We start from the raw sequence: 57671 nt of genomic DNA, 5'->3' as shown, positions 1-57671 counted from the left end.
TGATATTCCTGCACTTCTTTTGCATCTCGATCAGGGAATGAGCCCTCAAAAAGATACCGTTGTCATCAGTGATAAATTGCGCTTCTCCATCAATCACGACAGATGCCTGGTACAATGCGAGATCAAGCGAATGAATGACCAATTTGTCTACATAGAAGTATTTTTGTAACTTACTCAATGGTATTGCCATGTGTCACCTCCCTGAAAGTTACCTCTACGTTTTGTAGAATAAAACCGATCATTGGATGAGATTTCTTCGGTTTACTTGCGTACAACATCGGAAACAAAGAGGATTCCGATGCAAACAATCAATGTCGTGTGGTTAAAGCGAGATTTAAGGCTGACTGACCATCAACCACTAACTCAAGCATTATCAACAAAGCACCCAACTGTGCTTTTGTATATTGTTGAACCATTGCTATTGAACAACCCACACTATTCTGAGCGCCACTGGCGATTTGTTTGGCAATCACTGCAAGACATGGATGAAACGCTCAAAGCGTATGGGCATCGAATCACGGTGCTGTTTGACGATGCCTTAGCATGTTTCCAATCAATTCAAGCGCAATATCAAATCAACGCTGTTTTTTCTCACCAAGAAATAGGACTCAACTGCACCTTTGAACGAGACCGACAAGTTGCCGCTTGGCTGTATGAGCAGAACATCGACTGGTTTGAATTCGAACACGGTGCTGTAATCAGAGGGGCAATAAACCGGCAAGGTTGGGACAAACATTGGGACTCTGTCATGAGAGCCTCAATAAGCCCTATTGAGCTCCAAACCGACTTATTGCATTCATTGGATGCAGAAGCTCTCGGCTGTTCGTTTTCGCCACCATCATCCTGGCTATCAAAATGCAAAGGAATGCAAACGGGAGGAAGCCGGCTCGCTTGGAAAACACTAGAGGACTTTTTCCATCGTCGAGGTCGTGATTACTATCGAAGCATTTCTAGTCCCACAGCCTCACGCACAGCCTGTACTCGACTTTCTCCATATCTCGCTTGGGGTAACATATCCTTGCGTGAAGTTTATCAATACCTTTTGAAACACTGGCAAGTCGCTGGGTTTCGTCGCAGCTTAATTGCATTGTCTTCACGGCTTCATTGGCACTGTCACTTCATCCAAAAATTCGAATCGGAATACGACATGGAGTTTTACTGCGTTAATCGGGCTTACGAACCATTGATTAAACAAAGTAGTACTTTCGATGAAGAAAAGTTAGCAGCATGGAAATCCGGGCATACTGGCGTACCTTTGATTGATGCCTGCATGCGCTGTTTGCACCACACTGGTTACATTAACTTTCGCATGCGTGCCATGCTGGTTAGCTTTCTTACTCACCACATGAACATGAATTGGCGAGTAGGTGTAACGCATTTAGCGCAACTGTTTCTCGACTTTGAGCCCGGAATTCATTACCCACAATTCCAAATGCAAGCAGGAGTAACCGGGACTAACACAATCCGTATTTATAATCCGATCAAGCAAGCCCAAGAACATGATCCTGACGGCACGTTCATCTACAAGTGGGTACCTGAATTGCAAATGGTTCCTCCCCCTCTTTTATTCGAGCCTTGGACAATGACCCAGATGGAAGCTGTCATGTATCAGTTGCAGCCAGATAGCCGTTACCTTGCACCTATTATCACACCAGACAACGCAGCTAAGGCAGCAAGAGAGCGCTTATGGACGTGGCGGAAACGAGCCGATGTGAAACAAGAAGGCAGACGAATTCTTGCGCGACATGTTAGACCCTCAAAAGAAAGTAGGACGCGATGATCATCTCTCAATCACAATGCGTACAAATGCAAACACACTCCAGGGAACCCGTTGTACCCTCAACTAGTAAGGAACACATTATGTTCAAACGTATCTTAGTTATCGCGGCGACACTGATGGCGACGTTATCTTTTATGCTTCCCGTCAAGGCTCATGAGCATGGCATGATGAAAGCCGATATTGTCGACGTTGCCGCTGAAAACGGCTCTTTCAATACGCTTGTTGCTGCGGTAAAAGCAGCGGGCTTGGTTGACACTCTCAAAGGGGAAGGCCCATTTACTGTTTTTGCACCAACGGATGACGCTTTTGCAAAACTGCCAGACGGCACAGTCGACATGCTCTTAATGCCGGAAAACAAAGACAAGTTAGTATCTGTTTTGACTTATCACGTCGTGCCAGGGAAAGTGATGGCTGCCGATGTTGTTAAGCTAGACAAAGCGACTACGGTTCAGGGGCAAGATGTGATGATTAAAACCATGGGCGATAAAGTCATGGTTAACGATGCAAATGTCATTGCAACCGATGTGAAAGCTAAAAACGGTGTCATTCACGTGATTGATACTGTCATCATGCCGAAATAACACCATTCAGAGGGCGGTACACTCCGCCCTTTAGACAGAACTTCTTTCACCCTTAGCACGATTCCTCTTCACTTATCGCCAACAAACCTCCACTCATTCGCCATGGTTATAAAAAAGATAAAAACAAAATTAAAATCAATACCTTGCAAGACGATACTGCATAATATTGACGAGATTAAGATATCGTTATCTTTCAATTTGAGAACAGGATTCCATGTCAGTGACGTTTACTTTTCCACATGTAAATTCTTAAGCTAAATTTTGGCTGCTCAATCACATTTCGGCAAACCATTCGAAAGGGTGGGACGCAAAGCTTCCGGTCTGTCAGCATTTAAAAATCTAAAAGAATGCGCATGATAGCGGGGTTACCATAACGCAGTGTTACAGAAGTCCAGTTGCTGTAGCGTTGCTTTATGCTCAGCATGCGCCGGGGTGTGACATTAGTTTGTCAGCCATAACAGAGGACATGTGATGAAATCATTTCCAACCAAATCCGTACTCGCGTTAGCACTTGCAAGCATTAGTTCAGGTGCTGCGGCTCACGGTTATGTATCAGAAACCAATGGTGGTGTCGCTGCAAGTCGCTCGGCACTATGTAAGTATCCAACGCCAGATACTAACGAAAAAAATAATAACTGCGGTGCGATTCAATATGAACCGCAAAGCGTTGAAGGCCCTGATGGCTTTCCCGAAACAGGGCCTCGCGATGGTAAAATAGCGAGTGCCGAAACCGCTTTAGCAGCTGCCCTTGATGAGCAAACTGCCGACCGTTGGGTAAAACGTCCTATTCAAGCAGGTACACAAACTTTTGAATGGACATTTACCGCTAACCACGTGACGCGCGACTGGAAATATTACATCACCAAGCCTGATTGGAACCCAAACGCTTCACTATCACGAGACTCTTTTGATCTAACTCCTTTCTGTGTCGTCGACGGCAATATGGTTCAACCCCCGAAACAGGTAAGCCATCAATGTAATGTGCCTACTCGCGAGGGATACCATGTCATCCTGGCAGTATGGGATGTTGGCGACACTGCAGCCTCATTTTATAACGTGATCGATGTGAAATTTGATGGTGGCAGTCCCGTTATTCCAGATTGGAAGCAAGGCGGTCAAATTATTCCTACAATGGATTTAAATATTGGGGATTCGGTTTATACACGCGTATTTGATCAAGCAGGTGAAAACGTGGCGTATAGAACTGAACTAGAAATTACCGATGCAGCAATGGGCCAAGCGAAAAACTGGTCTTACACACTCGCGACTAAGCTAAACCAAGAACAAGCAAAACTGCAAGCCGGGCAGTATGCAGAGGATAAATTCACTCCTGTTTATGGTACTAATCCGGTGTATCTGCAAGCAAATAGCGGCCTTAAGCGAGTAGAGATCGGCTATAACATTGAAACTCCTGTCCCAGAATACTCACTCACAGTAGATGGCTTAGCAGACGAGTATATCATTGAGTCAACACCGACAACGTTGGATCTGACACTAACTGCTGAAGGCGATTTAAATGCAGAACTCACCGTTTACAATCACCATCGCGAACCACTTGCAAGTTGGGCAAACGAAATGAAAGACGGCTCGGTAGAGGCGATATCGCTCGCTTTAAGTAAATCAGAGCCGGGTCACCATATGCTCGTGACACGTATTAAGGACAAAGATGGCAACTTGGTGGATCAGCAAACACTCGACTTTCACTTAAAAGAAGAGTCAGTTACTCCACCACCATCTGGTGAGTACGATTTTGTCTTCCCTGAAGGACTATCTAGCTACACTGCGGGCACAAAAGTGCTTGCCAGCGACGGGGGCATTTATCAATGTAAACCTTTCCCATACTCTGGTTACTGTATGCAGTGGAAAGAAAGCGCAAACCATTACGAGCCTGGAATAGGTTCACACTGGGAGATGGCTTGGGATAAAGTCAACTAAATCACCCTTCGAACGTTAAGTAAAAAGAGCCTCACTATGAGGCTCTTTTATAATCAAACGCAAAAATGACAATTTTCCCGGTCTAAACCATGAACACCAGATAAACTAGTGAGATGCGCTCGCCCCTCAATCAGCCCCATTTCATACCCTTCTAGTAAAACGGATTGTCGCATTGATAAGCGCTGAACATGAAAATTATCTGGTGGGGCAATCACCCTAACATGTGTTCCTGGTGGAGGGTTACGAATAAACTCTAATGATTGATTATAGTTATCTGCACGTCTTAACATCGCATCCGCCATTTTGGGGTGCTCCGCAAACAGTTTCTTCATCAGCCATGTGGTCTTAACTGGCTTTTTGGCATAATTCAGTGGGTGAGAGAGTACTACGGTTATGTCGCGAGCCCCTCGACGATAAGCCTCACGCACTGGGATAGAATCAGCGACCCCACCATCGGTATAACAACCACCAGAAAAACAAGGGGTATGCTTGTAGGCAATCGGTAATGCTGTTGTCGCTTCAATCGCATGGTGAAAATTATCACGTGTCACGCGATAGTAATCTGCCTGCCCTGTATCTACATTTGTTGTCGCTGCGAGAAAAGGAACGCCATTAAACAGTTTATTTTCATCGACGGGATACAAGCGATTAGATTCTTCAAACAACCACTTCACATCGATGAGATCCCCACCTTTAACGAAGCGAGTCGGGTCAAAAAAGCGTTTACTTGTGGCCAGCTTAGTAATGACGTTAATACTGCGATGCGGGTAGTCGGTCAAATACCCAATCAAATTTGATGCACCAGCAGATACACCGATTGCAAAATCAAACGGTTTATAACTCTGCTCTAAAAACGCATCTAACACTCCGCTTGCGAAGACGCCTCGCATCGCGCCACCTTCTACTACAATTGCTTTTGTTGCCATATTTCCCCCATTCTCCTTGCCAAAAGAGTAATGAAATTCGTGCAATCACAACAATTGAATATTCTTATTATTGAAATAGGTGAAGTCTATTTATTTCTCTCTTAGAAAATGAAAACTAAAGTTCAAAAAATCCGTACCCGTTAGAAATGTAATTGCGGGCTTAACCAAGGTGGCAAGGTCTAAGAGAAATCTAGGAGAAAACCGTTTTATAGGCTTCGCCCGCGCCATCAATGAACATTTGAGTACCAATAACCGCTAGAATTAAGCCCATCATTTTAGTCACAACATTTAGAGCACTTGGTCCAACCGCTTTGACCAATTTGTCTCCAAACAAAAACAGTACATAGGTGATCACACAAAGGACAGCGAAAGAAACGATAGTAATAATGGTTTGATCGAAACCACCCGCTGTCGCAAAGTTCATCGCGGTAGCAATCGTTCCAGGCCCAGCTAATATTGGCATCGCCAGTGGAGACACTGCAATACTCAATGCCGCCCGTTGCTGAGCTGGTGAATACGCCTTCTCTTTGGTTTTTTGATGCGTCGAATCACCTTGAAGCATGTTAAAACCTATCAAAAACACCAAAATACCGCCTGTTATTCGCAATGCATAAAGCGTGATACCAAACAAATCAAAAATTAACTTACCGGCAATAGAAAATATCGCGATGATAATAAATGCAATAAAAACCGAGCGGAGCGCAATGGAACGGATGGTTTCTTTATCTTCATCAGCAGTTAAACTCAAAAAGATGGGAATATTGGCGATAGGGTTCATGATGGCAAAGAAGCCCATAAACACCGTAACTGTATGAACAATGAGTTCTTTCATATTTTCCACTGCATTTAAATTATTGATTCTAAAAACAGTATATACGCTCTCAAACAGAACGAGTGGTGTATTCTCGATTCGTCTTCACACTTATGCACCAAGCATTGTTTTTCTTTTGAGATAGTTTACCGACTCATCAAATGTCGCTAAGGTGAGTCTTCAGCCTTTAACGTAACAGGGGATGTTAAGTCACCATGAACAGCACGATTCAAACAATTCTCAATCACCGCTCAATTCGAAAATTCACCTCACAACCGATTGAGAGTGAACAATTAGATGCCATTCTTCAAGCCGGCCTTGCGGCATCCTCATCAAGCATGTTGCAAGTCGTTTCAATTATCCGCGTGACCGACAAAGAAAAACGCACGCTATTAGCTCAATATGCCGGAAATCAAGGGTACGTTGAAAGCGCGGCTGAGTTTTTGGTGTTTTGTATTGATTACCAGCGCCATGCCAGTATCAACCCAGATGTTCAAGCTGACTTTACCGAGTTAACGCTAATAGGCGCTGTAGACTCGGGCATCATGGCACAAAATTGCTTGCTTGCGGCGGAGTCGATGGGACTAGGAGGTGTGTATATTGGTGGTTTACGAAACAATGCCCAAAAAGTAGACGAATTATTAGGTTTACCTAAAAATACCGCCATTTTATTTGGTATGTGTCTTGGTCATCCAGATCAAGCCCCTGAAGTAAAACCTCGCCTACCTAAGCATGTCGTGGTGCATGAAAATCAGTATCAAGACCTAAGCTTGGATGATATTCAGACGTATGACCAAACTATGCAAAACTACTATGCAAACCGTTCGAGCAATCAAAAACAGAGTACTTGGTCACAAGAAGTCACCAGTAAACTGGCTGGCGAATCACGTCCGCACATCCTTCCGTATTTGAATGGGAAGGGGTTAGCGAAGAAGTGACCATGTCGAAAGACAACAAAACAAAAAAGAGACATGAGTCACATTTTTAATAATCCTATTTAATACAACGAGATAATTAGTCGGTAGACTTTCTTGGTTGTATTTTAGAAAGAAAACACTACATATAGAGCTAATAAACAAAATTTGAGCTAATTGAACAAGTTTTTTATCCGCAATATGAAATCTTGTAAGTGAAAACATAAAAATACGATATTTATTTGGACACTTGCTGCATTACTGTCTATTGCTCTAACCATTGAAATTCATTAGAGTTCATGCCTCCAGATGCAATCAATCCCTTATTGAGCACTTTATAAATAGAAGAAGGTGGTGCTTATAAGGTTATGTTGTGAAGTCTTTTCTGGAAAAGAATGTTGCTACCAGCAACTCGCTCTTTACGTCAGATGAATGAAAAAACATGAATTTCAAACATAAAAAGCTAGCTAGTTTAGTGCTTTCCTCAGTACTTCTTTCTGGATGTACTGTACCCGGTAGTCACCTTTCCACAGATGGAAAAAACTTCGTCGAAGACAGCAATGTTAGTCGCACTTCTGATTTCAATGTTTTTCCACTTACACTTGATAAAGTATCTCAACTTAAAATTTTGGGGATAGAAGCCAAATCCAACCCTGAACTAGATCGCCAACTTAGCTCTTATGAGTATGAGGTTGGCCCTGGAGATATACTAAACATTACTATTTGGGATCACCCAGAACTAACTATTCCTGCTGGTTCTTATCGCAGCTCTGCTGAAGCGGGGAACTGGGTACATGCTGATGGCACTATCTTCTATCCATATATAGGTATTGTTGAAGTTGCGGGTAAAAACGTTCGTCAAATTCGTGCTGATATTTCTCGCCGATTAGCAAAGTACATAGAAAGTCCTCAAGTGGATGTCAGCGTAGCAGCTTTTCGTTCGAAAAAATCCTACATTACTGGTGAAGTAAGTAATCCTGGACAACAACCAATCACCAACATCCCACTCACCTTGTTAGATGCAATTAACCGTGCAGGTGGATTAGCCGAAAACGCCGACTGGAAAAATGTAACACTGACAAGAAACGGCATAGTTGAAAACATATCTCTTTATGCGCTGATGCAAGAAGGCGACCTCACTGAAAATAGGCTACTTCAACCAGGTGATATCATCCATGTGCCAAGAAATGATTCACAAAAGGTTTTCGTTATGGGTGAAGTTAACGATCCTAAACTACTGAAAATAGATCGCGCTGGCATGAGCCTTACGGAAGCTCTGAGCAACGTTGGCGGTATTAATCAGATATCAGCGGATGCGACAGGTGTATTCGTAATTAGGAGGTCACAAGACGCAGGTTCACTGGGCGACATATATCAACTTGATGTCTCCGATGCGGCAGCGCTCGTTATTGGTACTGAATTTGCTCTGAAACCGTATGACATCGTTTATGTCACTGCGGCGCCTATCAGTCGTTGGAATCGCGTTATTGCACAACTAGTACCTACCATCTCAGGCTTCAATGAACTTACAGAAGGCGTCCTTCGAGTCAGGACTTGGCCATAGAAAAAGCATTCTGAAGGGCTTGTTTGAACATAAACAAGTCATTCAAACGTTGTCTATAAGGAGCAAAACATGTTTTCGAACATTCTTGTCGTGTGTGTAGGTAATATTTGTCGCTCTCCCACAGGAGAGCGGTTACTACAGCAACTACTCCCAGATAAACAGATTTCTTCGGCGGGTATTGCCGTAGAAAAAAGTCGCCTAACCGGAAAGCCAGCAGATGAAACCGCCAGACTTGTCGCGTCAGAACGTGGTATCTACCTGCTAGACCACAAAGCGCAGCAGCTAACCGCTAAGTTGTGCGCAAAACAAGACCTAATATTGGTGATGGAACAAGGTCATATCGATGCTTTGACGGAGCTGGTACCAGAGGCTAGAGGTAAAACAATGTTATTTGGTCACTGGATAGGTTCCGTGGATATTCCAGATCCATACAGACAGAGTAGAGAAGCCTTTGAGCATGCATTATCTCTGATTGAAAATGCTGCTCATGCATGGGCAAAAAAAATATAAATTCAGATCACTTGGCGAAATAAAAAATAATGGCTAACCAAACAATACAACCATCTGCTCTTGCTGATGATGAGATCGACCTAGGCAAGCTCTTCGGCATATTGATAGACGCGAAATGGTTTATCATCAGTATTACACTCTTTTTTGCAACATTAGGTATCGCGGTCGCGTTGCTATCAACTCCGATTTACAAAGCCGACGCGTTAATACAAATCGAAAAGAAAAGTTCAGGTGGTATTTCGGCGATGGTCGGTGACATGGGAGAACTCTTTTCTGCCGAATCATCTGCAACTACAGAGATTGAAATAATTAAATCGAGAATGATTCTTGGCGATACCGTTGATAAGTTTAACTTAACAACCATTGCCACTCCTGATTACTTACCTTTTGTTGGTAAAGGTCTAGCACGAATCAACGGTACTCAAAACTACATTTCTTTGACCACGTTTGAAGTACCTCGAACGGCTAAAGGATTATCTCATCAACTGATTGCTACAGACATCGAGAAAGGTCAATTCAGCTTGATGCTTGAAGACCAAATGGTACTTTCTGGTTCAGTTGGTCAACTAATTGAGATGAATGGCTATCGTGTAAAAGTGAACCAGCTCAATGCTCAAAATGAAGATACTTTTACAATAAGTAAAATAAGCAAGTTAGATGCTATCAACAAGTTAGCCTCACAACTTTCTATTTCAGAGAGAGGTAGCCAAACAGGTATTGTATCTCTAAGTATTGAAGGTGAATACCCAGACCACAATCAGCTCGTTTTAAATGATGTTGTTCAAAACTATTTTTTGCAGAATGTTAGAAGAAACTCAGCTGAAGCTGAGCAGAGCCTCAACTTCCTTAAAGGTCATTTACCCGAGATTAAGGACAAGCTAACTATTTCAGAAGATACATTGAACAGTTTTAGACAAGAAAACGAATCTATCGATTTAAATCTCGAAGCACAATCTACTCTAAAAGTGATGGTGGCACTTGAAGCCCAACTTAATGAGCTAACATTTAAAGAAAGTGAAATCAGTCAAAAATTCACCCAAGACCACCCAGCTTATAAATCGCTGTTAGACAAACGTCAGACATTACTACAAGAGAAAGAGCGTCTTAACAAACAAGTTCAAAAACTGCCAAAAACACAGCGCGAAGTCTTGCGTATGACTCGTGATGTCGAAGTAAACCAGCAAATCTACATCCAACTTTTGAATAAAGTTCAAGAGCTAAATATCATAAAAGCTGGCACCGTAGGTAATGTGCGTATTATTGACAACGCACAATCTTACGCAATTCCTATTAAACCGAAAAAACCTTTGATTGTAGTTTTGGCTACTCTTCTAGGAGGCATGGTAGCTGTCGCATTTGTTCTGGTAAAAACCGCGTTTCATCGTGGAGTGACTTCTCCTGATGAAATTGAGCAAACTGGAATATCTGTATATGCAAGTGTTCCAAAATCAGCACAACAATTGGAAGTTGCGAACAAGCTAAAACGTAAAAACAACAAAGACTTACTTCTTTTAGCAAATGCCAATCCAGCAGATCTATCAATTGAAGCACTACGTGGACTTCGAACCAGCTTACACTTCGCAATGTTGGAAGCCAAAAACAATGTCTTAATGATTTCAGGCCCAGCGCCTTCCATAGGTAAGACGTTCGTATCAACTAACTTTGCTGCAGTTGCGGCTAAAACGGGTCAAAAAGTCCTTTTGGTGGATGCTGACATGCGAAAAGGTTATTTACAGCAATGTTTTGGCCTCACAGCAGAGCAAGGGTTATCTGACTTACTAAGTGGAAAAATTGATCGAGCAACCGCAATCAAGCCAAGTCAAGTTGAAAACTTGGATGTGGTTACTCGCGGCCAAGTACCACCAAATCCGTCAGAACTTCTTATGCACCCTCGCTTCAAGAGCTTTGTTGACGAGATGTCTGCACAATACGATCTAGTCATCATCGATACGCCGCCTGTACTCGCAGTTACCGACCCAAGCATTGTTGGCGCGCTTGCAGGAACAACTCTGATGGTCGCTCGTTTTGATCAAACGACTTTGAAGGAGATTGAAGTCGCGCAAGGTCGCTTCGAGCAATCAGGCGTTGAAGTTAAAGGGGTGATTCTCAATGCAGTTGAGAAAAAAGCATCTAACTCATACGGCTATGGATACGGCTACTATAACTACGCGTACAAAAGCGAATCATAACTTGAATTTAGATCGCTAATTAAACCAAATATGACAAAGCCCTGCTAGAAACAGCAGGGCTTTTTCTATTGCACTCTTAATTGCTTGTACGTAATCAAACTAAGCAAGACAAAGAATATTGGGTCACTCCAACCAAAACCGACAAATACTCCGATAATGCCGGCATAGGTAGTAATCACTGCCCCTAAGCCATTAGTAATCAATAATGCTTTAAACAGCTGTTTCGCAGTATGCCCTGATTCCACATTACGTAACATCAAACTCACCGCTGCGATTCCACCTAAAAAGATCGAAGTATGCTGCGATAAAAACAGCGCGTACTGGTCGTTAATTTGTACTCCATACATCGGCCACATTATGGTTGGTACAAAAAACAACGCAAAAGCGAATACCGTATATACGACACCATGAACGGTTAGAAAAGTGCGGTTGGTCATCATCTCCTTATCCTCTAATAGGCCCTTGATTGAGCGTCGTTAACGGCACATTGATATCGAAAATTTGACCTCGTACTTCGACTACGCCCATTTTTCGTAAGCGTGCGGCATGCATTTCGAGATAAGCTTGCGCCGTGGCTTCATCTTCAAAAAGATAGATACCACCACCGAGTTTGTCTTTTTCGCTTTCCGTCCAGATTTTCCAAATCATGCCCGGCTCTTGGTTAATCGACTTAGCTAAGTCGACCAGAGCATTCGACATCTCGTCACCAAACGGACCATGAAATTCAAAATCAACTTGCAATAATTTCGCCATCTTGAGTCTCCTCTTCTTATTGACTCGTTTTCGATGACAAGATTATTACCTTTATAAAACTGACAGAAAAGTTCATAATTTCGCCATTAACTGTCTAAAAATTGACTCATGAGACTAAAAACGACCTTAGAACAATGGCAAACGCTACAAGCGATTAATCAAGAAGGCAGCATTCAATCCGCAGCTTTACTGCTCAACAAGAGCCATACCACATTGATCTACTCGGTGAGGAAGTTAGAAGACCAACTTGGTATTCAACTTATCGAAGTACGAGGGCGCAAAGCGGGTTTGACAGAGCACGGCAAAACCATACTGCGTCGTGCACAATCCATGCTTGAACAAGCGCGGGAACTAGAAGTCATCAGCGAGCAGTTAAAAAGTGGGGTGGAATCTCAAATCACGGTCGCAGTAGATCATCTTTGTGACCCTTGTTGGCTTTATGCACCACTCAGTCAATTTTTGGAGGACAACAACACAACCTCCGTTCAAGTGGTTGAAACGTCACTGAGCAAAACAACCGAAATGGTCGTAAATGATCTCGCTGACATCGCAATCATCAACTTACCGATAACCAACTACCCTGCCGAAGCATTTGGCGTAACAACCATGCTGCCTGTAATCGCAGCACACCATCCACTCGCTAAAAAGCCGCATGTTTCCATCGACGATTTTGCAACCACCAGCCAAATTGTCATCCGTGACTTAGGTGATTCAGACAAAACGAAAAGAGATGTGGGTTGGTTACGCGCACGTCAGCGTATTACCGTCGATAACTTCGACCACGCTTTTCACGCCGTAGAGCAAGGCGTTGGGTTTTGTCGGCTACCAGCGCACTTAGTCTCAGCCCGAAAGAGCGATAAAATTAAAGTATTGGAGCTCGAACACTCCCATCAATATCAAGTTGCGCTACACCTCACTTTGCCCAAAGGAGCCAAAAGTGGTCCTGCGACTCAAGCGCTTTATCGTATTTTACTCAAAAGTGTAGAAACTCGAGTCTAGCAACAGTGGTATTGAGTTGAATCGCTAGTGTTATCGCCTATTGATTCTCCCTAAACATAGAGAAACGGCCATTTTGTGACGCTACACTCTCACAAAAGGTTGCACGAAGGATAGCGACCACCTACTATCACTCTGCTCATGCCTAAAGCCCCCAACACTCGCGGAAAGAACTCGGTTCACGGCAATATCCTCACCTGCTTGGTTTAGCAGGCACAATCTGTTTTTACCTTCTTTTTAGCTTCTATTTAGGCGAGTGTGGAAGAAATAAGAAAGGTGAAATATGAACTCTACAAATAGCTTCTCGATCAATATCAATCAGCAAAAATCCATTGCTAAAAAAAGGCTCAAAGCTATCCGCCTATACGATGACGCCACGTTGGAGTTAGTTAAGCGATTTCACTCCAAACCAGAATCTTTGGCTCCCAATACAATTCAATTGGCTGACGTTCAACATGCACTCGCAAGAGAACTGGGCTTATCCAGTTGGAGTAAACTAAAAGCTCATGTCGAAGAGCTAGAAGCGCACAAACTAGCCATCAAAGAACAAAAACCGCCCCTAGATGCAAAAGTAAAAACGCTACACGTTCGTTGTGGCCACGACATTCAACAACAACTTAAAGCCAGCGGATTTGAAGGGACATTTTTAGCCCTGATCGATCCGCTTTGTATTGGCCCCATACCAGCAACACCGCAGAACTTCCTTGCCATTCGTGCCCAATATGTCGTAGAGACTCTGCTGCCTGTGATGAAGCGTGAAGACTCGGTTCAAGATATAGTCACATTGGAACAATCAAACCTCGATCTGTTGCAAAGTGATGTATTTGAACGAATCGTCTTTTGGGTCGAACATGACAGTTATGATCAATTGATGCTAATTCGTGCTCTAACACAGTTAGAGAATGTAGAGAATAAAGTGATAGAGGTCATTGAGTTGAACCAGTTCCCGGGCACTGAACGATTCATCGGCTTTGGGCAGTTGCCTGAAGAAGCTATTCGTTCTTGTTGGCGATACCGTAAACCTGTGACAGCAAAATTATTCAGTCAGGCTAAACGGTGTTGGCACGCTATTACATCACCGACACCTATTTCCATAGTTAATTTGATTCAGCAACATAACCTGGATTGCTTGCCCAATATATTCAACGTGCTTAAACGCCATTTGCAAGAGTTACCTAATTCACAAACTGGATTGAGCTTGACACAACACCTCGCGCTAAAGGTCTTGAGCTCGCAAAATCGTTCAATTCCCATCAAAGATTGGTTTGAGCAATATCAACAACTAGAACCTCTTCCTTACCTAGGAGACGTGATGTTTTACGCGTTACTCCTCCCTCTAGCACAGTGTCAAACACCTTTGATCACGATTGAGTCACGTGAAAGGCACTGGTGGGAACAAAGCGTCCGTATCACTGAGGCTGGCAAGCAGTGTTTGGAGGGTTTAATACGAGCGAAACAATGCTATTGGGTTGGAGGGATTAAAAATACCAGTCAAAGTTATTGGAGCTGGGATCACCTCCAACTAACTACACTTGCCAACCATTATTGAGTTGACAAATATGAAAGCATAAAAGGTTCGTTGGCTCTGATGAACACTCAATACTAAAGTATCGCTAAAGAAGCGACCGCTAGTCTGAATACAACTTAAATAGTTATGCAGAAATGCATCCACTCAAAGAGAGTATGCACTCTATCTCTTATTAAAATTTATTGTAAATCCTCTTTGTTATCGGTTGTATATTCGATAAAAGTGTTAAAATACAAACTTTTCATCCGGCCAATTCGTTAATATTTGGTTAAAATCCCATTTTCATTAGTGATAAAGTTCACATCTATTAACCATTTAGAGGATTATTCTTTCGTATTTTCTCACTCCGCTGCTAATCTGCTCGCCGCTTTGAAGTGAACTCAAGGTGCATAACTATAAGGAGTGTTCTCATGAATACCAAGAAACCGATGTCGCTTACCAGCCGCGTAATTTTAGGTATGGTTGCGGGTATCTTGACAGGATTTGCAATTCGCACACTTTTTGCCGACAACGGATTTGTCGACGCATACATTGTTAATGGATTATTCGAAGTTGGTGGACAGATCTTCGTTGCCAGCTTAAAAATGCTTGTTGTACCGCTAGTATTTGTTTCGTTAGTTTGTGGTACTAGCTCTCTCAAAGACCTCTCTACACTGGGTCGCATGGGCGGTAAAACCCTCGCTTTCTACGTTACGACAACGGCTATCGCGATTACGCTTGCTCTAACTATGGGTACTCTATTCCAGCCAGGGGCAGGGGCAGATCTAACGGCAGCAAGTTCATTCAAATCAGCCGAAGCGCCATCTTTAGGTCAGGTGATCATCGATATGTTCCCGACCAACCCAATCAGCGCAATGGCAGAAGGTAAAACTCTGCAAGTTATCGTGTTCGCCGTGCTATTCGGTATCGCGATCAGTGCAGCGGGTAAACCAGGCGAACGCATCGCAGCATTCTTCTCTGATCTGAATGAAGTGATCATGAAACTGGTCGCGATTTTGATGAACTTGGCGCCTTATGGGGTGTTCTTCTTAATGGCGAAGCTATTTACTGGTCTTGGTCTGGGCGCGATCGTCAATCTGGCAGAGTACTTCTTAGTACTGGCTGGTACGCTTGTCCTACACGGTCTAGTTACTTACAGCTTAATGTTAAAAGGTTTCACAGGTCTAAACCCAATTACGTTCCTACGCAAGATGGAAGACGCGATCATGTTTGCTTTTTCTACAGCATCATCGAACGCGACGATTCCAGTGACAATGGAAACAGCAAAGCACCGCATGGGTGTTGAGAACCGTGTATCATCGTTCACAGTACCACTTGGTGCAACCGTGAACATGGACGGTACGGCGATCATGCAAGGCGTAGCAACTGCGTTTATTGCTCAAGCTTTCAATATTGATTTAACTATGGGCGATTACCTAATGGTTATCATGACGGCAACTCTGGCGTCTATCGGTACCGCAGGTGTTCCTGGTGTGGGTCTTGTCATGCTTGCTATGGTATTGAACCAAGTTGGTCTGCCGCTTGAAGGTATCGCGCTCATCATGGGTGTTGACCGTCTTCTTGATATGATTCGTACCGCGGTAAATATCACTGGTGACAGTGCAGTAACCGTCATCGTTGCGAAATCAGAAGGCGCATTGGATCAAGCTCGCTTCAACGACCCAATGGCAGGCGTTGCCGAAGAAGAAGTGCACCTGAAGCGCACGGAAGCATAAACCCTTCCAAGTTAAATTATCCTGTCTAAGCAAAAACCACCTTACTCTAAGGTGGTTTTTTGTTTCCAATTAACCCGAAATCAAAAAGGTTTAGATAAAACTCTCGTCCCCCGAGGTTGTTTCAATTACTAATCGGTAAGTAGTTAGATTCTATATTAGTTCATCTACAGGGTTAAGATAACTCGCCTATGTTTATCACTTTGAAAATGATATAAGGGACATTTTCATCATATAGAGATACAAATTCCATTATCAAATTAAAGTTCAAAACCAAATCGCGATAGATAGTAGTCTGATAATTAAGTTGGTACTAAGATACATACATCATAATTTCATGTTTAAAAATAGTCTTTTTTTATTCATATTCTCATTTCCAATACTTGCATTAGGTTTCAACGAAAGTATGTTCGATTTTTTTAAGAAATTTAAATATACATTAAGCCCAGAGATAAAAGGTACTTTAGTTCTTGACCAAAGACCTCTAAAAAATTTAACCGTTTACTTAGAAGCTAATTTTTTAAAAAATGCTTACAAAAGGAGTTCAATTACTAATGAGTTAGGTGAATTTCACTTTAAGCCAGTCATACATTCTCAAAGGTTTAAAGAATCAGCTTTGAATCAAACATATTCATATATCGGAATATATACCTATATAAATGAAGAAAAGAAGTACATTTGGGAGTCTCAGTTAAGCTACGTTTCACCGCCTATATTTATAAAAGATAACTTAAATAACCTTTACTGTGAGCTTAAAAATAAAGAATTCCGATATTTTTTCAAAAATATCAATCTAGAAAGTGCTCGAGATCTAATGGTTATTAGCAACTGCAATTTAAATGGATTTTTATATAAAACAGAGTTTACGGAGGATACATAATGCCGTCTTTAACACCAAAACTTGCATCAGAGATCGCGAACATACCGTATGGAGTATACCAGGGACAAGGGAGACTAGCGTTTAGGGGACAAGGAGGTTTTGAAAAACACTTTGCATTTTCGCAGCAAGATGTTTTTAGTGGCCGAACTGGAGGCATCACAGGATTAGATCGTATACCATTGTTTAGAAAAGTGGTACCTGGTGTAATGAGAACATCTGAAGCATTTGCGGTAATTGGTATTGGGAAAGGAAAATATAAGGGAGATTTAGTAATTTCCATTAGAGGGACGCAAAACGCCAATGATTGGGTAACCAACCTAAATGTCGGCCTTAAAGGCTCTCCAAATGGCTCTATCGCTCATGCTGGATTTATTAATTCATTTTCAAGTATCAAACCAAGCATAAAACAATATTTACAGCAATGCCAAAATTTACCTAACCGTATTCATTGTGTTGGGCATAGCTTAGGAGGAGCTCTGGCTTCATTATGTTCTGATTGGCTGAGAGAAGAATATTCATTAAGAGTGAATTTATATACTTTTGGCGCACCTAGAGTTGGTTTAGAACAATATTCCCGTAAATCTAGTAAAAGCAACGACAAAGTATACCGCTGTACTCACGGCGCAGATCCTGTGCCTAAAGTACCTGTCTGGCCATTTATTCATGCTCCACATAATGGCGATGAGTACCGCTTAGACGCTAGTACTGGCTTTAATTTAAATGCTCATAGTATGTCTAGCGAAACAAGCTTAGGGTATTTAGATAATGCTAACTCCGAAACGTGGGGAGCAATAAAAGTCAGATCTAACAAGTACTTGTATACACCTACTAGATTTAAGTTTGAGCACAGAAACCAAGCATCATTTACAGAATATTGGTCAGAAAGAATTCAAGCAGCATTAATAACCTTATTAAAAGATACTGGCTTGTTTGCAGCAATAGCATAGCAGCCCAAGCCACAGTATCTACTGGAATGACATTTTATGATATACTCGCCAGAAATATAGAAAAAGTAGCTAAAGCTTCTAAAGTAAGAGAATCACAAGTCAAAGGGCTGTTAGGCCATATGCTGGTGTTTATTGGAAAACCAGTAACAGCAATTGAAGATATGTCTGCAAAGTTTATTAGAAACGTTTTTCTTATGGTATTTGGAAAACTTTATCGAGCAGCACAAATGGCTATTAGTGCTGTAAAATAAACTTTCAACTTAATCAGACATCGAATTCAGTTTTTCTCTGGCTTGTGCTTCGTGTTCTTTAGTGATGGCATTACCGACTGAGTTCGCGGCTAAGGTAAGTGCCGCCATATCATCGGTAAAACCGACGCCAGCTAGTACGTCTGGCACCATATCTGTTGGTAGGACGAAGTAAGCCAGCGCGCCACCTAGTATAGCCTTGTGGCGAACGGCGGTGTTGGAATCTGTCATCGCGAGCCATGATTTAATGCCCATTACGGCAATTTCTTCACCCGCTTTCTTAACCGACCCTTTCATTTTTCGCCAGAATGTTTTCTCATCTGGCGCTTGCATCGTTTGATCTTTGGCGTCTTTCGGCGCCGATTTTACAGACATTGTTGTGGTCATCGTTGCCTCCGAAATTTATGACTATGTCCAACATATTAATAAATCGAACCTGAACGCAAGATTAATAACAAGAAATGATAGTAAAGTGAAACACAGATAGAAAAATCCCCAAACCGAAGTCCGGGGATTATTGCCTTGGAAACAAAAAGTTTTGCAAACCAAAAGGTTGAAGCCAAAAGCTTTGGGAACCAAGCTTTAAAAGCAGAATGCCCTATTGAGCAATCTTCTCCAATACACGCATCAGCATTTTGATACGTGGTTCGATAGACTCAAGCAACAAGTACTCTTGGTCACTGTGGAAACCTGCACCGATAGGTCCTAGACCATCCAAAGTTGGAACGCCAAGAATTGCCGTATTGTTTGCATCAGAGCCGCCACCCACTTCTTTCCAGTTGATGTCAATAGACAGTTCACTTGCTGCTTCTTCAACTAATGCCATCAAGCTTTCAGTTTGCGTGCTTGGCACCATAGAGGGTTTGTAAGCTTCACGAACCAACTCGATGCTAACGCCATCAACGAATGGTGTTTCCAGCATGCCGTTTAGCTTGCTATCGACATCATCGTATTCTTCATTACTCCAGAAACGCACATCCACGATCGCTTCAGCGTGCTCAGGGACGATGTTTGCGCCGTTACCGCCAGACACAATACCCACGTTTAATGTGGTGCCAGATTCGAAGTTCGTCATGGCATTGATTGCGAGAATCCAGTTCGCCATCTCGGTAATTGCACTGCGGCCATTTTCTGGCTCGTTGCCAGCGTGGGCTGCAATGCCATTAAACGTGATTTTGTAACGCGCCATGCCTTTGCGCGCTTTGACTAAACCTCCGTCTGCGCGTGCTGCTTCTGCCACCAATACGTTTTTCGCGTTTTTTGCAACAGATTGAATCCAGTCGACCGAATCTAACGATCCAGTTTCTTCGTCTGGGTTCATGCAGATACAAATCGACAGTTTATCCAACACCGCTTGGTCTAGATTGCGCATCGCGTATACGATGTTCAGCAAGCCAGATTTCATGTCCGAGACGCCCGGACCGTAGGCTTTCTCTACATCTTGAGACATTGGACGAAGCTCAGCAGTACCCACAGGGAACACGGTATCCATATGACCAATCAGCATCACGTCGATTTGCTCAGCTTCCGGCTTATTTCGAACTTCAAGACCGATGCCCGCTCTGCCACAGTCGATGCGTTTTACGCTCCAACCTGACATCGCTTGGTACTTCTCTTCAAATTGAGAAGCGATAAACTCGATACCATCAGTAGTGTAAGTACCACAATCCACATTGATTAGCGGACGTAGCTCTTCTAGATATTCATTTAGAGAGAATTGCATGATTCACTCCTAGACAAACAGATTCATCACCAGCATTGCGCCAAACGCGTTCAATACTGAGATCGCAATCATAACTGGGATGTAACGACCTTCAGTACCAATTGGGCCCATGATACGACCCATGTACTGAACTTGAGAGCCCATTAGGTAGATAGCAGGTGCAAGAATCGCAATGTGCGTACCGTTTAGGATGCCTTGGTCAAACAGCGTGATAACCACACCCACTGCGCCGCCCATCGACATCCAAGCGCCGATAAGAACAGCAGCCGCTTCACCAGGAAGGCCAAACACCGCCATGATTGGAGAAAACACCGTGCCCATCAGATCCAGCGCGCCAGTGATTTGCAGCGCTTTGATGATAACGAACGCCATCAATACGTTAGGAACCGTAGAGGTAGTCGCAATTACCCAACCTTTCTTAGCACCTTCGACGAAGATATCCGTCACCATTGGTTTTTTCGCTTTAACGTCACCCATTATGCCGTCTCCTCTTTTAGGTTCTCTGATTTGTTTTGGTCTTGTTTGTCTTCTTTACCTTCCGTCATGTTCAGGTAAATACGGAACAGGTTTGCACCGATGATCTTGAATGCGAACATCACCACAACCGCTAAACCAATAGAAGACGTGACCGCTAGAGAGCCGTCAGCCATCGTCAATGTGAACAGCACAGCACCTGATGAGAAGAAGTTCACGATGGTCGCACCTGCAGTAAACTGGAACATGGTAAATACGTCCGTTTCACGCTTAGTTAGGTGACCTTCATCTTTTAGCTGACGCGTCATCGCCGCGCCCGCGTCGGTACTTTGTAGAGAAGCAATTAAAGCCAGACCAGAGTTACCAGGGATGCCCATTAGAGGACGTAGAAGAGGAGTAAGAAGCTTACGAGCTGCTTCAAGTGCACCGTAGTGCTCAAGTACGTTGATCATACCTAAGGCGAACATAACAGTTGGAATCAAAGTAAGTGCGAAAATGAAACCGTCGCGAGCACCGCTACCACCAGTACCGCGAAGCGACGTTGTTGCAACTTGCACACCGTCAGCCGTTTCGGTGACACCATACGCCACCTTGCCGAAAGAGCCATTGAGCGTTGTAAAATCGAATACACCGTACCATTCGCTAGATTGCATCAGGCCAGAAAAGAACACGACCGCAAACGCCAGAGCAACGTAGCACCCCAGTGTAACTTTACGCTCAGTTTGAACAGGAATTTTCATAACATTACCTACACATGTGGAACTTAACACATATGTTCACCTGAATAATGTGCTAGAGAGATGATCAAAATCAATCCGCCTGCCGAACATTATCGCGACTCAGTTATGAAGTATTGTTTTATGATTCCAATCACAATTGAAAGATAATAAAAGTTTGTTCTAACAATTAGGTATTTTAATCTATATCGATAGCTCACGACTTCTTCATCAACTCAACAAATGATTCTGACGAATATTGCTTTCTACAACATTCATGACGTACTTCATACTTTGGCATTGAGGCAATATCGATTAACTCGAAAGTAACATTCAGCCACGAAATTTAGGTTAGGATAGTCCGGTCATATGTAAACGGCATAAACCAGAATTAACAGGACTATACGACCCATTGTTACGCTCACAATATAAAATAGCCAAATGGACACTCGCCCTCGTGCTTTGGGTGGTGATGATATGCTTAAGCCAAAATTCTGGTTTCTCGAAAAGCTGCCCGAAGGCTCACCAAATACAGAGTCAGCAAGATGAGAGTGTGAATTTATCACCATCTTGCGACCTTTCAGAAAAGCTAGTTCAAGCGTACCAACATCAGTTTGATCATATTCTTATTCCATTTTTTCTGTTTGCTTTGATTGTGGCGCTGCCGATGACAACCACAGCAATTCGCTATCTGGAATACACAGAACCGATACCGGAAAAGTATCGGGTTCACCTAAAACTTTGCGTGTTTAGAGAATAAAGCCAGCAAGGCGAGAGACCTTTCTGCCTGACTTTTGTACATATTTTATTCACTTCACATAACAAACAACGAAATTTAAAAGTTTTAGGAAATATTATGACATTCACTCGTACACTTTTGGCGTTAACGATGGCTATCGTACCTGCCGTATCTTTCGCATCAGAAAAGACCGCAGAACAAAAGCTAGAGGAAGTTACTCAGATACTAAAAGAAAACCCTCAAATTCTTGATTCATTGCACCAAAACCTTCAAGAGTACATTGCGTATCAACAGTCATTTGGCGACACCTTGAAGGAGGTTCGTCAATATCTAAGTGATGGCAAACATTCCTCTTTTGGTGCTGAAAACCCTGAGTTAACCATTATTAACGTAACAGACTACAGCTGCCCTTTTTGTAAACGTTTAGAAGGAGAGCTGGTCAAAGTTGGTAAGGAATATCCGCAGGTAAAAGTGCTTAACCTCAATGTCTCTTTTAAAGAACAATACGAGAAAAACGGCTACAACTCGGCAAGTTACGCATTAAATGTTTGGCAAAACCAGCGAGATAAGTACGAACAAGTGCATGAGTTATTGGTGAAAAAACCGGGCGCACATGACGCACGTTCCTTAAATCAAATCGCGAAAAAAACGGGGACAGAAGCACAGCTTGTCGACGACAAAGAGACCAAGGCGTTGCTTGATAAAAACTATCAGTATTTCACGCAACTTGGTTTACGCGGCACGCCCGCGTTGATCATTAATGATCAAGTCATTCCTGGCTATGTGCCGTTTGACGAGCTAGAAAAAGTCATCGACCAAGAACTGGCGAACTAATACAACAAAGCCCTTCCCTGATAACTCAAGGAAGGGCTTTTTCTATCTAGGCTTAAAACGAAGTTCTAACTACTTGTCGCGACCCACAAACGCCACAACGACTTTGTCATTGCCAAGCGAGCGAGAGAACACGTACGCGCCTTCTTGTTCAATTACTTGATGCTGACCCGCACCAATCGCTGGGTGCGCTTTACGGAACTGACCAAGAGTTTGCCAGTGTTTGAGCAGCGCTTGCTTCTCATCAGATAGCTTCCATACCATGTCAGAACGAGTGCCTTGGTGGAAATCGTCCGCGTAAGGACCAATGTTACGACCAACTTCATCACCATAATAAACCTGAACAGCACCAGGACTCAGAAGCAGTGCATTCGCGGCGTTACGCTGCATACCGTAATCTTTGAAGCGAGAGAAGAACAGCTCGGTATCGTGAGAAGACATGTAGCTCACAGGGTTAAAGTCTTTCTCATTGGCGATAGTGTCCGCATAGCTTTGGTAAGTGTCTGCCATTTGGCTGAAACACGCCGCGCCTTTATCTAATTTCTTCTGCATGTCGAAGTTAATCAACGCATCAAAGCCATCATCAAAGTAAGGGCTGCGATAAGCGGTATGTCCCCATACTTCACCCATCATCCAGAATGGCTGACCTGACTTACCGTTCTCTTTACGCCACTGCTCAAGGCTGCTTGATGCCTCTTCTTTCAAGCGTTTCCACACATCGCCTTCAACGTGCTTCACCGTATCGACACGGTAACCATCAATGCCAAAGCGTTTCACCCAATCAGTTTGCCACTCAATTAGGTAGTCCGAGACGGTGTAATTGTCACGCTCCTCAACGCGAGTGCCAGGGTTATCCAATAGCCATTGAGCTGGCTTCACGGCTTTGTCTGATTCAGTGATAAAGTCTGGCAAACCCGCCAATGACATGGTGATATCACTGCTGCCCGGAACTGGGTATCCCGGTAGACCTGTTCTTACCCAGTCACCGCCCCACCATTTCGCCCAGTTTGGACTCTGGTAATCAATATTCTGGTGGTAGCTATGCCAGTTTTCGCCCGCTTTTGGTTTCCAATCCCCCCATTTCTTAGGTAGGTCAGCGTTTGGTTTTAACACCTCAATACCGTCAAATTGCAAATCGGCTAACGTTGAGTAACCAGTGTGGTTGATTACTGCGTCCATCAAGACTTTAAGGCCACGTTTATGTGCCTCTTCCACCAGCTTTTTAAGATCAGCTTCGTTACCGAAGTTCTCATCAATCTTGGTAAAGTCACGCGTCCAGTAACCGTGGTAAGCGTAAAATGGGAATGAGCCGCTATCGCCGCCGCCCACAAAACCGTGTACTTGCTCAACGATTGGCGACAACCAAATCGCATCGGTACCTAGGCTCTTTATGTAATCTAGCTTTTCGATCACACCTTTTAGGTCACCACCGTGAAAGGTACCAACCTCTTCTTTACCGTCTTTCTTGCGACCATAGCTGTTATCATTGCTGGTATCGGCATTGTTGAAACGGTCGACCATCACGAAGTAAATATTGGCATTACGGTAATCAAACGGTACTGCTTCTTTGGTTTTCTTCACTGGCTCTAGTAGCACCAAACCGCCGGAATCTTTGCTTGGTGTCAGCGATACTTGCTGATCTTTTACTTCGACCATTTGACCAGAATAGGCATCACGCAACTTGGTGCCATCAGGGAAACTGTCACCCAGCGCGATGGTGACTTCGCCGCCTTGGTAAACCTCACATTGCACTTGTGGGATTGGGCGTTTGAATTCTGTCTTGGCAGCTTTCTTAGGTTCACGCTTGAAGCGTAGAGTTTTGGCTTCCGCATCAAAAGCAAAAGAGTAATCGCCAGTAAAACGGATTTTTAACGGCAGTTCTGTTGGTTTTCCGCAGTTCAGCGCGATAGGTTTGTTGAATTTGACCTTCTGACCATCAGGCGCGACACAGTCGCCTTCAACACCCGTGATTTTGAGCGTGTATCCGTCTTTGGTTAAGGGCACAACCAAAGGTTGCTCTGCACTTAAAGGAAAGTCACGGCTGTTGGTCGTGGTAGAAATGGTGATGTTTGGCTCGGCGATGGCACTTGCCGATGCAAGCAATAAGGTCGTCGTAATCAGATTCAGTTTCATCGTTCAGTCCATTGGTTGCGCATAGGCGCAGTATTCGTGTTGTAGTTTTATTCACACTAATAGTAAATGGATGAAAAACTGAGCACATCATTCTGAAAGGCTACGCCCTAAAGCTTGTGACGCTTCACATTTTGCTTTTATGGGGGCGTAGTTCTACTTATGAGCAGGGTAAAAAGGAGTTTAAAGCTGAATGCTACCAAGGTTACGCATTTGTCTCATCGCCCAATTGACGCGGCTGATGGTGTAAGAAGTCTGAGGGTAAACTTTGATGCGATACGGATTTGGCAGCACCACCGCAAGCCTTGCTGCTTGGCGTGTTGAAAGTTGTTTAGCAGGAATACCAAAGTAGTTTTGCGCAGCGGCTTCCGCGCCATAAATACCTGGACCAAACTCCACCACATTCAAATACACTTCAAGAATGCGTTTTTTACTCCACATTGCTTCCATCAGCAGAGCAAAATAAAGCTCATACGCTTTGCGCACATAAGAGTGTGAAGGAAACAGAAACACGTTCTTTGCAGTTTGCTGAGTAATCGTGCTCGCACCGCGAGAGGGACCGTTCTCGCCAGACTCTGAGATCACTTTAAACAAGGAATCAAAATCCACTCCGTAATGGGTCGGGAACTTTTGATCTTCTGTCGCAATCACGGCCAGTTGAATGTGTTTAGAAATATCACTCAAAGGCACCCATTCATTTTGACTCTCTTCAGGAAATCCTTCAGGAGGAGAAATCATGCGGCTGATCTTCCATCCCCAAATTGGTGGATCGATGTATTTCACTATGCCAACGAGCATCACTGGTAAAAGCAAAAGCACCAATAAGATATTGAACAGAAGGGATTTAATCTTTCTCAAAGTCCGACCTAGCCTGATTTAACAAAACAATATGATGCAAGTATAGAGTATGCAGTCTGTTTATCGTTAGTGAAAACTTGGTCAAAAAAAGCCCGATTTACAATGTAAAACGGGCTTAGAATTTGATTAGACTAAATTATTTGTGCAGCTTGTAGAACACGGTTGAAAGTGGAGGCAAACGAAGCTCAAGTGATTGAGGCAGTGATTCACTTTCAACTTTTTCCGTTTTCACACTGGTCAGCACTTTAAAATCGCTGCCGCCGTATTTGCTGTCGTCTGTATTCAGTAGCAGTTCGTATTGACCTGCATTTGGAACGCCTAAACGAAAGCGCTTGTGTGGTACGGGCGTAAAGTTGGTGATGATCAGAATACGCTCACCTTCTTTACTAATACGCTCGTGCGCTAGGATGCTCGCATCCGCTTCGTCTTGTAGACGCCACTCAAAACCAGCAGGAACACAATCTTGATCGTGCATCGCCGCTTCATTTCGGTACAAGTGGTTCAAATCTCGCATCAGCTTTTGAACGCCTTGATGACGCTCGTATTCTAGCAAGAACCATTGCAACTGATCATCGTGGTTCCACTCCGCCGTTTGACCGATTTCCGCGCCCATGAAGTTCAGCTTTTTGCCCGGTTGACCATACATATAACCGTAGTATGCTCTTAGGTTTGCGGTTTGCTGCCATTCATCGCCCGGCATCTTGTTGTGAATAGAGCCTTTGCCGTACACCACCTCGTCGTGAGAGAGAGACAAGACGTAGTTCTCGCTGTGCGCATAAACTAGCGGAAATGTGATGGTATTGTGGTGGTATTTGCGGTGAACAGGATCTTCTTTGATGTATGAAAGACTGTCGTGCATCCACCCCATATTCCACTTGAAGCCAAAGCCTAAACCACCCATAAAGGTTGGCGCAGACACACCCGGAAACGCCGTTGACTCTTCCGCAATCGTCATCGCATTCGGGAAGTACTTGTACACTTCTTCGTTCATCCATTTTAAGGTTGCGATTGCGTCGTAGTTTTCGTTGCCACCATCAACGTTCGGGACCCACTGATCGTGGCTACGTGAATAATCGAGATAGAGCATCGACGCAACAGCATCGACACGAATGCCATCAATATGGAATTGTTCAAACCAGTACAGCGCATTCGAGACAAGGAAGCGACGTACATGTTCACGGCCTAAATCGTAAATGTAGGAGTTCCAATCTTGGTGCCAACCGCGACGAGGATCTGGATCATGGAACAGAGGCGTACCATCAAAGTTAGCTAAACCATGATCATCCGATGGGAAATGCGCAGGAACCCAATCCAGCACTACACCGATACCAGCTTGGTGACACGCATCCACGAAGAATTTGAAATCATCAGGTGAGCCAAAACGGCTAGTTGGTGCAAACAAGCCAACAGGTTGATAGCCCCATGAACCATAGAATGGATGCTCAGACACAGGCATCAGCTCAACGTGGGTGTAGCCCATATCCACAAGGTATGGCACCAACTGCTCCGCGAGTTCGCGGTAGTTCAGGAAATCACCGTTCTCGTCGCGCTTCCATGATCCAGCATGTAGCTCGTAAAACGATAACGCTTCATCACGCTTTTGTGTCACTGCACGGTTTTGCCATTTCGCATCTTGCCATTGGTAACGCTTGTGATCGTAGGTAATGGATGCGAACGATGGGTATTGCTCAGAGTAGAAACCCCAAGGGTCTTGTTTGTGTGGCAACCCTTCCCCATTTGGCCCTTTGAGCTCAAATTTGTATTGTACCCCCTCTTCCAAACCAGGAATGAATAGGCCCCAGATACCGTAGTCTAAGCGTTGCATTGGATGACGACGGCCATCCCATTGGTTGAAGCAACCCACAAGGCTAACAGCAGATGCATGTGGTGCATAAACAAGGAAACGCACACCAGAGATGTTTTCACCGCCACGCTCTAGCGTGACAAAGTGCGCGCCCATGTAGTGATACATGTCTTTTGGCGTATGCAGATGCTCGTACTCTTGGTAGATATTGTGGTACTGGTACGGGTCATCAATAATTTGTTCAACACCATTCCAATCGACCGCTAAACGGTAGTGGGTCAGGTGTAAATCGCGTTGTTCTTTTAAGATGAAACCGCTGTCGCCATCACGCTCAAGCGCCACGCGAGGTTCACCATTAACAAGCAGTTCAACCTTGTTTGCGCCCGGCATCCAAACTCTCAGCGAAGCTTCGTCGTCAATGAATGGACCCAGCGCCGCAAATGGATCTGAGTAAGCCGCCTCAGCAAGCAGTTCGTATGCGCGTTCGTGTTGTTTCTTTATTTTCTTGGTTTTGGTGGTTTTCAAATCTTTCTCCCTAGAGCCAACATCCTTTTCAAGACCAGAGATCTGAATCAAACATCGGTTTCTCCACAGCCAACGTTGTGAACTCACAAAAAGACTCCGCTTCTCACGTTCGTTGCGTAAACGGCGTCAAAATACAAAAATGCCCGCTATTGTCGCGGGCATAATAACGGTACTTCATCCTAACGGATTGTGTTTTAGGAATGAGTGACCTAGACGGAACTTTCGTACCTCTGAGCTAACAAAATTGGTAATCAGCTCGTCCATCTACGCCACTCTAGGCATCTTACTTACTCGCCTGTGCGCGAACTTCAGTAAGGCGTTTAGAAATACGATTCACATCTTCACGGCTGAAGATTTCATCTAGGTTCATCGACAATTTACGACGCCAGTTTGGATACTCATCCACCGTACCAGGAATATTGACAGGTTGATCCATTTCTAGCCAGTCTTCAAGCTGAACGCTAAGCAGTGCAGAGTCACCCGCGGCTACGTGCAGTTGCAGCGCTTCGCTTAGGTATGAATCCATTGGCACGTACTGAGCATCATGACCAATGCCTTCTGGCAGATAGCCATGCCAGCGAACACTGTCTAGAATGCCTTGTTTGCACTTCAAGCGGTCAGCGAATAGGCCTTCCAACTGCTGCTCATCAGGGTACAGACCAATCTCACGCCCCATCTTCAAGTCATCACAGTGCCAGAAACCGCGTAGTGTTGGCATATCGTGCGTACACAGCGCAGCCATAGACTGCTCAGCGTAGTGCTTCGGAGAAATAAAACCGCCGTCGTCTTTTGATGTTTCGAAGAAGAAGACTTTGTACGAATGCACACCCGCATCACGAAGGATATCAACGATTTCATCAGGTACAGTACCCAAGTCTTCACCGATTACAGAACACTGATGACGGTGAGATTCCAACGCTAGGATTGCTAGCATGTCTTCAACTGGGTAGTACAGGTATGCGCCTTCTGTCGCTTTCTCGCCTTTTGGAATCCACCAAAGGCGAAGCAGGCCAAGTACGTGGTCGATACGCAATGCACCACAATGCTTCATGTTAGCACGTAGCAATTTGATGTAAGCGTCGTAGCCAGTCGCTTCTAAAACCTGAGGGTTAAGCGGAGGCAGACCCCAGTTTTGGCCTAGTGGACCAAGTACATCTGGTGGCGCACCGATGCTTGCATCCAATACTAGCGCGCCTTCGTCAGCCCATGTTTCGCTGCCTGAATCTGCAACACCAACCGCAAGGTCACGGTACAAACCCACAGCCATGCCTTTTTCTTCGGCTAGCGCTTGCGCTTCTTTGATTTGATCGTCTGCGATCCATTGCAGGTACATGTACAAGTGAACACGATCTTGGTTGTCCTTAATGTACTTCTGAGTACCAGCTGCGTCGAATGTGCGGTATTTCTCAGGGAATACTGGCCAGCCCCACATGTTTGCATCTTCTGCATGTAAATCAGCATGAAGTGCATCGAATGCAGCTTGATGTAGCAAGCTGTCGCCGCCTTTTTCAACAAAGTCCAAGAAGGCACGAGCGCGATCGGTGTTCTTGTCTAAATGGCGAGCTTTAAACTCACTGAATAGCAGCGGAAGAACGCTCATTTTTAGTTGCGAAACTTCGGTGTAATTCACCCAATGAGAGTCTCGCGCTTTTTGTAGACGTTGTTGGAACTCTGCGCTACCCACTCGCTGTTGTGCTTCTGCACTAAGCGCGAACTCAGGTACAGAGCTTACGTCGATGTACATGATGTTCAGCCAGCGACGAGAAGACGGGCTGTATGGGCTTGCCCCTTCTGGATTCGCAGGGAACAGCGAGTGAATCGGGTTCAAGCCAATGAAGTCACCGCCACGAGAGGCAATATCACTCACCAGTTGTTTTAGGTCACCAAAATCACCGATGCCCCAGTTATGCTGAGTACGCAGTGTGTAAAGCTGGATACTAGGACCCCATAGCTTTTTGTGTTGGTTTAGATCGTCTTGTTTGAAACACGCTTTCGGCGTAATGATCAATGACATCTCGTAAGGTGTTTTACGACGCTTACGACTGATGATCAGTTTGTGATAACCCCAAGCCAAGTTCTTTGGCAATGCAAACACTAGAGGGCCACCCTCAGCACGCTCATCACGAACAATTTGGGACTGAAGATAGCCTTCAAGTACCTCTCCTTGTTCTGTTTCTAAACGCCAGCTGAATTCACTCTCACGAGCACTCGTACCTAGGTTTAGTTCCACTTCGACTGGTTCGCCGTCGCGTAAAACAAGAACAGGGGCTAGTACGTCTTTTTTATGTTTCTTTTCAGCAGAAGCCAGTAGTTTTTCATCACTGCTAGTATCGTAGCCAAGCGAAGCGAGCAAGCGGCGTAGCGTCTCCTCAGACACTTTCGCCTCATCTCCCCAAGCACTGACATAGCTATCAGCCAATCTCGCCATTTCCGCGACTTTCTTTAATGCTGTTTGTTCTTTCATCGCTTTCTCCGAAGGTAATACCAACACCTTCCATGTAGGGTTTTATTGTTATCAATAACTTCTTTTGGAAAATGACCAAAGGTAGCGCTTGGCTACCTTGGTCTTAACTAGGTTCTATTAGCGTTTCACCGCTTCAAGTTTCCAGATATTGTTCACGTAGTCGCGGATTGAGCGGTCTGACGTGAACTTGCCAACAAGGGCGGTATTAAGAATGGCCTTCTTCGCCCAGCCAGCTTGATCTTTATATTGTTCGCTCATGTCTTCGTGTGCTTTCACGTAAGAGGCGAAATCCGCGAGACATAAGTATGGGTCACCACCGTCTAGCAGGCTGTCGTATGTGGCACGCAGTAAGCCTGGTTGGCCTGGTGTGAACTCTTCACCCAATAGCAAGTCCATTGACGCTTTGAGTAAGTGATCCGCATTGTAGTAATCAAATGGGTTGTAACCTTGAGCTTTCAGCGCTTTCACACCTTCAACATCTAGACCGAAGATATAGATGTTCTCATCGCCTACTTCCTCACGAATCTCAACGTTTGCACCATCCATTGTACCGATAGTTAGCGCACCGTTTAGCGCCATCTTCATGTTACCTGTACCTGATGCTTCTTTACCCGCTAGCGAGATTTGTTGAGAAACGTCAGCCGCAGGGATAATGATTTCAGCCATGCTCACGCGGTAGTCAGGGATGAATACCACTTTCAGCTTGTTACCGATGCGAGGATCGTTGTTCACCTTGTCTGCAATCTTGTTAATTGCGAAGATGATTTCTTTCGCTAGGTGGTAACCCGGTGCTGCTTTTGCTGCGAAGAACACAACGCGTGGCGTACACTCAAAACCTGGTTCATTAAGAATACGGTGGTACAGAGACAGTACGTGTAGCAAGTCTAGATGCTGACGTTTGTACTCGTGCAGACGCTTGATTTGAACATCGAAGATTGCATTAGTATCGAGCTCGATACCCATGTTCTCTTTCACCCAAGTTGCTAGGCGTTCTTTGTTCTCTTTCTTCACTGCCATGAATTCTTTTTGGAATGTCGCGTCAGTAGCGTACTTCGCAATACCTTCAAGTTGCTCTAGTTTCGCTGGCCATTCTGGGCCGACTTTCTCAGTGATAAGCTGAGACAGACCTGGGTTACAGAACTTCAACCAGCGACGTGGCGTAATACCGTTCGTTACGTTGTGTAGACGTGTCGGGTACATTTCGTGGAACTCTGGGAATAGGTCTTTCTTAACCAATTCAGAGTGAAGTGCTGCTACACCGTTTACTGCGTAAGAGCCGATTACACATAGGTTTGCCATGCGAACCATGCGGTGGAAACCTTCTTCGATGATAGAAAGCTTCTGTTGCTTCGCGACATCACCCGGCCACATTGCACGTACGTCTTGTAGGAAGCGGTGGTTGATCTCGTAAATGATCTCCATGTGACGTGGTAGCAGGTGCTGGATTAGCGACTCTGGCCATGTCTCTAGTGCTTCTGGAAGTAGCGTGTGGTTGGTGTACGCAAATGTCTTAGAGCTGATTTCCCAAGCAGCTTCCCAAGCTAAACCTTTTTCATCCATCAGGATGCGCATTAGTTCAGGAATCGCAATCGTTGGGTGCGTATCGTTAAGCTGGATAGTCTCTTGCTTAGGTAGATCCGCTAGCGAGTAGCCCGCAGCTTCGTGGCGACGTAGGATGTCACGTACAGACGCTGCTGAGTGGAAGTACTGCTGCATTAGACGCAGTGTTTTACCTTTCTCGTGGTTGTCGTTCGGGTAAAGCACTTTAGTGATGTTACCTGCGTCGATCAGTGCGTGCTGAGCTTCGAAGTAATCACCATTGTTAAAGCTTGCTAGTGAGAATGGTGCAATCGCCTGACATTCCCAAAGACGTAGCGGGTAAACCGTGTCTGATTCGTAACCCACAATTGGAAGATCCCAAGGCATTGCTCTTACTGTCATGCCTGGTACCCATTTGCGAACTTCTTTACCGTTCTCGTTAATCACTTCAACGTGACCGTAGAAACCGATCTCTTGCGCAAGTTCTGGACGCGCAATTTCCCAAGGGTAGCCTTCTACACCGCGCCATGCGTCAGGTGCTTCTTGCTGACGACCATCTTTGAATGACTGTTTAAATAGACCGTATTCGTAATGTAAACCATAGCCGACAGTTGGGAATTCTTGTGCCGCACATGAATCCATGAAACACGCAGCCAGACGACCAAGGCCACCATTACCCAATGATGGGTCGCGCTCTTCTTCTAGCAGATCAGTTAGGTTGTAACCTAGTTCAGCCATTGCTTCTGTTACTTGTTCGTACAGACCCATGCTGATTAGGTTGTTACCAGTCAAACGACCGATAAGGAATTCTAGCGAAAGGTAGTTAACGCTCTTCGCACTTTTAATGCGTGGATCTTCTTCTGTCGCAAGCAAATCTAGAGTAGTAAATTCAGCCAGAGCATGCCCCATTGCTAGGTACCATGCGCGGCTGTCTGCGTTTTCAATCGTATGAGCGTAAGTTACAGATAGGTGTTTCTTTACGCTTTCTTGGAACGACTTCTTGTCAAATTGTTTTTGTTGAGTAGGTTTCATTACGAAATTCTCACGTCTTTTGGTAATTCATCTGCCATACATCGTGCATTTACCTCTGTGAATAAACATCCTCCTAATTCTCATCCTTTGAAGGAGGAGGGCTGAGGGCGTAGAGGGGGTACCATTGCTAGGTTAGTGATCCAAATCTCAACAAAGTGAACTTTGCACCAGTTCTTAGTGATTTTGATCACAATGGAATGTGAGAAAGGTTAAAACCCGTTCATGACGCTTTTTATAGTCCACTCATCTGATGATGTGAAAATTGTAATATCGGTCACATTAACTCGGTCAGCGTAGAAGAACTTTTCGTAATCTATGTGCAACGCGATCTTAACGCTAACGAAACAAACGATATTTAAGTGACGACAATCACAAATAAAGGGCGTAGTTGATGGTAAATCCATCAACCCTTGAGAATTAGGAAGTGGATCAAAGTAACGAACATTTCTGATGTCGTAACATCCCACTCAGCTCACAGGATTGTACGCTTTTTATACAAACTAGAATTAGGCGATGTGAGTTATTTCTAGTTTTCGCTAGCTTTTATATCTAAGTGACCGTATGGAATGGTTTTTCAGACGGACGCAAGCCCCAACAGTAGCGACATTATCTGGCATTCAAACAGTGTTTTTGATGCTGATGACATCATTCAGTAAGACGGCTTTCAAGGGGGCTTTACTAGAATGATCACGTTGCAGTCATTTGGGTATACACAAATAAGGACATAACTACTAATGTGGATTCCATCTAAGCTTACTCGACCAGGACGCCTGCACAATGCCATCGTGCGCCCACGAGTGTTGGACTTACTACAGCAAGCGCCTTACTACAAATTGGTTTTATTCCGATCCCCAGCAGGTTACGGAAAAACAACAATGGCAGCGCAGTGGCTATCCGATAAGCCAAACGTCGGTTGGTACAGCATTGATGACAGCGATAACGACGGCTTTCGCTTTGTAAACTATCTGCTTCAAGCATTAAACAAAGCCACTAACTTCAGTTGCGCTAACGCACAAAAACTGGCGGAAAAACGTCAGATCTCGTCTTTACGCTCCCTATTTAGCGAAGTATTCGCTGAAATGGCTGACTTTCATCAAGAGTGCTACGTGGTGCTTGATGACTACCATTTAATCACGAATGATGAAATCCATGAATCCATGCGTTTCTTCTTAAAGCACATGCCAGACAACCTCACCGTTGTGGTAACCAGTCGTGCAGCGCCGCCTCTGGGCACTGCAAACTTACGTGTTCGTGATTTAATGATCGAAATCGGCAACGAGATGTTGGCGTTTGATACCGAAGAAACCACTCGCTTCTTTAACCAGCGTATCGCCGATGGTATTGATGAAGACATGGCGAACAGCCTAAGAACCTATGTTGAAGGTTGGCCATCGGCGATGCAGTTGATCGCATTACAAGCCCAACATCAAAACCGCACATTGGCACAAACTGTAGAGTCGGTATCGCAGTTCAATCACGCGCACTTGTGGGATTACTTGGTCGAAGAAGTGTTTGACTTACTCGATCACGAAACTCGTCACTTTTTAATGCAAGTATCCGTGCTTGACCACTTCAATGATGAGTTAGTGTTTGCCCTTACCCAACGCGAAGACGCACTGGGAATGATTGAATCGCTTAACCGTTACGGCTTATTCATTTACCCGCTCGAAGGGGAACAGAACTGGTTCCGGTTCCATAACTTATTTGGCGAGTTTTTATCTCATGAGCGCCAAGCTCGTATTCCTCAGCAAGAAAAAGATCTCCACCGCAATGCTGCTATCGCTTGGTTACAACAAAAAGCACCGCACCAAGCGATTCATCATGCACAAAAATCAAATGATAAGGACTTAGTGGTAGAGATCCTAAACGAATTCGGCTGGAAGATGTTTAACCAAGGCGAACTCAGCACACTGGAAAGCTCAATTAACAAGTTGGACGATGATCTGTTGTTCAGCCACCCAAAACTTACGATGCTCCGAGCATGGTTGGCTCAAAGTCAGCATCGTTATAACCAAGTGGGCCACCTGCTTGAAGAAGCGGAAGAGGAACACAAAAAGCGTAACATTGCGTTAGATATTCATTATCAAGGTCAAGCAAACGCGTTGCTTGCTCAAGTGGCTATCAACAGTAACCAACCAGAAAAAGCTCTCGAATTAGCGGAGCTAGCGCTTAGCCAACTTGATAACACTATTTACCGTAGCCGAATTGTGGCGACTTCGGTTGTTGGTGAAGTTAACCACGTGCTAGGTAAACTAGACCGTGCTTTGCCGATGATGCAACAAACTGAAAAGCTAGCTCGTCAGTATCAGGTATATCACCAAGCGTTATGGGCAATATTGCAGCAAAGCGAGATTTTGATTGCACAAGGTTACGTGCAAGCTGCCTTTGAACTACAAGATTCCGCATTTCGTCTGATTGAAGATCAGCAGCTTCAGCATGTTCCTCTTCATGAATTTTTGCTGCGTATTCGCGCGCAAGTACTTTGGTGCTGGAACCGACTTGATGAAGCGGAAGAATGCGCGTACAAAGGTCTGCAAATTCTCGAAAACCATTCACCAAGCAAGCACTTACATAGCTATTCGATGTTGGCGCGTATTGCGATTGGACGCGGTGAATTAGACAAAGCCGGTAAATTCATTGAGCATATACAGCACTTGATGAAACAGTCGACTTATCACGTAGATTGGACTGCAAACGCTTCACTATCTTTGATTCTATTTTGGCAAGCGCGCGGGAATACCGATGCAATGCAAGAATGGCTCAACACTGCGGTTCGTCCTGAATCGGCATGCAACCACTTTTCTCAATTGCAATGGCGTAACATTGCTCGCGCCCACATTAACTTAGGCCAATATACCGACGCTCGTGCTGCGTTAGATTTTCTCCAAGGTGAAGCTCGTCGCACTAACCTAATCACAGATACTAATCGCAACTTAGTGGTTGAAGCAGTCCTTTCTGCTCGCCAAAAAGATGAGGAGCAAGCCAAGGCTCTGTTAAAAGAAGCATTAGTAATGACGAACCAAACTGGCATGGTCGGAAACTTCCTGATTGATGGTGCAACCATTGGCGGTCTGCTGGAGAAGTTGAGCCTCCGCCATGAACTGGGCGATCTTGAGCGTCACCGTGCTCAACAGTTAATGAAGGACATTTCATCGAATCAACGTAGCCGGTCGATTCACTTTGATGAAGACTTTATTGAAAAGTTGGTGAATCACCCTAATGTGCCAGAGCTAGTACGTACTAGCCCATTAACACAACGCGAATGGCAGGTTCTGGGGCTGATTTATTCAGGCTTTAGTAACGAGCAAATCGCACAAGAGCTGGATGTGGCAGGTACGACAATTAAAACCCACATTCGCAACCTGTACCAAAAGCTTAATATTGCTAATCGTAAAGAAGCCATTGTGACAGCTGAAAATTTGCTACAGTTAATGGGATACTGAACTGCTAGATAAACGGGTTAAAACGTAAAGTAAAACACAAGGGTTGACGTAACACGTCAGCCCTTTTTTATGACTGACAGAAAGAGAAGTGCAATTTGCAAAGCACGTAAGTAACGTTGTTCATATAAAAAAATAGCCAACCGCAATAATCGCGATTGGCTTATATTTAGTGTGAACAAATTGTATTCACTAACAACGTCAGTTGGCTAGGTGACCCTCGGCTTAAGAAGGGTCGAGCAGTATTATGCATTAATCATGCCAAAATGCAAAGGCTTATTTTTGGGCACAAGATCTCATATAAGCTGGATTTATTCACGCGCAAATTATCAAAACGCAATTTTATAATGCAAATTGCAATTGCATAATGCAACCAAGATTGATAATTGATAGTAGAGTTAATCATCTCAAAAATGTAAACCAAGCATTAAAAGCTCGTTACGGCGGCATTGTCTCTTGACGGGTAATAAAGATAGGCAATAGATTGGATATAAGACCAAGTAGTTACAGCACTATTTCATACTTTTTTCATCGCAATGTTTGTATACTCTCTGCCATCGAAACGACTTAGCATTAGAGCAATGAACTACTTAATTACTTTCTTCAAGGGAATCGCCATGGGTGCAGCAGATGTTGTACCTGGTGTATCTGGCGGCACCATCGCGTTTATCACTGGTATTTACGATACGCTGCTTGAAAGCATTCGACGCATTAACCCCTCACTTTTCTCTATCTGGCGAAAAGAAGGGGTTAAAGCCGCGTTTAATCACATCAACGGATTCTTCCTTATCGCTCTGTTTGCCGGCATTTTCACCAGTATTGCAACGCTAGCAAAGTTGATTACTTGGCTTCTTGACACACACCCGATCCCACTTTGGTCATTTTTCTTTGGTCTGATTTTGGTCTCTGTGTATCACATTATTCGTCAGGTTGAGCAACGCGATCTTGTCCGCTTTGTCATTCTGCTCGTTGGTGTCGGGTTTGCTTATAGTATTACTGTGCTCAAACCTTTACACATGGAACCAACGGCCATTAACACCTTATTCGCTGGAGCTATCGCGATTTGTGCAATGATCTTGCCGGGTATCTCTGGCAGTTTTATTTTGCTGCTGATTGGCATGTATGCTCCTGTATTAGCCGCAGTGAAAGGTTTTCAAGTCGATACATTAGCGCTATTTTTGTCTGGCTGCGTGATCGGTTTACTGTCCTTCTCTCACTTATTGTCGTGGTTACTACGCAAGTTCCGTGATTTCACCCTGATGTTTTTGACTGGATTAATGATTGGTACGTTGCCAAAGATTTGGCCATGGAAAGAAACCATCACTTGGCGCACCAATTCGAAGGGCGAACAAGTGCCATTGCTACAGCACAACCTATCACCATTTGAATTTGAACACGTGACATCACAACCTTCTCAGTTAGTACTTGCTGTCGTGATGATGCTTGCAGCCATTGCTCTGGTTTTAGGTCTAGAGAAATTCGCAGACTCAGATAAATAACTTTGGTATCAAACACATACTGAACCAAATAAAAACGGAGCCAATTGGCTCCGTTTTTATTTATTGGCTAAGGGCAAAACATCTCAATTGAAAACTCTGCTGTATTTGATGCAATAAAGTCCGTCGCGTTATAAGGAAGCTGGTCACCGAGGTATAACGCACAATTTACCGAGGTCACGAGTTGGCGAGCGGCGCATCTGTGCTACGATGCTCGTAATGTTAAGTGATAAATGCTGAACCTTAATGAAACTGTTACAAATCGCCGCTGTTTCAGCCGCATTAGTTGCGGGATTTTATGCCCCGACTCTAATAAAAAGCTTTTCTTCTTCCACTCAAAGCAAGTCAATAGATGAATACTGCTTTCTCTCTACAACCTCTTGCGTCCAAGAAAATGTTACGATGACGCTAAACTCAGAAACTGCTCAACCCTTGGTTCCTACCACTCTAAATGTTGAGTGGCATACAAGCGATGCTAAGCAACTCATCCTAAGTCTTTCAGGAAGAGAAATGGAGATGGGTGAGCCTAAGTTTTTGCTGAAGCAAATCGCTCCTGGCCAATATCAAGGTGACATCATTCTCCCGGTTTGCACGGAGGATGCAATGACTTGGGTTGGTGAACTCAGTGATGGAGAGAATACCGTTTACCCTGCTATAAAAATGCAAAGATAAGGAATCGTTATGAGCCACAATTGGTCCCTATTTCTCGTAGCTGCTTTCGCACTCGGGTTTGGCGTAAAGAGCTATTTAGATAATCAGAAAACGAAGCCAGAGCAAGTGGACAGTTCCACCTCTCAACAAACGGTATTGTTTGGGGAAAATAACCAAGCCGTCAATATCTTCGATGTGAATGACCCTCGCATCCGAGTCGTCTATTTTGGCTTTACTCGCTGCCCAGACGTTTGCCCAACTTCTCTTGCAATGCTGGCAGGAGCACTGAATCAAATTGACGACGCGCAAAAAGCACAACTACGCCCGATGTTCATTTCTTTAGACCCAGAGCGTGATGAGGCCGATGCATCAGCAAAATATGCCCATTACTTCCATCCAATGATTGAAGGCCTATCGGCACCACTTGATGTAACGACACCTTTGGCACACAACTATGGTGTCATTTTCCGCAAGACAGAATTGGAAGGCTCAGAACTAAAATACACGCTGGATCATAGCTCTTACTTTTACTTCTTGAAGCCGGATGGCACGTTAATCACTAAAGTACCGCATACGCTCTCACCGGCACCGATTGTTGAAGCCATTTCAAAACTAACGACCGAAGACTCTTCAAATGACGGTTAAGTCAGTGCTGAAGCAATTTTTCAATTTCCTAACTCATACCAACCCCAATGTCGAACAAGACGTCGATACGATCATTGACGCCATTGGGGGCATAGAGAACCTGCTAGAAACTGGTGCATGTGCGACTCGGCTGCGTCTTACCCTCAGAGCGACGTCCGTCATCGATAAGAACGCACTCAAGAATCATGGCGCGCATGGCGTCGTGATATTGGATGATCGTCATGTCCAAATCATATACGGCTTAAAAGCCAACACGTATTCGCAGATTATGGAAGAGCGCATCACAAAACAAAGTTAATATTTTTGCAGTATAGCTACCCTCTTTAAAAAAGGGCGGCTATACTCTTTTGGCTTAATTAACTCACTTATTTATTAACCAACGAAGAGGACACAAGATGATTGTATTGAATAACACTAACTGGGCATCGCAAGGGTAACCCTAACAGCACCAACTCTGTGGCATAGCCACAACTCCCCTTCTCTGCCCGGTCTTCACCGGGGTCAACTCTATCCGAATTAGACCCTAATGCGATTTGTATTAAGGCGCTTTGTTGCGTCTGGGATAATTCAATAATGAATCAAACACATACTTTTTGTGACACATTAGTTTCAACTTCAAACCCTCTAAAACAATTGGGTTGGAAACCATTTTTTCAGCAACAACTGACATTAGACGATTACGACAACACTATCTTTGCTCGTGTAATTGCGCATCACCGAAGTGGTTATTTATTGGCAACAGAAACTGGGCAAGTTCATCTTAATGCCCACCATTCTTTACCCAATATGACCGTCGGAGACTGGGTAATCTTAAATGAAGATCAGCAATTTGTTCGCCTACTGGATCGCTTGAGCCTCTTTAGCCGCAAAGCCGCTGGCAGCAAAGTGGCAGAGCAACTCATCGCAGCCAATGTGGATACAGTGTTTATCGTCTGTTCCCTTAACGACGACTTCAATTTAAGTCGTATTGAACGTTATCTTGCCTTGGCTCATGAAGCCGAAGTCGAACCCGTCATCGTGCTTTCCAAAGCCGATTTGTGTGACAATACTGATGAACTAAAAAGCCAAGTACAGAAGCTCGACCCTCTATTAGCGATAGAGACAGTCAACGGCTTAGAAATAGAGAGTGCTTCTAAACTCATGACCTGGTGCAAAGAAGGACAAACCCTCGCTTTTATCGGTTCTTCAGGCGTTGGCAAATCAACTCTTGTTAATGCATTACTCGGGCAACAAGAACAGGCAACTGGGCATATTCGTGAAGACGATAGCAAAGGGCGACATACAACTACATCGCGCTCTATCCATCTATTACCTGATGGCGGCATCTTGATTGATACTCCGGGAATGCGCGAGCTTCAACTAGCAGATTGTGAATCGGGGGTCAGTGAGGCATTTTCTGATATTGAGGCTCTCGCTCAGCGTTGTCGCTTTGGTGATTGCCAGCATCAAACTGAGCCGGGTTGCGCAATTCAAACTGCGATTGAAAATGGCAAACTGGAAGTTCGTCGTTTCAATAACTATCAAAAACTATTGCGAGAACAAGCCTTTAACGGTGCGACTTTGGCAGAGCAACGAGCTCAAAGTCGACAGTTCGGGAAACTCACTCGAAATGCCATGAGTGATAAGCGCAGGCGCCAACAAAGTTATTAATTTGTTGCGTTTGAGTTGTCAATAAAATCAAAGGAGACGAAAGTCTCCTTTTTAACAACTTTATTAAAAACCATTACTCATAACTAATGATAATTTTCAACATAAAAATCTTATTTAAATAACATTGAGCAAACATTTAATCCAAAAACAAACTAAAACTAGACACAAAATATTACCAAGCTAAGATATGTGATATTCAGCAAGAAAATGGCTGAATTTATAAAAACAGGATAATTGATAATCATGTGTCTTAGTGACCAGAAGCAATGCTCACCCCTTGCAATACAAGGGCATTATCGCCGTGTAATGATGGACTATTGCCCTGCCACTCTGGCATAAAATTGCAGGAATGATGTATGCAACACAACAGCCTCGTTGCCCGATATGCTCGTGGTAACCTCGTCGTCCAGATCCTTGTCGGTATCGTCTTTGGTATTTTGCTCGCGACAATTTCTCCAAGCCATGCCGAAAGCGCGGGATTAATTGGTAGCCTTTTTGTCGGTGCGCTTAAAGCGATCGCGCCAATTCTTGTGTTTATTTTGGTTGCCGCTTCAATTGCAAACCAAAAGAAAAACCAACACACTTACATGCGCCCAATCGTTGTACTGTACCTGATGGGTACATTCTTCGCGGCGCTATCAGCAGTGGTTCTAAGCTTCCTTTTCCCGACCAATTTAACGCTTGTCACCGGCGCTGAAGGTGCAACGCCTCCTCAAGGTATTGCTGAAATTCTACGCACATTGTTGTTTAAACTGGTCGACAACCCAGTAAATGCACTAGTAGAAGCAAACTACATCGGCATTCTTGCTTGGGGTGTGGGTCTGGGTCTTGCACTACACCACGCATCGGCAACAACGAAGGCCGTATTTGAAGACCTAAGCCACAGCGTGTCTCACATTGTGCGCTTTATCATTCGTCTTGCACCATTTGGTATCTTTGGCTTGGTTGCTTCAACGTTTGCGACAACGGGCTTTAGCGCACTAGCAAGCTACGCACACCTTCTGGCGGTTCTTCTTGGCGCAATGATGATCATCGCACTCGTTGTAAACCCAGCGATCGTGTTCGTTAAAACCAAACAAAACCCTTACCCACTTGTATTCCGTTGTCTACGTGAAAGTGGTGTAACTGCGTTCTTCACTCGTTCAAGTGCGGCGAATATTCCAGTAAACATGGCACTATGTGAGAAACTAAAACTGGACGAGGATACATACTCAGTATCTATCCCTCTAGGTGCGACCATCAACATGGCTGGTGCTGCAATCACTATCACAACACTAACGCTTGCAGCTGTGCACACTATGGGTATCGAAGTTGATCTACTGACTGCGCTACTTCTAAGTATTGTAGCTGCGGTTTCTGCATGCGGCGCATCAGGTGTTGCAGGTGGCTCTCTACTACTTATCCCACTTGCGTGTGGTCTGTTTGGTATCTCAAACGACGTAGCCATGCAGGTTGTAGCGGTTGGCTTCATTATCGGTGTGATTCAAGACTCTGCTGAAACTGCGCTAAACAGCTCAACAGACGTTGTCTTTACGGCAGCAGTTTGTAAATCAGAGCAGCAAAAAGCTCAGTAAGACTGACAGAACAAATAGAAAGGGGAGCCGATGATGGCTCCCCTTTTTTGTTTAATTGCGCTCAATTATGCGGTGACCAGAGCCACTTCTTCAATCGGGAAGTTTTTGCTTGGCTCAACAAACTCTTGCTGCGCCGCAATAGTTTGCAGCTCCCATTCGCCTGCATGGTACGTTGCACTTAACACCCCGTAGCATGCGTCATGACAATGTTGGAAAGCTTGCTTAGGAGACCAGCCTTTTAAGAGTCCCGCGGTAAAGATAGCTGAAATAAGATCGCCCACGCCAACAGGTTGTTTAGCAAACTCAAATTGAGGACGCTTCGCAAGGTAAATACCTTCTTGCGTAGCCAATAGCATGTTGAAGCTGCCATTTTCTAGGCAGTAAAGGTGCTTAACTAGCACCACCTTTGGACCTTTCTCTAGCGCACGTTGGCATGCGGTGATCGCATCGTCTAGTGAGTGGATTTCCATCTCAGCAAATTGACTTAGCTCGAATTGGTTCGGAACGATCACGTCCGCCATTGGCATCAAACGCGTTAGAAGATTTTCAGCAATGCCCGGAGCCACAATGCAGCCTTTGTCTGGCGCGCCCATCACAGGGTCGCAAACGTAAAGTGCGTTCGGGTTTGCTTGTTTCACTTTCGTCACGGTATCTTCAACAGCAAGGCACTGCTCTGCACTACCTTGGTAGCCCGTCAATACCGCTTGGCACTTTTCCAGCGCGCCGATGTTACCAAGTCCACGAACTAACTCGCTGATGTCTTCAGCCGCAAACGCTCGCCCAGTCCAGCCTTCTTGATACTGCGTGTGGTTAGAAAATTGAACGGTATGAATCGGCCATACTTCGAAACCCATGCGTTGCATTGGGAAAACGGCACTGCTGTTACCAGCATGACCAAAAGAAACATGAGATTGTATAGAGAGGATACCTTGCATAGTACCTTACCTCTTATTGTAGTTATCGATAGTTCAAAGACAGCGGCAAGCGCCAGTTTTGCGAAACCAGTAGTGTATCCGACAAACCAAGATTCTCTAACTCAATTCTCCTCAATATCTTCAGAGTAAGTTGGCGCGCTGGTTTTCAACACCATCTTCTTAATTTCCATTTTGTCTTTATTCAGTGCGATTTCTAGGGTATCTCCTTCCCTTATCCCGAGCTGAGCTAGGATTACGCTTGGAATGACTACGGCGGTGTCGTCACCGATTTTAACAGGTTGACTTATCATCTTTCGTCCTCCAAATGTCGAAAATGAGTTTTCACGTCATTGGATGTCTAGCCTCAAATACATTAAGCTGACTTGGATTTGGCGTAAATGCCTAAAAACAAAGAGCCTTCCACACCGCGTTTGGGAAGGCTCTTTCTGTATTATTTTTTAATTTGCTAAAGGCTCATGCTTCGCAGCAATCAGACCGTAAGCACTCCAGCCTAGGAAGGTTACGATAGAGCCCCACATCATCGCTTCGTAGCCGGAGCCGTAAAGCGCATAGAAGCTGTACAGAGAGCCAATCAGAGCGATAACGTTGGTGGTTTTCATCTCGCGCTCTGGCACGTGTGCCACTTGCTGCATAATAAATATTGCGCCCATACATAAAATGTAAGGAATAACGTTTGTTACTACCGCTAGGTTAACCAATGCTTCGAACTGCTCGTTCAGCGTTGGAGAAATCGTCATTAGAGACAATACTGATTGGATGATAGTAATCGCGATCATACCTTTGATCGGTGTGCCGCGTTTGTCCACTTGAGAGAACAATTTAGGGAAGAAGCCCGCATCAGAAGACGATTTGAACACTGACGCGATAGTGAATTGCCAACCCAATAGAGAGCCCGCACAAGCCAATACCGCCATACCAGCAACCGCTTTACCTGCTGCTGAGCCAAGCATCACAGACCATACGGTTGAGAATGGTGCGGTAGAAGCGGCAAGCTCAGAGTTTGCAACGATACCAGAACAGATGTTTGTCGATACAATGTAAACCACAGCAGCAATCAACGTACCGCCCAATACTGCGATTGGTACATTCTTCTCTGGGTTTTCTACCGCTTCTGAGTTCGCACAGGCCGATTCAAGACCAAGAAACGCCCATAGTGTCATGGCAATAGAAGCACTCACAGCTTCACCAAATGGTAGGTGGTGTGGGTTCCAAGCTTCGATGTACATGGTTGGGTTAAACCAGAACCAACCAACAATACCTAGCGAACATACCGGTAGGATCACACCCCATACCGTGAAGGTACCGATTTGACCTGTGATTTTCGCACCACCGAAGTTAGCGAAAGTACAAATCCAAAGAATGGCGATGGTGTACAAACAGGTTTCGACCGGAGATAGGGTCACTTCAAAGAATGCGGAGCCGTAACCCACACAGGTAATCGCGATCGCAATATTCGCAATAAGGAGCGACAAACCGTAAGTCCAGCCCGCCATAAACGCACCCGATTTACCGAATGCGTAAGACGCGTAACCGTTCATACCGCCGTCTCGTTTACTAAAGCGACCACATTTTGCAAACACATAAGCCAACGCCAAAGAGCCCGCAGCCGTGATCAGCCAAGAAAACACTGAAATGGTACCCACTTGCGCCAGTTTACTTGGCAGCATGATAATACCGGAGCCAGCCATATTGATGAACGTCAGAATGGTTAACTGCACCACCGACATTTTTTTAGTTTCAGTACTCATAAATTATTCTCCACGAATAAGCGGTTCGCACCGACGCCGGAGCGTGGTGCGAACGGGTAGATTAATCTTTTAGGACATAACAATGTGCGGTAGTGCGACCGTTAACATCTTCAAGGTACACACCTTGAATTTCTGGCGCGAAGCCTGGGAAGCGGTTGATGCCTTCTTCTAGAGATAGGAAGTAATCCACCACATGTGGGGTCCAGATTTCACCAGTGATCACACAGATGATGCCTGGAGGGTAAGGAAGTGCACCCTCAGCGGCTACGCGACCAACGGCCTCTTTAAGTGGTAGGTAATCGCATTCACCACGGAAGTATTTGCGTGTTGCCACGTCAGGTTTGTGAACCATTTGTGGGAAGTACTCGCTGCGGAACATCGCTTTTTGTAACTGTTTCACGTTCAGCTCTTTGTACATGTCATGCATTTCCTGACATAGCTGACGGATGGTGTAGCCACGGTAGCGTTCTTTATTCGCTTCGTAGACGCTTGGAAGTACGATACTTAAAGGGGCATCATCACGGATGAATTTTTCGAATCGGTTTATTTGAGCCACAAGGTGACGGATCTTACCCATATCTTCCGCAGGAGTGAGTAGGAACAAGATAGAGTTCAAGTCGCACTTTTCAGGGATGATGCCATTTTCACGAAGGAAATTCGCTAAAAGCGTTGCAGGAATACCAAAGTCTGCGTAGCTGCCATCTTCAGCAATACCTGCTGTGGTTAGTAGCAATTTACATGGGTCAACGAAGTATTGACCTTCACCGTACCCCTCGAATTTGTGCCAGCTTGCGTTTGGCTCAAACATGAAGAATTTCTTGTTCGTTGCTATCACGTCAGTGTCGTAGCTGCCCCAAGGTTGGCCTTCGACTTCATCTGGAATGAACGGACGAATCAATTCACAACTCTTAAGGATTTCTTTACGCGCTTCGATACCTGTCTTAACCGCATCGCGCCATAAACGCAGACCTGCTTCGCCGTCGTGGATCTTCGCGTTCACATCAAGCGCAGAGAACAGTGCGTAGAATGGTGAAGTCGATGCGTGCATCATAAACGCGTTGTTAAAGCGTTTGTGGTTACAGTAACGAGCTTGACCTTTGATATGGCGGTCTTTTTTGTGGATTTGCGATGTTTGAGAGAAGCCAGCTTGTTGTTTGTGAACAGACTGAGTCACGATCACACCTGCGTCTTCTGGTTTCAAATCCAGCAGCAGTGGTGAACAGTCTTTCATCATCGGGATGAACTGCTCGTAACCAACCCATGCAGAGTCAAACAGGATGTAGTCACAAAGGTGACCTATCTTATCCATTACGTAGCGAGCGTTGTAGATAGTACCGTCATAAGTACCAAGTTGGATAATAGCAAGACGGAAAGGACGTTCATCGCGTGCACGTTCTGGGTCCACTTTCGCGATTTGAGCACGAATGTATTCTTCATCGAAACAGTGTTCATCCATACCACCGATAAAGCCCCAAGGGTTACGCGCCGTTTCTAAGTAAACTGGCATACCACCCGCTTGGATTAACGCACCGTGGTGGTTCGATTTGTGGTTGTTACGGTCGAACAGTACCAAATCACCTTCAGTTACCAGCGCGTTACACACTACTTTGTTTGAAGCAGAAGTGCCGTTAAGTACGAAGTAAGTTTTGTCCGCGTTAAATACTTTTGCAGCGTGCGCCTGCGCTTGATGTGCAGAACCTTCGTGGATCAGCAAGTCACCTAAATCCACGTCCGCATTACACAAGTCACTACGGAACAGGTTTTCACCGAAGAAATCGTAGAACTGTTTACCAGCTGGGTGTTTTTTGAAGAACTGACCACCTTGGTGTCCCGGACAGTCAAACGCTGAGTTACCCATCTCAACATAGTGCGTTAATTGCTTGAAGAAAGGAGGAAGCAGACGACATTCGTACTTGGTTACTGCTTCGTTGATTTGACGACAGTAGTACTCAATTGACTGTCTTTCCAAATCGATAACGCCGGTTAACCATACGTAATCTTCTGCTGAAACTGGGTTTTCATCTGTGACGAAGAAAACCGGAATGCCATAACCCGTTTCAGAAATAATTTTGTGTAGACCAGCCTTAATATCTGCAGAAGTAATAATTGCAGCGCCAACGTCAGTTAATTCGACGTGCTCAAGTGGTTTTAAAGTTCGGTTAAATTGCTCATCCAAAGATTCAGATAATAAACTGAAGTCTTCTGGCATGTAATTACTAACACCGATAATTAAACGTTTCATTTGAAATATCTCTTATTTGTTCTGTAAAGACTACAAGCACAGATATTACAAGTGAAATTAATATTTAAAATTCAAAAAACAAATTTCGTGATTATTCGTTCATAATTAAAACTCTTATTTTCTCGAAATAAAATTTCGCGATCTTTATCACTTTCCAATTGATAGTCCAATGATATTGAAACCAGAATTAAAAGGAAAAATAATTAAAAATTGTGTGACCACAACCATTATTGTTAGAAATAAAATATCAAGAAAATAATTTTTTGAGATGTCCATCACTATATAATTACCAGGACTATATTATTAGGAATGATAAATATTTTAATTTTAACTAAATTTAAACACATAATAAAAAAGCCATCAACACATGTATTGATGGCTTTTTACTTTAGGTGCAAAGGAAACACAATTCAATTAAATAAATGACTATCTAGTTTGACTCCATCATTCGACCATTGCTGATAACGTTTTACAGACATGCCTGACGAGTACATAGTGTGTTTACAATCCATGCACTCGACAAAATACAAGCCACTCATGCCAGCCATAACGTGCAGTCTACGGCTATCGCAACGCTTACAGGACAAGCGTTTTACTTTGGTATTGACGTCAATACGACGAGCAAAGTTTAACGTTTCATGAGAACATAAAGCATCAACAGCACTATCTTTAAATGGATGTTCACTCAACAAGTAATTAATGGCGTAATCATACACCGGGGGGATTGAAGATTTTCCACTTTCAATATTACTTATTTTAGCGACGGAAACACCTAATAAAGAAGCGAACTCAGCCTTACTGTACTCTAAGATAAACCTTGAAGAGATAAATTTATCTGCACTAATGATTCTCAACATACACAAATCTCTAATATAAATAAAAAACAGAGATAAAAAATTATCTCTATTTATTATGAAACATGTAATGAAAAAGTTACTTCCTAGTGTAATTCTGCATATTAACTATGCTATTTTATTTTTACGTTATCTTGCGCCTAATTAATCATAAAATCAATAATCGACACCTAAATATAAAAGAACAATTTAAAATTTATAATACATTTTTTAATTTACATTATTAGATAAAGTAATGAGTACTATTCACCTATAAATCGGGGCATCAAGCATTGCGCTTCAATCATTATTACTATCAATGATCTAAGCCCAATAGCGGAAGTAAATAAAGAGGGAAAAACCTCTTTTTTAAGGTACACAGATCCCATCTAAGTTAAGTACTAAAAATATGTTGAAAAATCGCATAAATAGTATGCACATCAGTAAAATGACTGCTTAAGTAAGTTTACATTCTGTTGTCGTGACTGATAGAGATACTGGCAAAAGAGCAAAAGAAAAGCCTCAATCTTGAGGCTTCTGGATAAGATAGGTTATGGCTGAAGGAAGTTTTGAGTGAAATCGAGCGCATCTTTAGAGAGTTTTTTTTCGTTAGGCGATGTGCTTGCCTGGTCTTCTGCTGTTACCGTTGTCATCTTAGGCTGAAAATCTAGTGTTGATGTCTCCTCCCAAGCTTCGGAGACGTCTTTATTCTCATCATTCAACACCGCATTGAGCTCCTCTTCCGCAGGAAAATACGCTTCGCGTTTGTACACTTTGTTAAGGGCTCGAATAATAGAGTGCTTTCTAACCATTCCTGAGGCCAGCTTTCTTTGCAACGGCTTCGCTATGGACTGCAATCCAACGACAACATCAACACCAATATTGGTTGCCACTTCATCACGCAACGTACGTGCAGGTTGGTAGCCCATATTAGCAGCAAGAAACAGCCAAACGTAAGCAATTGTATTACCCGTTTTACCTTTATCCTTCCACGCTTCGCCAGCATGATACATCGCTTTAGCACTGCCACCTTCCGCGGCCCGTTCCAGCCAGTAGCAACCTTTAACCATGCTTTTTTCTGTACCAATGCCATTTAGGTAACATAAGCCGACTTGGATTTTGCCATCCGCACTGTCTTTTTCCGCCGCTTTCATAAACCAGTAAAGCGCATCTGCACTGCGTCCTGCACTATTATCTGGTGAAAGCTGCCATTCCCCCATATAAATCATGGCATCAATGCAGCCTTCTTCGGCGGCAGTTTCAATCAGTTGGTTACCTTTTGGGATATTTTTTTCAGTTCCTCGACCAAAGACCAAGGCCTTGCCCGTCGAAAATTTCGCTTCGGTATCCCCTTCCATTCCCGCAATTGCGGTACGCCAGAAGTTTGCCTGCTCTTTTAAAATCACATCTTCGCGCATGCGTTCACTTAAGCGAACAATGCCGTACATCCCCGTCACATTGTCCAGTTTAGCGGCTTTATCATACCAATACAGCGCTTGACGAATGTTGTCCTTTTCGGCTTCTTTCGCTAGAAATAAAATGGTGGGGATATGCCCGGTTTCTGCTTTGAACTCTCGCTCTTTACGCTCTTGCTCTCGCGCTTTATGCATCGCCTTTCGATAAGCGGCTTCGCGAGCTTTCCTCTCTGCCTCGAGTCTCTGTTTCCGCATCGACAACGAGATCATCCACACAAATATCAGGACGAGTGAAAGGCCAGTTGCCGCAATGGCAATGCCCATACTACTCATAAATAGCCTCTTTTGGTTTCAGGGCCCAATTCAACTCCCTTTCAGGGAAATCTTATGATTACGCGCCGACGTAACGCCGACTACCTTCATTATATAACGACCACTTAGCGAAAATCTGAAGCTTGCGAAGACTTAATGGCGGTATTTTATTCAACATCACTGCAACTTATTTTTAAAAGAAAAATATAGCCCTCATTTTTATAGAACTTAATCACGGTTTTGGGGCTGAGACATTCTCATCCCCTATCATCCCCCCTTACTCCTCCCATAAAAATTCACATTTTAATGATGTGCAGAACCTCTCACTATGCGCCTGTTTTATTATTTAATTTGTGAACAAAATCGACTGTGACAGAAAATTTGCACCTGTAAAAAACTTAACAGCCTGCTCTCACATTTTGCTGATGATTCAGTGTATTAGCATCTAATTGAACATTTCCTTTTTTGGCATCTGCCTTTCTAGCGTGTGCAAAACCTTCTTGATGATTGAGTCAGCGAAGGCAGCGCGCAGCTCAATATCAATTCAATAACAATGGATTTGTAAACGTGGACAATAAGACATTTAAATTATCAACAATTGCCAAAACCGTACTGCCTTTGATTTCCGTCGCGGTAATCAGCGGTTGTGGTAGTGATAGCACGAACGAAGATACGACGAACCCTGGCTCAGGCTTGTACCCTGCGGGAGAGAACGAAGTCGTCATTTATTACAAACGTGATGTAGCATCAGATTCAACAGCAAGCGACTACGAAGGTTGGGGCTTGCACCTATGGAACGGTGAGGGCTGTACCAGCACAGATTTAGACGCAATGGGCATTCCGGGAACAGGAACGGATTGGTCTGCGCCACACCCATTCGATGGCATCAACGACACCTACGGTGCTTACTACGTACTGAAAATAAACCCTGACGCCTCTGACCCACACGAATGCATGAACTTCATTCTGCACAAAGGTGATGAGAAAGCGTTCGGCAGCGCAAACTCAAAAGTAGAGTTGACGAAAATCGGCGAATCGAAAGGTTTGTTTGGCTTCCACGGCAGCAGTGAACTTTACTACGAGCCAATAGAAGAGCGCCCTGTTGATATTGATGGTCAAAAAGCCCATTGGTTAGACGCCAACACCATCGCATGGGAAGCGGCGACCAGTGCGGATTCCATGAAGCTGTTCTACAGCCTTAGCAATGACATCAAAATGGATGAAGACAAGCAAATCTCTGGCGGTACAGCCGTTGAGCTGACAAAAGCTGGTGAGTTGTCTGATGGTCTGAAATCACGCTTCCGTCACCTTGCTAGCCTTCAAGCTGCGGGTATCGATGTCGATGACGCGACCTTGCGTACGATCCTGAAGTCACAAATTGTTATGGTGGCTTACAACGCAAATGGTGACGTCATTTCTGCAACTGAAATGCAAAAGCCGGGCGTTTTGGATGCGGTGTTTGCCGATTCCAAGGCAGGTAACGCGATCGGTCAAGAACTCGGTGCGATTGTGGAAGGCGGTGCCGCAACCTTCAAACTATGGGCACCAACTGCCCAAGATGTTGATCTGATAATCTACGATGCAAACTTAGCAGAAGAAGCGACCGTTGCCATGACGGAAGACCCAGCAACAGGTATCTGGGTTTCTGAGGCACAAAGCAACGTTGTCAACAAATACTATCGCTACCAAGTTAAAGTATACCACCCAACAACTGGCGTCGTTGAAACGCGTTTGGTAACAGACCCATATTCAATGAGCTTGTCTAAGAACTCACGATACTCGCAAGTGGTTGATTTAGATGATCCAAGCTTAATGCCTCAAGATTGGAAAAACTACGCACGCCCAACGGTTAAAAAAGACGAAGACCACGTCCTTTACGAGTCACACATTCGTGATTTCAGCTTTAACGACAGCAAAGGCACACCAAGTCTTGATGGCAAATATCTGGCGCTTACAGAACCTGAGCGTGAGTCTGTATCTCACTTACAAGCTTTGAAAGATGCTGGCCTAACAACGCTACATATCCTGCCTGCGTTTGATATTGCAACCGTGGATGAAGACGCTGACAAGCGAGTCGATATCACCGACACCGTGGGTAAACTTTGTGGCATCAAGCCAGAAGCCTCCATTTGTGAGACCGAAGATGACGGCAAAGTAATTGAAGAGGTATTAAATAGCTACGACCCAACAACGGGCAAAGCACAAGCGTTGATGAACGATCTTCGCATGCTAGACAGCTTCAACTGGGGTTATGACCCTTACCACTACACCGTGCCAGAAGGCAGTTATGCGACCGATCCTAACGGGTCTAAGCGTATTCTTGAGTTCCGCGAAATGGTTCAAGCGACGCATAAAATGGATCTGAAACTGGTCATGGACGTCGTGTACAACCACACAAATGCATCTGGTGTGAACGAAAAATCAGTACTGGATAAGATTGTCCCTGGGTACTACCACCGCCTAAACGTCAACACTGGCGGCGTCGAAAACTCAACCTGTTGTGATAACACCGCAACCGAGAACTTGATGATGGGTAAACTAATGGTTGACTCATTGATGGTATGGGCGGATGACTATAAAGTCGATGGTTTCCGTTTTGACCTTATGGGCCACCAGCCGAAAGATGTGATGGTTTACGCACTTGAAAAAGTCCGTGAAATTGACCCGAATACCTTGTTCTACGGCGAAGGTTGGGACTTTGGTGAAGTCGCGCAAAACGCTCGCTTCGATCAGGCGACACAAGTCAACATGGCGGGGACAGAAATCGGTACTTTCTCTGATCGTCTGCGTGACGCAGTTCGTGGCGGAAGCCCGTTTGATGGCGGTGTAGATTCTGAAGGTAAGCACCCACTTCGCTTTAACCAAGGCTTTGGTAACGCCGCTTACCCTAACGAAGAAACCAAAACTGACGCAGAGTCGGTGAATGGTCGTTTACACAACCAAGATCTGGTTCGTCTAGGTATGGCTGGTAACTTGGCTGACTACATCCTTCTTGATTACAAAGGCGAAACCAAGCTGGGTAAGAACGTTGATTACAATGGTGCGCCTGCAGGCTACACAAAAGTGCCATCAGAGAACATCTCTTACGTGTCTAAGCACGACAACCAAACATTGTGGGATAACAACGCCTACAAGATTGCGACAGGCACTTCATCTGCCGAGCGTGCACGTATGCAGTCTGTGTCCCTATCAACGGTGATGCTTGGTCAAGGCATTCCATTCATCCACATGGGTTCTGAGCTATTGCGCTCTAAATCTATGCAGCGCGACTCGTACGATTCTGGTGACTGGTTCAACCGTGTATTCTTCGACGGAAGCGACAATAACTGGAACGTTGGTCTACCACGTGAAGACAAAGACGGTGCAAACTGGGAGCTGATCAAAACCATCGTTGGTGACAGCACGGCGAAACCAGATTCAACCGACATCGAGCTGACTAAGCAACAATTCCTAGAGCTACTAAAAATCCGTAGCACAAGCGAACTGTTCCGCCTAGATACCGCGCAAGAAGTGATGAACCGTGTGGACTTCCGCAACGTAGGGAAAGACCAAGTGGAAGGCTTGATTGTGATGTCTATCGACGATGGTACATCAGCGGGTGCCGATTTAGATTCGAACTACGATGCTGTCGTGGCCGTTGTGAACTCAACATCAACTGAGAAATCTTTCAAAGTTGCTGGCGCAACTGGTTTCGAGTTACATGAAGTTCAACAAAACTCTGCGGATGACATCGTCAAAGGTGCAAGCTTCACCAATGAAACGTTCACAGTACCAGCACTGACAACAGCGGTATTCGTGCAGCCACAAAACGGCGCGCAAGGTGCTGGCCTACCAGTAAACACGGATAACAAAGACGTATCGAGTATTCCTCCTTACGGCGAAACCGTTGTTTACGTGAAAGGCACGATGAACGAGTGGTCTGATAGCAGTGATTGGGCGATGACCTTTATTGGCAACGGTATGTACTCTGTAACTGGCGTTCTTGAAGCTGGTGAACACGAGTTCAAATTCGCGGACTCTGGTTGGGCAAATCCAAACATCGGTTGTGATGCTGCGAATATAGCTTCTGGTTCACTAGAATTAGGTTCAGAAGGTAACTGTAAGCTGTCTGTTGCTGAAACAGGTAAGTACAACTTCACTCTGAACGCGCTGCATGTTCAAGATGAAAGCGTAGAAAAACCGGTCGTGTCAGTGACCAAGTCAGCAGATGCACCAACATTCGGTGAAACAGCACTTTACTTACGTGGCACTATCACTACATGGGATGCTCCAGCACAAGACTCAACAGCGAAGTTCAGCTATGTTGCAAATGACGTTTATTCGCTAGACATTGACCTAGCGGCGGGCAACTACGAGATGAAAGTTGCGAGCGCAGACTGGGCAGCAGACACCAACTTCGGTGGCGAAGGCAGTGTTGAGCTTGGTAAAGCGCTAACGATGGAAGTCGGTGGCGGTAGTGCAAACCTGAAAATTGCGATTGCAGAAGCAGGAAATTACAACTTCCACTTCAACGCGGCTGACAAGTCGGCGCCAATCGTGACGGTAACGAAAAACTAGTTTCATTTAAAAACATCCGTAATGAAAAAGGGGAAGCATCACGCTTCCCCTTTGTTTTGTTGGCGTCACTAGGTGGTGGATACCAAAATCAAAAAGGTGTTAGTTTCCCCAAATCTGTTCAACAAACTCAGGATGATCAATGAATGGATTACGATTGCCCTGAAAATCAAACACTTGTTGATTGCGGTTTCGTTCTTTTTCACTAACGGGATCATTTTTGTGCCAACGTTTCAGCATGTTTAACATCCAAGGTTCAAAAACCGTTGAACTTGAACCATCAAGGACAGCATCCGCATTGCTTGAATTGCCTTCCCAGTTACCTACAATATTTTCATAGCGGGTTGCCATGTAGAAATAGGCACGAGCAAAATCGCCTTTAAACTCATCGATCGGCTCAAACACCGTACCGGAGTAGCCCAGACTAGTGCTTGCTTGGCCAAGTTTAGAGCCATTACTAGACACGTAGGTCGCGGTGCCCACTTCACCAAATGGCCAATTACTGCGCTTCGCGTTTACATAACCATCAGTTGCAAACAAGTGATGACCGTCTGAGTTCATCGGCTCAACCTTACCGCCAAACCAGCTTTTCGGAAAAGAGTGCTCACGGTTGTAGCAATCCCCTTCCGTTTTGTATTGGCCACATTGGTCTGTGACTTTGGTAAAGCTTACTGTATCGCTAGCAGATGGCTTTTCAGAGTACATATCGAGAATAGAGCCATCATTTTCATAATAACGATCAATATCGGCATCTTTTACCAAGGTCCAGACCGCAGAATAGCCTCGGCTGGAGTGATTATTGATAATGTTAAACAACGCTGTTTTTAGAGCGTATCCCGTCTTACCAGATGCCGCTTGATAGTAACCATCAACCACTGGTGGGGTCGTGGTTGTGTCACCTAAGTTAAAATCGGTGGTTTCACTTTTCGAGAATTCAGCGCCAGAAGCAAGAGTCTTATCTCCCTCAGTCAGAATGTACGACCCCGCGCCACTGCCACAACAAATGCCGTCACCATACTCGTCTTGAATCGTGAATTGGTAATTACCGTCAGCTAAGCACATGCTCTTTTCAATGGTGGTTGCTGACTCATATCCCTGACCAGAAAACAGTACTTCGGCTTGGTTGTTTTTTAACGTCCAGCTAGTTTCTGAACCATAGTTATCGGTTGTGAGAGTCAAGACCACTTGGTGATCACTACAACTTTCTACAGGAGGTTGTGTACTCGTCTCAGTCGGTTGAAAATTATCGACGTAGACAACTTCTGAGCCATCAAAACTGGCTTCATCGTAAAAACGCAAACCGACGTTGATGGTCTTGTTCGAGCTCGCTGTGTAGTTGTGCGCGAGCTCTTGCCACTGGTTTATCTGTTGTGGGTTCGAGTAATTGTGATAACCATCAACCACCAGACGTGCTTTTACATTTCCTTCGGTATGATAAACCGAGACAGAAAACGGATAGGTTTTCCCTTGCTCCACATTAATGGTTTGCAAAAAGTCGGTGTTGCTTTGGGTACCTGTATTCACGACGACCTGGGCAGCCAGACCACCCGATTTGATTTGCTCGCTGCTTGGCGACACTGTAATGCCCGCGTCAATCTCTGACCACTGCGTAGGTACATTGCCATTCCACTGTTCAAAGTCACCGTTGATAATTTGGCTATATGCAAACGGAGAGCTAACAGCAGCAAGGAGACAGAGGGAGTTCGTTATGGATTTCATTATACTTTTCCATTAGTTATATAAATCCCAGACACGATAAACATATTAGTGGGGCATAAATAATCCTTCAGTCACATTTTTACGTTGCACAAGTGTTAATTTACTTTTTAATGTGCAGCTTATCTCACAAATATCCATCTGCTGAAAACAAACGCCAATACAAAAAGCGAAGCAACTTGTTGGCTACATCGTCGTAAAACCATTAAGGGAAAAGTAAAACAGACAGAAAAAAGCCAAGTGTGCGCCTATGGGGGTCAGCAACAACACTTGGCTTGTTTATAAGAAAGCTTGTGGTCAGCTCAACTGGTGAGCATCAATTCTGGATAATTCCTTAAGGTTTTACCGCAAAGAATCGTCCTTGTAGTGGCGACATCAGAATCTGATATTGACCATTACTCGGAGTAATTTTTTCATTCGTGAGCAAATCCACCAACTCACCAGTACCAACACTCTCCTGAGTAAGAGTGACGCTTCTAGCGCTCTCTAAGGTATTTAGCGCAAACAAGACTTTGTCCGAACCAGATTGTTTCAAGTCCACATAACTGCCGTTACTCGCAACTAAATTCGTGCGTGACCCTTGATAAAGTGCAGGATGCGCATCGCGCATTGTCATCAGCGATGTCACATAAGATTTGAGATCGGCTTGGTTTGCATCAAGCGTCGCCGTCACGCCTTCAATTTTCGCACTGCTGCGCGCAACGTGATCATCGCACAAACCTTGAATGGCACAGGTGCTGTTGTCTTCTTTTGCGGCAAAACCATCCACTTGATCCCCGATTTCATCACCGTAGTACAACGTGATTGGCCCGGTGTACGCCGCTTGGAAAGCAAATGCAGCTTTATGGCGTAACCAATATTCTACATCATTCACATCCGCTAAATTTCCGCGCTGTAACAAGTCACCAAAGCGCACTAAATCATGGTTGCCGATCATCAAATTCGGCTGCGCATGTGTTGGATATTGGTTGTGTGTGCTGTAGCCGTTGTCTAACCAATCCGCACCGCGACCACCCACGCCGCTCTCATTCACGGCCAAAGTTTCAACGATGCGATATCGCATAGGGAAGTCAAACGCAGAGCACAATGCTGGATCGCTGTTCGATCCATACGCCTCATTCGCGATCTCAGACTCCCCTTTCCAAATCTCTGCCACCATATAGCCCAACGGATTCACTTGTTCGCCTTTGCTATTGGTGTACGTCACACTTTGTGAGGCTTCATCGACGGCTTTACGAAGTTGTGTCCAAGCGTCTGTCGGAACTTGATAGGCTTGATCTAAACGCCAGCCGTCAATCTTCAGTTCTTTGATCCAATACGTTGCCACTTCTTTGTAGAAATCGAGACTGGC

At 44.5% G+C, this 57671-nt stretch carries 45 protein-coding genes and 1 riboswitch (2 of these 46 running past the window's edge); of the genes, 23 read left to right on the top strand and 22 right to left on the bottom strand.

Translation table 11 applies throughout. The features are described from left to right. On the bottom strand, positions 1 to 190 hold the 5' portion of the coding sequence (locus tag R8N47_RS07130; RefSeq protein ID WP_005374898.1) for a DUF6482 family protein. 116 nt of this gene lie to the left of the window's left edge; the window shows 190 of its 306 coding nt (coding positions 1-190); its start codon is at positions 188 to 190; the stop codon falls past the left edge of the window. Positions 191 to 298: 108 nt separating this feature from the next. Between R8N47_RS07130 and R8N47_RS07125 the strand changes: the two genes are divergently transcribed. From R8N47_RS07125 to gbpA, 3 genes are all read left to right on the top strand, one after another. Next, the gene (locus R8N47_RS07125; protein WP_017820144.1) at positions 299 to 1780 is read left to right on the top strand and encodes a cryptochrome/deoxyribodipyrimidine photo-lyase family protein; all 1482 of its coding nucleotides are present in this window, start codon (positions 299 to 301) and stop codon (positions 1778 to 1780) included. 80 nt (positions 1781 to 1860) lie between these two features. Continuing rightward, a complete protein-coding gene (locus tag R8N47_RS07120; RefSeq protein WP_005384595.1) occupies positions 1861 to 2361 on the top strand; it encodes a fasciclin domain-containing protein in 501 nt (166 codons plus the stop codon). A 272-nt stretch (positions 2362 to 2633) separates the two neighbouring features. Beyond that, positions 2634 to 2734: riboswitch (cyclic di-GMP riboswitch) on the top strand. 98 nt (positions 2735 to 2832) lie between these two features. After that, positions 2833 to 4296 (top strand): N-acetylglucosamine-binding protein GbpA, encoded by a 1464-nt coding sequence (gene gbpA / locus R8N47_RS07115; protein ID WP_064354960.1) that lies wholly within the window; start codon positions 2833 to 2835, stop codon positions 4294 to 4296. A 53-nt stretch (positions 4297 to 4349) separates the two neighbouring features. Here the strand turns inward: gbpA and R8N47_RS07110 are convergent, their stop codons facing one another. Both R8N47_RS07110 and R8N47_RS07105 read right to left on the bottom strand, forming a co-directional pair. Continuing rightward, the gene (locus R8N47_RS07110; RefSeq protein ID WP_017634445.1) at positions 4350 to 5222 is read right to left on the bottom strand and encodes a patatin family protein; all 873 of its coding nucleotides are present in this window, start codon (positions 5220 to 5222) and stop codon (positions 4350 to 4352) included. 190 nt (positions 5223 to 5412) lie between these two features. Then, positions 5413 to 6054: a MarC family protein gene (locus tag R8N47_RS07105; protein ID WP_005374889.1), complete on the bottom strand. Its 642-nt coding sequence runs from the start codon at positions 6052 to 6054 to the stop codon at positions 5413 to 5415. A 194-nt stretch (positions 6055 to 6248) separates the two neighbouring features. Between R8N47_RS07105 and nfsA the strand changes: the two genes are divergently transcribed. The 4 genes from nfsA to R8N47_RS07085 all read left to right on the top strand — a co-directional run bounded on the left by nfsA (position 6249) and on the right by R8N47_RS07085 (position 11210). Continuing rightward, positions 6249 to 6971, top strand: a complete 723-nt coding sequence (gene nfsA, locus R8N47_RS07100; protein ID WP_053303898.1) for an oxygen-insensitive NADPH nitroreductase — start codon at positions 6249 to 6251, stop codon at positions 6969 to 6971. 418 nt (positions 6972 to 7389) lie between these two features. Further along, the gene (locus tag R8N47_RS07095) at positions 7390 to 8511 is read left to right on the top strand and encodes a polysaccharide export protein (protein ID WP_017634447.1); all 1122 of its coding nucleotides are present in this window, start codon (positions 7390 to 7392) and stop codon (positions 8509 to 8511) included. A 69-nt stretch (positions 8512 to 8580) separates the two neighbouring features. Then, positions 8581 to 9021, top strand: a complete 441-nt coding sequence (locus tag R8N47_RS07090) for a low molecular weight protein-tyrosine-phosphatase (protein WP_053303899.1) — start codon at positions 8581 to 8583, stop codon at positions 9019 to 9021. A 29-nt stretch (positions 9022 to 9050) separates the two neighbouring features. Continuing rightward, on the top strand, positions 9051 to 11210 hold the full coding sequence (locus R8N47_RS07085; RefSeq protein ID WP_064354961.1) for a polysaccharide biosynthesis tyrosine autokinase: 2160 nt from the start codon (positions 9051 to 9053) through the stop codon (positions 11208 to 11210). A gap of 65 nt (positions 11211 to 11275) precedes the next feature. Here the strand turns inward: R8N47_RS07085 and R8N47_RS07080 are convergent, their stop codons facing one another. Continuing rightward, positions 11276 to 11647, bottom strand: coding sequence for a hypothetical protein (locus tag R8N47_RS07080; RefSeq protein ID WP_017634450.1), 372 nt, complete (start codon positions 11645 to 11647; stop codon positions 11276 to 11278). A 7-nt stretch (positions 11648 to 11654) separates the two neighbouring features. Continuing rightward, complete coding sequence (locus tag R8N47_RS07075) at positions 11655 to 11963, bottom strand: monooxygenase (RefSeq protein WP_005374871.1); 309 nt, start codon at positions 11961 to 11963, stop codon at positions 11655 to 11657. 108 nt (positions 11964 to 12071) lie between these two features. Between R8N47_RS07075 and R8N47_RS07070 the strand changes: the two genes are divergently transcribed. From R8N47_RS07070 to R8N47_RS07045, 6 genes are all read left to right on the top strand, one after another. Next, a complete protein-coding gene (locus R8N47_RS07070) occupies positions 12072 to 12962 on the top strand; it encodes a LysR family transcriptional regulator (RefSeq protein WP_064354962.1) in 891 nt (296 codons plus the stop codon). 280 nt (positions 12963 to 13242) lie between these two features. Continuing rightward, positions 13243 to 14508 carry a DUF1835 domain-containing protein gene (locus R8N47_RS07065; protein ID WP_064354963.1) on the top strand — a complete coding sequence of 422 codons (1266 nt, stop codon included), beginning with the start codon at positions 13243 to 13245 and terminating at the stop codon, positions 14506 to 14508. 389 nt (positions 14509 to 14897) lie between these two features. Continuing rightward, a complete protein-coding gene (locus tag R8N47_RS07060; protein WP_064354964.1) occupies positions 14898 to 16202 on the top strand; it encodes a dicarboxylate/amino acid:cation symporter in 1305 nt (434 codons plus the stop codon). 403 nt (positions 16203 to 16605) lie between these two features. After that, positions 16606 to 17079, top strand: a complete 474-nt coding sequence (locus R8N47_RS07055) for a DUF6795 domain-containing protein (RefSeq protein ID WP_232284613.1) — start codon at positions 16606 to 16608, stop codon at positions 17077 to 17079. After that, the gene (locus R8N47_RS07050) at positions 17079 to 18026 is read left to right on the top strand and encodes a lipase family protein (RefSeq protein WP_250155861.1); all 948 of its coding nucleotides are present in this window, start codon (positions 17079 to 17081) and stop codon (positions 18024 to 18026) included. The genes R8N47_RS07055 and R8N47_RS07050 overlap by 1 nt, the downstream gene beginning before the upstream one ends. Positions 18027 to 18052: 26 nt before the next feature. Further along, on the top strand, positions 18053 to 18277 hold the full coding sequence (locus R8N47_RS07045) for a hypothetical protein (RefSeq protein ID WP_250155860.1): 225 nt from the start codon (positions 18053 to 18055) through the stop codon (positions 18275 to 18277). A 9-nt stretch (positions 18278 to 18286) separates the two neighbouring features. Here R8N47_RS07045 and R8N47_RS07040 read toward each other — a convergent pair whose 3' ends face one another. The 4 genes from R8N47_RS07040 to R8N47_RS07025 form a co-directional block, all read right to left on the bottom strand. Further along, entirely contained in the window at positions 18287 to 18661 is a 375-nt protein-coding gene (locus R8N47_RS07040) for a YkvA family protein (protein WP_064354966.1), read from the bottom strand. 211 nt (positions 18662 to 18872) lie between these two features. Then, positions 18873 to 19997 (bottom strand): M20 family metallopeptidase, encoded by a 1125-nt coding sequence (locus R8N47_RS07035; protein WP_064354967.1) that lies wholly within the window; start codon positions 19995 to 19997, stop codon positions 18873 to 18875. A gap of 9 nt (positions 19998 to 20006) precedes the next feature. Further along, positions 20007 to 20474: a YjiG family protein gene (locus tag R8N47_RS07030; RefSeq protein WP_005374849.1), complete on the bottom strand. Its 468-nt coding sequence runs from the start codon at positions 20472 to 20474 to the stop codon at positions 20007 to 20009. Beyond that, a complete protein-coding gene (locus tag R8N47_RS07025; protein ID WP_005374846.1) occupies positions 20474 to 21211 on the bottom strand; it encodes a nucleoside recognition domain-containing protein in 738 nt (245 codons plus the stop codon). The genes R8N47_RS07030 and R8N47_RS07025 overlap by 1 nt, the downstream gene beginning before the upstream one ends. 448 nt (positions 21212 to 21659) lie before the next feature. On the opposite strand from R8N47_RS07025, the gene R8N47_RS07020 reads away from it, so the two are divergent. Both R8N47_RS07020 and R8N47_RS07015 read left to right on the top strand, forming a co-directional pair. Further along, entirely contained in the window at positions 21660 to 21947 is a 288-nt protein-coding gene (locus R8N47_RS07020; protein ID WP_049872671.1) for a hypothetical protein, read from the top strand. Positions 21948 to 22043: 96 nt separating this feature from the next. Beyond that, positions 22044 to 22760 (top strand): DsbA family protein, encoded by a 717-nt coding sequence (locus R8N47_RS07015; protein WP_005374842.1) that lies wholly within the window; start codon positions 22044 to 22046, stop codon positions 22758 to 22760. A 69-nt stretch (positions 22761 to 22829) separates the two neighbouring features. On the opposite strand, the gene R8N47_RS07010 is transcribed toward R8N47_RS07015, so the two are convergent. The 5 genes from R8N47_RS07010 to R8N47_RS06990 all read right to left on the bottom strand — a co-directional run bounded on the left by R8N47_RS07010 (position 22830) and on the right by R8N47_RS06990 (position 33109). Next, positions 22830 to 24890: an alpha-amylase gene (locus tag R8N47_RS07010; RefSeq protein WP_005374841.1), complete on the bottom strand. Its 2061-nt coding sequence runs from the start codon at positions 24888 to 24890 to the stop codon at positions 22830 to 22832. Positions 24891 to 25070: 180 nt separating this feature from the next. Further along, the gene (mtgA, locus tag R8N47_RS07005) at positions 25071 to 25745 is read right to left on the bottom strand and encodes a monofunctional biosynthetic peptidoglycan transglycosylase (protein WP_025768637.1); all 675 of its coding nucleotides are present in this window, start codon (positions 25743 to 25745) and stop codon (positions 25071 to 25073) included. A gap of 136 nt (positions 25746 to 25881) precedes the next feature. Beyond that, positions 25882 to 28074, bottom strand: a complete 2193-nt coding sequence (gene glgB / locus R8N47_RS07000) for a 1,4-alpha-glucan branching protein GlgB (RefSeq protein ID WP_392391983.1) — start codon at positions 28072 to 28074, stop codon at positions 25882 to 25884. Between the two features lie 283 nt (positions 28075 to 28357). Beyond that, complete coding sequence (gene malQ / locus R8N47_RS06995; RefSeq protein WP_005374838.1) at positions 28358 to 30538, bottom strand: 4-alpha-glucanotransferase; 2181 nt, start codon at positions 30536 to 30538, stop codon at positions 28358 to 28360. A gap of 117 nt (positions 30539 to 30655) precedes the next feature. Continuing rightward, a complete protein-coding gene (locus tag R8N47_RS06990) occupies positions 30656 to 33109 on the bottom strand; it encodes a glycogen/starch/alpha-glucan phosphorylase (RefSeq protein WP_005374836.1) in 2454 nt (817 codons plus the stop codon). A gap of 734 nt (positions 33110 to 33843) precedes the next feature. On the opposite strand from R8N47_RS06990, the gene malT reads away from it, so the two are divergent. The 7 genes from malT (at position 33844) to sstT (ending at position 42565) form a co-directional block, all read left to right on the top strand. Further along, complete coding sequence (gene malT, locus R8N47_RS06985; protein ID WP_005374834.1) at positions 33844 to 36552, top strand: HTH-type transcriptional regulator MalT; 2709 nt, start codon at positions 33844 to 33846, stop codon at positions 36550 to 36552. 578 nt (positions 36553 to 37130) lie between these two features. Next, entirely contained in the window at positions 37131 to 38048 is a 918-nt protein-coding gene (locus R8N47_RS06980; protein ID WP_031778872.1) for a DUF368 domain-containing protein, read from the top strand. 243 nt (positions 38049 to 38291) lie between these two features. Continuing rightward, positions 38292 to 38717, top strand: a complete 426-nt coding sequence (locus R8N47_RS06975) for a hypothetical protein (protein ID WP_025768641.1) — start codon at positions 38292 to 38294, stop codon at positions 38715 to 38717. A gap of 9 nt (positions 38718 to 38726) precedes the next feature. Then, a complete protein-coding gene (locus tag R8N47_RS06970) occupies positions 38727 to 39341 on the top strand; it encodes an SCO family protein (protein ID WP_005384635.1) in 615 nt (204 codons plus the stop codon). Beyond that, entirely contained in the window at positions 39331 to 39639 is a 309-nt protein-coding gene (locus tag R8N47_RS06965; RefSeq protein ID WP_005384641.1) for a PTS transporter subunit EIIB, read from the top strand. The genes R8N47_RS06970 and R8N47_RS06965 overlap by 11 nt, the downstream gene beginning before the upstream one ends. A 275-nt stretch (positions 39640 to 39914) precedes the next feature. Then, positions 39915 to 40991, top strand: a complete 1077-nt coding sequence (gene rsgA, locus R8N47_RS06960) for a ribosome small subunit-dependent GTPase A (protein WP_054574875.1) — start codon at positions 39915 to 39917, stop codon at positions 40989 to 40991. A 356-nt stretch (positions 40992 to 41347) separates the two neighbouring features. Continuing rightward, positions 41348 to 42565, top strand: coding sequence for a serine/threonine transporter SstT (sstT, locus tag R8N47_RS06955; RefSeq protein ID WP_005374821.1), 1218 nt, complete (start codon positions 41348 to 41350; stop codon positions 42563 to 42565). A gap of 65 nt (positions 42566 to 42630) precedes the next feature. Here sstT and pdxY read toward each other — a convergent pair whose 3' ends face one another. The 6 genes from pdxY to R8N47_RS06925 all read right to left on the bottom strand — a co-directional run bounded on the left by pdxY (position 42631) and on the right by R8N47_RS06925 (position 50071). After that, positions 42631 to 43500 (bottom strand): pyridoxal kinase PdxY, encoded by an 870-nt coding sequence (gene pdxY / locus R8N47_RS06950; RefSeq protein WP_017820119.1) that lies wholly within the window; start codon positions 43498 to 43500, stop codon positions 42631 to 42633. A gap of 101 nt (positions 43501 to 43601) precedes the next feature. Beyond that, positions 43602 to 43790 (bottom strand): AbrB/MazE/SpoVT family DNA-binding domain-containing protein, encoded by a 189-nt coding sequence (locus tag R8N47_RS06945; protein ID WP_017634469.1) that lies wholly within the window; start codon positions 43788 to 43790, stop codon positions 43602 to 43604. A 147-nt stretch (positions 43791 to 43937) separates the two neighbouring features. Further along, a complete protein-coding gene (gene potE / locus R8N47_RS06940; protein ID WP_064354970.1) occupies positions 43938 to 45248 on the bottom strand; it encodes a putrescine-ornithine antiporter in 1311 nt (436 codons plus the stop codon). Between the two features lie 61 nt (positions 45249 to 45309). Next, positions 45310 to 47490 (bottom strand): ornithine decarboxylase SpeF, encoded by a 2181-nt coding sequence (gene speF, locus R8N47_RS06935; protein ID WP_064354971.1) that lies wholly within the window; start codon positions 47488 to 47490, stop codon positions 45310 to 45312. 410 nt (positions 47491 to 47900) lie between these two features. After that, the gene (locus R8N47_RS06930) at positions 47901 to 48347 is read right to left on the bottom strand and encodes a helix-turn-helix transcriptional regulator (protein WP_005374797.1); all 447 of its coding nucleotides are present in this window, start codon (positions 48345 to 48347) and stop codon (positions 47901 to 47903) included. 527 nt (positions 48348 to 48874) lie between these two features. Further along, complete coding sequence (locus R8N47_RS06925; RefSeq protein ID WP_053303913.1) at positions 48875 to 50071, bottom strand: tetratricopeptide repeat protein; 1197 nt, start codon at positions 50069 to 50071, stop codon at positions 48875 to 48877. 546 nt (positions 50072 to 50617) lie between these two features. Between R8N47_RS06925 and pulA the strand changes: the two genes are divergently transcribed. After that, on the top strand, positions 50618 to 54607 hold the full coding sequence (gene pulA, locus R8N47_RS06920; protein WP_064354972.1) for a pullulanase-type alpha-1,6-glucosidase: 3990 nt from the start codon (positions 50618 to 50620) through the stop codon (positions 54605 to 54607). Positions 54608 to 54706: 99 nt separating this feature from the next. On the opposite strand, the gene R8N47_RS06915 is transcribed toward pulA, so the two are convergent. Together R8N47_RS06915 and R8N47_RS06910 are read right to left on the bottom strand one after the other, a co-directional pair. After that, a complete protein-coding gene (locus R8N47_RS06915) occupies positions 54707 to 56323 on the bottom strand; it encodes an endonuclease (RefSeq protein ID WP_064354973.1) in 1617 nt (538 codons plus the stop codon). Between the two features lie 331 nt (positions 56324 to 56654). Continuing rightward, positions 56655 to 57671: the 3' portion of an alpha-amylase family glycosyl hydrolase gene (locus R8N47_RS06910; protein ID WP_064354974.1), read on the bottom strand. 597 nt of this gene lie beyond the right edge of the window; 1017 of the gene's 1614 nt are visible here — the last part of the coding sequence; its start codon lies beyond the right edge, outside the window; the stop codon is at positions 56655 to 56657.

Source organism: Vibrio sp. 2132-1 (assembly GCF_033344315.1).
This window is presented reverse-complemented; position numbering and strand designations above follow the sequence as displayed.

Bases quoted from the DNA above. Each gene is read 5' to 3' on its own strand.
- R8N47_RS07125 (WP_017820144.1), top strand. From the start codon at position 299: ATGCAAACAATCAATGTCGTGTGGTTAAAGCGAGATTTAAGGCTGACT.
- R8N47_RS07120 (WP_005384595.1), top strand. From the start codon at position 1,861: ATGTTCAAACGTATCTTAGTTATCGCGGCGACACTGATGGCGACGTTA.
- gbpA (WP_064354960.1), top strand. From the start codon at position 2,833: ATGAAATCATTTCCAACCAAATCCGTACTCGCGTTAGCACTTGCAAGC.
- R8N47_RS07110 (WP_017634445.1), bottom strand. From the start codon at position 5,222: ATGGCAACAAAAGCAATTGTAGTAGAAGGTGGCGCGATGCGAGGCGTC.
- R8N47_RS07105 (WP_005374889.1), bottom strand. From the start codon at position 6,054: ATGAAAGAACTCATTGTTCATACAGTTACGGTGTTTATGGGCTTCTTT.
- nfsA (WP_053303898.1), top strand. From the start codon at position 6,249: ATGAACAGCACGATTCAAACAATTCTCAATCACCGCTCAATTCGAAAA.
- R8N47_RS07095 (WP_017634447.1), top strand. From the start codon at position 7,390: ATGAATTTCAAACATAAAAAGCTAGCTAGTTTAGTGCTTTCCTCAGTA.
- R8N47_RS07090 (WP_053303899.1), top strand. From the start codon at position 8,581: ATGTTTTCGAACATTCTTGTCGTGTGTGTAGGTAATATTTGTCGCTCT.
- R8N47_RS07085 (WP_064354961.1), top strand. From the start codon at position 9,051: ATGGCTAACCAAACAATACAACCATCTGCTCTTGCTGATGATGAGATC.
- R8N47_RS07080 (WP_017634450.1), bottom strand. From the start codon at position 11,647: ATGACCAACCGCACTTTTCTAACCGTTCATGGTGTCGTATATACGGTA.
- R8N47_RS07075 (WP_005374871.1), bottom strand. From the start codon at position 11,963: ATGGCGAAATTATTGCAAGTTGATTTTGAATTTCATGGTCCGTTTGGT.
- R8N47_RS07070 (WP_064354962.1), top strand. From the start codon at position 12,072: ATGAGACTAAAAACGACCTTAGAACAATGGCAAACGCTACAAGCGATT.
- R8N47_RS07065 (WP_064354963.1), top strand. From the start codon at position 13,243: ATGAACTCTACAAATAGCTTCTCGATCAATATCAATCAGCAAAAATCC.
- R8N47_RS07060 (WP_064354964.1), top strand. From the start codon at position 14,898: ATGAATACCAAGAAACCGATGTCGCTTACCAGCCGCGTAATTTTAGGT.
- R8N47_RS07055 (WP_232284613.1), top strand. From the start codon at position 16,606: ATGTTCGATTTTTTTAAGAAATTTAAATATACATTAAGCCCAGAGATA.
- R8N47_RS07050 (WP_250155861.1), top strand. From the start codon at position 17,079: ATGCCGTCTTTAACACCAAAACTTGCATCAGAGATCGCGAACATACCG.
- R8N47_RS07045 (WP_250155860.1), top strand. From the start codon at position 18,053: ATGACATTTTATGATATACTCGCCAGAAATATAGAAAAAGTAGCTAAA.
- R8N47_RS07040 (WP_064354966.1), bottom strand. From the start codon at position 18,661: ATGACCACAACAATGTCTGTAAAATCGGCGCCGAAAGACGCCAAAGAT.
- R8N47_RS07035 (WP_064354967.1), bottom strand. From the start codon at position 19,997: ATGCAATTCTCTCTAAATGAATATCTAGAAGAGCTACGTCCGCTAATC.
- R8N47_RS07030 (WP_005374849.1), bottom strand. From the start codon at position 20,474: ATGGGTGACGTTAAAGCGAAAAAACCAATGGTGACGGATATCTTCGTC.
- R8N47_RS07025 (WP_005374846.1), bottom strand. From the start codon at position 21,211: ATGAAAATTCCTGTTCAAACTGAGCGTAAAGTTACACTGGGGTGCTAC.
- R8N47_RS07020 (WP_049872671.1), top strand. From the start codon at position 21,660: ATGATATGCTTAAGCCAAAATTCTGGTTTCTCGAAAAGCTGCCCGAAG.
- R8N47_RS07015 (WP_005374842.1), top strand. From the start codon at position 22,044: ATGACATTCACTCGTACACTTTTGGCGTTAACGATGGCTATCGTACCT.
- R8N47_RS07010 (WP_005374841.1), bottom strand. From the start codon at position 24,890: ATGAAACTGAATCTGATTACGACGACCTTATTGCTTGCATCGGCAAGT.
- malQ (WP_005374838.1), bottom strand. From the start codon at position 30,538: ATGAAAGAACAAACAGCATTAAAGAAAGTCGCGGAAATGGCGAGATTG.
- R8N47_RS06990 (WP_005374836.1), bottom strand. From the start codon at position 33,109: ATGAAACCTACTCAACAAAAACAATTTGACAAGAAGTCGTTCCAAGAA.
- malT (WP_005374834.1), top strand. From the start codon at position 33,844: ATGTGGATTCCATCTAAGCTTACTCGACCAGGACGCCTGCACAATGCC.
- R8N47_RS06980 (WP_031778872.1), top strand. From the start codon at position 37,131: ATGAACTACTTAATTACTTTCTTCAAGGGAATCGCCATGGGTGCAGCA.
- R8N47_RS06975 (WP_025768641.1), top strand. From the start codon at position 38,292: ATGAAACTGTTACAAATCGCCGCTGTTTCAGCCGCATTAGTTGCGGGA.
- R8N47_RS06970 (WP_005384635.1), top strand. From the start codon at position 38,727: ATGAGCCACAATTGGTCCCTATTTCTCGTAGCTGCTTTCGCACTCGGG.
- R8N47_RS06965 (WP_005384641.1), top strand. From the start codon at position 39,331: ATGACGGTTAAGTCAGTGCTGAAGCAATTTTTCAATTTCCTAACTCAT.
- rsgA (WP_054574875.1), top strand. From the start codon at position 39,915: ATGAATCAAACACATACTTTTTGTGACACATTAGTTTCAACTTCAAAC.
- sstT (WP_005374821.1), top strand. From the start codon at position 41,348: ATGCAACACAACAGCCTCGTTGCCCGATATGCTCGTGGTAACCTCGTC.
- pdxY (WP_017820119.1), bottom strand. From the start codon at position 43,500: ATGCAAGGTATCCTCTCTATACAATCTCATGTTTCTTTTGGTCATGCT.
- R8N47_RS06945 (WP_017634469.1), bottom strand. From the start codon at position 43,790: ATGATAAGTCAACCTGTTAAAATCGGTGACGACACCGCCGTAGTCATT.
- potE (WP_064354970.1), bottom strand. From the start codon at position 45,248: ATGAGTACTGAAACTAAAAAAATGTCGGTGGTGCAGTTAACCATTCTG.
- speF (WP_064354971.1), bottom strand. From the start codon at position 47,490: ATGAAACGTTTAATTATCGGTGTTAGTAATTACATGCCAGAAGACTTC.
- R8N47_RS06930 (WP_005374797.1), bottom strand. From the start codon at position 48,347: ATGTTGAGAATCATTAGTGCAGATAAATTTATCTCTTCAAGGTTTATC.
- R8N47_RS06925 (WP_053303913.1), bottom strand. From the start codon at position 50,071: ATGAGTAGTATGGGCATTGCCATTGCGGCAACTGGCCTTTCACTCGTC.
- R8N47_RS06915 (WP_064354973.1), bottom strand. From the start codon at position 56,323: ATGAAATCCATAACGAACTCCCTCTGTCTCCTTGCTGCTGTTAGCTCT.